The organism is Paraburkholderia sp. SIMBA_054, from assembly GCF_046534875.1.
In the GTDB taxonomy this organism is placed as follows: Bacteria; Pseudomonadota; Gammaproteobacteria; order Burkholderiales; family Burkholderiaceae; genus Paraburkholderia; species Paraburkholderia hospita.
In genome coordinates this window covers 1-57671 of sequence record NZ_JAWRXV010000042.1, presented here as the reverse complement: position 1 = coordinate 57671, position 57671 = coordinate 1, and the positions used below count along the sequence as shown (strand labels likewise).

The following is a 57671-nucleotide window of genomic DNA, read 5'->3' as shown; positions in this document are numbered from 1 at the left end:
CCACCGATGCGGATCGTTCTGCTACCGGACGCGCTCGAGGACGAAGACGCGATGGAGATGCTGAACGTGGGTCTGCTTCAGATCCTGGTCGTCGATGACTGGAAGGCGCGCATGTGGGCGCAGATGCTGCCGAACGTCAAGGTGCACGAGAGCATGGCGGTGCGGGAGGGCGGCGTCATCGGCTGGGCCATTCGCAAGAATAGCCCCCAGTTAAAGGCGGTGATCGGCGACTTCTATGAGAAGTTCATCAGGAAGCAAAGCGTAGCGGAGATCCGCCTCAAGCAGTACGTGCAGGGTGCGAAGCAGATTCACAACAACACGGAGAGTGCCGAACTCAAACGTTTCAGACAGACCGTGGCGTATTTTGAGAAGTATGGCCAGCAATACGATTTCGATCCACTGATGCTCGCCGCCCAAGGGTTTCAGGAATCGCAGCTCAATCAGGATGCGAAGAGTCGGGTGGGCGCGGTCGGCATCATGCAACTGATGCCGGCCACAGGGAAAGAACTCAACGTTGGGGACATCAAGGTTACGCAGTCGAACATTCATGCCGGCGCGAAGTATCTTGATCAACTGATGACCCGCTACTTCCAGGATGCCCATTTTTCCGAGGTGGACCGGCCGCTATTCGCCTTTGCCAGCTATAACGCCGGACCGGGAAACATCGCGAAGATGCGCAAGGAGGCTGCCGCCCGCGGACTCAATTCCGATGTCTGGTTCAACAACGTGGAGATCGTGGTGGCCGAGAAGATCGGCATCGAGACGACCACGTATGTGCGAAACATCTACAAGTACTACGCGTCCTACCACCTTCTCAAGGAAGCGCAGGCGCAGCGCAGCCGCGTGGTTCGGCAGCGAAGCGGCTGACCGGGCAACGCAAAATCGTGTGGCCGACGGTTCCGCCGACACGCGGCAAGGCTACTTCGCATCGGGTGGAACGCGGGGATCGCGCGACGTGATTTGCAGCTCTCGGCCCTTGGCGCGTGTCTTCTTTGCAGTCTACTCGGGCCGCTAAATGCGACGGGCCGAATGTCGCATAAAGGTCCGATTTCTGACGACCCCGTCGGACAGCAATCGGCCAATTGTGTTGAAAAACTGCCCTCTCAGCGCAGCAGGACCGGCTCGCGAAAAATCGCCTCTCAGATCGCTCCACAAACCGCTCGTGAACATCGGTTAGGGGTAAGAGGACCCCTGAAATCCTCACTGAGAGGTCGGCTGCGGAGTTTTTCAAACAGGAGAGGTATATGAGTCCACCAGCGTCACCGCGCGGATTGCCGACGCTGCGCATCTCTACAGGCGCCGAAAATCGAACCCCGAGCTTGACTCTCGGAGGAAGTCCTTGCAAACACAATCGGCCAGTAGCTGTCGTTGGCTGCGTCGGTGATGTCGCCATTCGAGCGACGGTTCGGCTTACGAAGCGACCATTAACTTGGCTTCGTACCGCGTGGCGGTATTGAGTCCGCGAACCACCGATCGAGGACAAGCGACGGCCATTCGATGTTGCAAGTTCAGCATCGGACCGCGTTCGGATGCCTTCGGCCGTTCATCCTCGCGAATACAGATATTCAACCCGCCTGTCATTGAGCCTGCCCGTTTGCACGCGATTCGACACCGGGCCAATATCGAGCAGAGCACGGTCTTCACTCAGCCATGCAAGTGCTTTCCCCGGCAAAGGCGTCGCCGTTGAGAACATAACATTCTTGTTCTCAAGGCGCGCCAGTGCAGTCAAAGGATGCGGTTGGACTCAAACATTAGTGTCCTTCTTCTTCCACTGTCAAATTGTTCTTGACCGACGTAACTCCAGAAACACTCTCAGCAACTTTCCCTGCGAGATCTATCTGCGCCTGATCTGCAACCATTCCGACAAGCGTAATCTTGCCGCTACGCGCGATGGCGTGAAGATCAGTCGTCTCCAAGCCCTTTTGTTTGTACAACGCCGTCTGAACTCGCTTCGCCAACTCCCTATTTGCTGCTCTAATCGACGAACGAGAGGGAGCTGTTGCTGAAGTTGCCGCAGTCGTCTCTTGTGCATTAACAACGGGCACGATCGCAACAATGGCGCTGACGGCGATCGCTGTGGCAACGTAGGTCTTCATGGATTTCATCTCTTCTCCTTCAGGTGGATAGCAAAACTGGGTGGGAGAGACTCGAAAAGATCGCTGATCAATCAAAGTGCGGCGAAAAATGAGCACCCCGACGTTGATGACCAGCGGCCACGACGTTCGGCAATCGAATTGTAGACTCTTCCTCGTCGGACGCGCATGTTCAAGCGCGTTTAGAACCGCTGGAGAGTCCTTTTCGCCGGACCTTCGACTAGTGGGTCAGGGTCAACCCTTTGTGTGAATGAGGGTAAGGGAGCCCGATGACTCGTCGTTCGGCGTGCCTAGGCGAACGGTCGCTGTCAATTGGAAGCCGCCGTTGACTTCGGACTGACTCGAAGGTCTATAGAGGGTCGATCGATCTGCGACAGACGATTAGACCCGCCGGTAGCCAAAGCCGTCTTCGCCTAAGGGTTTTCACGTCTCGCCCTTGCGTGAAGCGCCGCAGCAGAACCCGTTTTGCAATTGGCTATTGCCCTCGTTTGCTGAGTGACCTCCCGTCCCCGGCAGTCTGAGAAGCACATGCGTTTCCGCACCTTTCACTAACCTCAGACGATACAGTGGCCGCCGTCCACAATGGCGGCGTTCCGCCATTGACGAAGGAGCATGCTGCGGCCCGCCAACCAGACTCCTTTGTCGTAGAATTATCGACGGGGAGGCAACATGAATCGCGAACAGGTCGTCGGGCTACTGTGCGGCGCACTGCTTGCCGGTTGCGTGTCCGCCGGTGTCGAAGTGCGGCCCGAACAGGTGGCGAACTTCAGGCACGGCGTGACAACACTGCAAGACGTGGTAACCGCGCTCGGCCCTGCGTCAGTAGAGACCGCCCTGGACGACGGCTCGACGTTGCTCGTCTACACCTACGTGACGTCGCGCCCCCACCCCGAAAGCTATATTCCGTTCATCGGGTCGCTGGTTGGCGGCGCCGACACGCACTCGTCTGCGGCCGTGTTTCTGTTCGATCCGCACGGCATCCTTAAGAGCGCAAACACCACGGCCTCGAACGTCGGAACAGGCATGACCAGTGGTTCCCACACGGAGCAACGCAGTGCGCCTGTGCGAGGCTCCGAACCGCACGTTGTTATCAAGAGCGTCCAGCCGCCCGCCGTCCAAAGCGTCGAGCCGGTTCCGGAAGAAGACGGCGAGCCAGCGCCGCAAATACCCGTTGAACCTCCACCAGAATATAGTGTTCAGCCGGCTCCCGTCGAATAGCGGGACACTTCGCTATCTCGGCAAAGGCTTGCGGATCCAACCGGTCGATGCAACCGGTCGATGCTGCAAACTGACGAAATCGTTCGAGAGGCGTTTCATAGTCGAGGCGCTTCCTCGGACGCTCGTTTAAAAGCTCGGCGGGACTGCGGTCAGCTGAGCCGACTAGAATGAATAGTTAGCCACGACCCTAACGGGACCAGCCATGGACCTTCCCTCGGTCCCGCGAGCACGGAAACGAACAGCCTGGCCAAGCCGGATCGGTGTGTGCATCGCGCTTCTTCTGTCGCCGCTAGTCCTCCTTGCTCAGGACGAAGGGCCGGGTATTGCCTTTTCCGTGGCCGAGTCCGGCGCACCGCTACCGGCGGGATGGAAGAATCTGCCGGTCGTGAGCGGAAAAGCGATGACGCAATACACGCTTGTACGCGACGACCGTACAACCGTCCTGCAGGCGGACGCAACCCATTCCGCTTCGGCCCTGATGCATGAGGGTAATATCGACCTGACCCGCACACCCGTCGTGGCATGGCGCTGGAAAGCAGAAGGGTCAATCGAGGGCGCCGACAACAGCGTGGGATCGAAGGAAGATGCGCCGGCGCGACTGGTGTTCTTCTTTGATGGCGACAAATCCAAACTGTCGCTTATCGATCGGGCCGGCATGAACCTGGCAAAGCACCTGAGTGGGCAGGAACTGCCCTATGCCACGCTAATGTATATCTGGTCGACCACAGCCGCGCCAGGCAGTGTCATTGCCAATCCCCATACCGGTCGCATACAGATGATCGTAGTCTCCGGTCAGCCTGGCGATGCCGGTAAATGGCAAATCCTGCGCCGCAATATCGTGCAAGACTATGAGAAGGTCTTTCACGAGACGCCTGGACGGATTACCGCTTACGGCCTGCTGACCGACACCGACAACACGGGTAGCACGACTCGCGCATGGTACGGAGACGTTCAGTTCCGGGCCGGGCCATGACAACGTACTGTCGCCGGGAGAGACGCCGTGAGAACTCGGTGCCAATTCTGCGGTTACGGAGCAAATCGATCCGCAGGGCTATCGGCCTTGCTGACAGCTAGATAATGGCGACGATGAAGCGGCTACCGGACTTCTGCCCCGAGAAGCAGGCTTGGATGACCGGAGCACTCGTTTGCCTGCCCTTGAATTCCTGACAGCGCGAGCGGCGGCAGTGGGTGGCTACGGACGTTCAACGCTGGTACTTGGCGACAGCTTACGACTCGCCTGGCGCGACCTTCTTGTAGCCCGTCAGCTCCACTCGTGTGCTTCCGGGCAGTCACAGCGTTTCATTTTCACCATGTCACGCGTGTAAAGAGTGTTTCACAGCAGTACGCCAGTCGCACCAACTAGGTCGCTCAGTCGCATAACTGCGGCGGCGGTCCATATACTCTGGCGCCCTACGCCCCTGTGCGGGGCCACCGACCAATTCAGCGTCGCAAATTCAAAAAACACAAAAAACCCGGAATCCGCGCGCCCCCCGGAGAGCGCGCTAAAATTGCGTTCCTTCAAACGCATCTTCACGCCGGGATAACCCGGCAATCCCATTCTTGAGCGCGCAAAAGATACTAATCGTGAGAGTGTCGTCGCTAGGCGACGTCGTCCACAACATGCCGGCCATCTCCGACATCCGCCGCCGCCATCCCGATGCACAGATCGACTGGCTCGTCGAAGAGAGCTTCGTCAAACTGGTCGAACTGGTCGAAGGCGTCCGGCGCGCGATTCCCGTGTCGTTGCGGCGCTGGCGCAAGCGCATCCTCTCCGTCGACAACTGGCGCGAGATCAGCGCGTTCCGTCGCGCGCTCGTCGCCGAAAACTACGATCTCGTGATCGACTGCCAGGGGCTCATCAAGACCGCGTGGGTCGCGAAAATGGCGCGCGGGCCGCTCGTCGGTCTCGGCAACCGCACGGATGGCGCGGGGTACGAATGGCCCGTGCGCTTCTTCTACGACCGGTCCGTGCCCATCCCGCCGCGCACGCATGTGGTCGAGCGCACGCGGCAACTGGTCGCGGCAGCACTCGGCGACCCCACGCCGCAGCCCACCGACGAGATCGACTTCGGCCTCGACACCCAACGCGCGGCGCTCGCGCTGTCAGAAGCGCAACTGAATCTTCCCGTGCCTTACGTGGTTTTCGTTCACGCCACGTCCCGCGCGGACAAGCAATGGCCCGATGCCGCGTGGATCGAGCTGGGCCAGTCGCTCGTGCGGCGCGGCGCGTCAATCGTGCTGCCGTGGGGCAGCGACGCCGAGCGCGCGACGAGCGAGCGTCTCGCCAATGAGTTCGGCGCAGCCGCAATCGTGCCGCCGAAGCTGTCGCTGCCTGCCGTCGTCGGCCTGATCGAGGGGGCGGCGGCGACGGTCGGAGTTGATACAGGTCTGGTTCATATCGCAGCCGCGCTGAAACGCCCGACGGTCGAGTTGTACAATTTCGCCACTTCATGGCGTACGGGCGGCTACTGGTCGCCGAACGTGGTGAATCTCGGCACAGCTGGCCAGCCGCCGACGCTGCAGCAGGTGAAGTCCGCGCTGGCGGAATTCGGCCTGTTGTGACGCGGTGCGGCAATGGCGGCACGGGCATCCTGGGATGCCGGTTGCCAGCGCCGCGCGAGCGACGCCAGCGGCCGGTCGACGCATTCCGAAGCCCATAATCAGGTCTATGCCGGATGCGCGGCGGCCACCTTCAGGGAACGTCAGCCGCCGTCGGCAGCAAGTGCGCCCAGCTTTATCCGCTTTCAAAAGGCGATCATGAACGAATCCCAGATCATCGAAGTACCGAGCGCCGACTGGCACGGCCAGGGTTTGTCGATGCCGCGCGAGACGCTGCTCGCGGGCGTCGAGCGCGGCAAGGTGCTGTATTTCCCGAATCTCGCTTTTGCGATCGAGGGTGGCGAACGCGCGCTGCTCGATCCCGCGCTGGCCGATCCGAACCGCAAGAACATCAGTCTCGAGCCGAATGGCGGCGCGCTGCATGGCGTGCTGGGCGATGCCGTCACGCAATCGGCCGTGCGCGCGCTGATTGCGCGCTATCAATCGAATGCGCGATCGCTCGTCGACGGCCTGTTTCCCGAGTACAAGGGCAAGCTGCGCGTCGCGCCGACCAGCTTGCGGCTGCATCAGGTGGAGACGCGCGAGACGTCGTGGCGCAAGGACGATAGCCGCCTGCACGTCGACGCATTCCCGTCGCGTCCCAACTATGGCGAGCGCATCCTGCGGGTGTTCACGAACATCAATCCGAACGGCGCGCCGCGCGTGTGGCGCGTCGGCGAGCCATTCGAGGATATGGCGAAGCGCTTCCTGCCGCGCATCAAGCCGCAGATGCCCGGCTCGGCGTGGCTGCTGAATCTGCTGCATGTGACCAAGTCGCCGCGCAGCGAGTACGACCATCTGATGCTGAACCTGCACGACGGCATGAAGGCCGATCTCGACTACCAGAAGGCGTCGCCGCAAGTGACGATGCCGTTCCCGCCGGGATGCGTGTGGGTGTGCTTCTCGGATCAGACGTCGCATGCGGTGATGTCCGGCCAGTTCATGATGGAGCAGACGTTCTTCCTGCCCGTCAAGTCGATGGCGCGGCCGGAGTGTGCGCCGCTTGGCATTCTCGAACGCCTGAAGGGCAGGGCGCTAGTTTGAGCGGCGCGCTGCTTTTTATCGCGAACGTAGTGCGAGGCGCCGCAGGCGCGGCCGTCTCCATGCCGTTCCTGATGCCGCGCATGGAGGCCCGATGCTGAGGGCCGTCTATAACACGCTGTGGTGGCTGATTGCGCCGCTCGCGGTGCTGCGTCTTCTGATCCGTTCGCGCAAGGAGCGCGGCTATCGCGAGCATATCGGCGAGCGTTTCGGTTTCGTGCGCGGCCGCGTGCCCGAGGACGATACGCCGCTGATCTGGGTGCACGCCGTGTCGGTCGGCGAGACGCGCGCCGCGCAGCCGCTCATCGAGGCGCTGCTCAAGGCGCGGCCCGACGCGCGCATTTTGCTCACGCACATGACGCCGAGCGGCCGCGCGACGGGCGAGCAGATCTTCGCCGATCGCGTGCTGCGCTGCTACCTTCCGTACGACATGCCGCGCGCGGTGCGGCGTTTCCTGAAGGCGTGGCGACCGTCCGTCGGTCTCGTGATGGAAACGGAAGTATGGCCGACGCTGATCGACGAATGCCGCCGCGCCGACGTGCCGCTCGTGCTGACGAATGCGCGGATGTCGGAGCGTTCGTACCGGCGCGCCGCGAAGTTCGGCAGTGCGACGCGCGGCGTGTTCGGCGGGTTTGCGCGCGTGCTCGCGCAGAGTCCGTCGGATGCGACGCGGCTCTCCGCGCTTGGCGCGCGCAATGTCGCCGTGCTCGGCAATCTGAAGTTCGACATGAGCACGCCCCCGGAACTGGCGGCGCGCGGGCAAGCGTGGCGCGCGGCTATCGGTACGCGTCCGGTGTGGGTTGCGGCGAGCACGCGAGAGGGCGAAGAGGAACTGGTGTTGCAGGCGTTTGCGGCACTTGGCGTTGACGATGTGCTGCTCATTCTCGTGCCGCGTCATCCGCAGCGTTTCAATGAAGTTGCGGCATTGGTCGAGAAGAAGGGTTTGCGGTGCGTTCGACGCTCGGCGTGGGCGTCTGCGGGCGCAGCTGCTGCTGGTGAAGTTGTTGTGCCTGATTTGCCGCGTGACGTGAAGGTGCTGCTCGGCGATTCGATGGGCGAGTTGGGTGCTTACTATGCGGCGTCGGATGTGGCGTTCATTGGCGGCAGTCTGTTGCCGTTGGGCGGGCAGAATCTGATCGAGGCATGTGGTGTGGGTGTGCCCGTGCTGATCGGGCCGCATGTGTTCAACTTCACCCAGGCGACGGCGGATGCGGTTGCTGCTGGGGCTTGTGTGCAGGTGAAGGATCCAGCGGATCTTGGGCGCGTGTTGCGTGAGCTTTTTGAGGACAAGGCGCGGCGTGTGGCGATGAGTGGGGCGGCTTCGGCTTTCGCTGCGCGGCATCGAGGGGCGACTGCCCGGACTGTTAACGTGTTGACGACGTTGTTGCCCGGCTAGCTGGCAGGGGATCTTCTCGCGGTTTGGTTTGAGCTGTTGCTGTCGCCATCGTTGTTATGGCATCCGCGATATGGCTTGCCCTCTCCATGCGTTGCCCCTGTGTGGGTGACGCGTGAACCACGAAGGCAAAACGCGGATGCCAGCGACACGCCTCAAAACAGACCCAGCGTCGCAGACAATAAAGCCTCAAACCTTCAACAACCCCTTCCTCTCAATAAACGCAATAACCTGATCGAGGCCCGCAAGCGCCTTCAGATTACACATTACAAAAGGCCGCTCGCCGCGCATCTTCGCGGCATCCGAAGCCATGACATCGAGATTGGCACCAACCATAGGCGCAAGATCCGTTTTATTGATCACAAGCAAATCAGACTTGGTAATGCCTGGCCCGCCCTTGCGAGGAATCTTCTCCCCACCCGCGACGTCGATCACATAAATCGTCAGATCCGACAGTTCGGGGCTGAACGTCGCAGCCAGGTTATCGCCGCCCGACTCGATAAACACGATATCGGCTTCAGGAAAACGCCCAAGCATCCGGTCCACAGCTTCCAGATTGATCGACGCATCCTCGCGGATCGCCGTATGCGGGCAGCCGCCCGTCTCGACCCCCATGATGCGCTCGGCCGGCAGCGCGCCCGCCACCGTCAGCAGGCGCTGGTCTTCCTTCGTGTAGATATCGTTGGTGATCGCGATGAGATCGTACTTGTCACGCATCGCCTTGCACAGCATTTCGAGCAGCGTCGTCTTGCCAGAGCCAACGGGCCCGCCGACGCCCACGCGCAGCGGCGGCAGTTTCTTCGTGCGTTGCATCGGATGAGGAGCGTTCATGTTCTGACCGTGAAAAGCAAATCGTGAAAAACAAATGGCTATGAGCGAAAGAGCCGCGAATACTGCGACTCGTGCCGTGCCGACAAAATGCCAAGTTGCGGCGCGAAGGTGTTGATGTCATCCGGTGAAGTGGCGAGCGCTTGCTGGACGGCGGCTTCGATCGGCTTGCGCAGCGCAACGATGATCCGCTGCCCGGCAAGCTGCCCGAGCGGCACGGCCTTCAACGCGGCGGCCGCCTGGTTCTCGGCCCAGCTGAACGCATAGGCGGCGAGGGCGGCATCCGTCGCAGCGTCGTGCGCGAACACGGCGAACGCGAAAGCCGTCGGCTGCGCAATCGGCGTCATCGATGCAAGCGTCGCGCGACGTTCCGCATCGCCCCATTCAAGCGATGCACACAACTGCCGCAGCGACCAGCCCATCTGCTCCGTCTCGCGCCGCAATTCCATCGATTCGCGGCTCGCGAGAAACTCACGGTTGCCCTGCGTCAACGCAGCGGCATCATGCGCGCGCCAACGTTCGATCTGATGCGCGAGAAACGGCAGCTCGCCATGTGCCAGCACGTTCGAGAGGCCGCATTTGATCCATGCGCATGCCGTATCGGCATCGGTGACGAGCTTCGCTTCGATCGCGGCTTCGAGTCCCTGCGAATAGCTGAATGTGCCGATCGGCAAAGCCGGCGACGCGAGATGCAACAGCGCAGTCAGCTCAGCGATGCGCATGATGATGACCGTGGCCATGATCGTGACCGCACTCGCTGTGGTCATGATCGTGATCGTGAGCATGGTCGTGATGCTCATGCCCATGATCGTGCGAATGCGCATGCCCATGATGCTCACCATAGAGCTGCTGCGCGAGTGCATAGTCCTCGGCGAAGGTCTCGTCATGCCCATGCCGATGCCCGCCGCCATACGCGCCGGTCTCCGGCTGGAACGGCATCTCGACCTGATCGACCGATGCGCCCAGGCGCTTCAGCATATCGGCGAGCACCGGGTCGTATTCGAGTTTCAGATAGTCCGCGGCGACCTCGACGGGCGTATGCCGGTTGCCGAGGTGATACGCGGCGCGCGTCAACGTCAGCACATCGGGCGCGCGCACGACCAGCACCGACTCAGGTGCCGCGACCACGCGCACGAGGCCGCCGTCGTCGGCGACGAGCACATCGCCGTCGCGCAGCACGGTGCCGCGCGGCAGCAGCAGCGCAACCTCTTCGCCGCCGTCGAGCGTCGCGGCAAGACGGCTCTTGCAGCGCGCGTCGAACGCCAGCGTCAGCGTCGGCGCGCGTTTGATGAGAACGGGCGCGAGCTTGATATGAGCGCCCAACAGCTTGTCGATCGTTCGCATTTGACATCCTCCCCTGCCTGAAGGCAGGGAATTCTACTGCGTCTGAAACGATGGTGCGTGTCTCAGATCGCCTCGGCGGGTTCCTGCTTCACGGAGCGGCCCGACTGCACCGGCTCTCCACAGGCTGCAACGCGATGTCCTCGCGCCAGGATGTTGATCGCGCCGACCAGATCGGCATTTTCCTCGAACCCACATTCGACACAGACGAATTTCGCTTGCGTCTGCCGGTTTTCCGCACGCACGCAACCGCAGGCCGGACACGTCCGGCTCGTGTTCTGCGGTGGCACGGCGATGAGGTAGCCGCCATTCCACGCCAGCTTGTAGTCCAGTTGGCGGCGGAACTCGAACCAGCCCTGATCGAGGATTGACTTGTTCAGGCCGGACTTGGCCCGAACGTTCTTGCCCGGTTGCCCGGTGTCGCCTGCCGCCGACCTTGACATGTTGCGCACCTGCAAATCCTCGATACACACCATCGCGTGATTTTGGCTGATCGCGGTCGTGGCCTTGTGCAGATAATCGCGGCGGGCGTTGCCGATCCGGGAATGAATGCGCTGGACGCGGGCTTTTGCCTTCTTCCAGTTGCTGCTGAACTGTGTCTTGCGGCTCATGGCACGCTGTGCGAGGCGCAGTCGGGCTTCGTGCCGCCTGAAGCTGTTGAGCGGCGCGAGGTAATTGCCGTCGCTCATCGTGGCAAAGCGCGTAATGCCCATATCGATACCGACTGCGCTGGTGACTTGCGGCAACGGCTGATCGACATTGCGCTCGGTCTGGATGCTCACATACCACTTGCCGCCGCTGGCCGACACCGTGACCTGCCTGATCGCGCCGAGCACATCCCGGCTGTTGCGATAGCGTAGCCAGCCAAGCTTGGGCAGGAAGATGCGGCTGTTAGCCTGATCGAGCTTGACCTGTTTCGGATCTGGATAGCGAAAGCTGTCGCCTTGGCCCTTCTTCTTGAAGCGCGGGGAGTCGGCCCGCCTGGCAAAAAAGTTGGTATAGGCGCGTTCCAAATCCTTGAGCGCCTGCTGAAGCGGGTGCGTCGGCGCATCCTTGAGCCAAGGCGTCTGCACGCCATTTCGCCATTCAGTGAGCAACTTGCACAGACCGGCATAACCCAGCTTCTTCTCGCCCTGTTCGTAACGTTCCTTGTGTAACGCCAGCGCCTTGTTGAACACGAAGCGACACGCCCCGGCGAAGCGGCGCATCTTGCGCTGCTGTTCGCCCGTTGGCATGAGTTCGTATTTGAAGGCTTGGAGGCGTTGCATGCGGATAGTGTAGTTTGGTCTATGAACCACGACAACGATATCCGGCGCGGAAGACATAACGGCCTTTGATGCATGTCCATTTCGTCTTCGTTACCAGATATCGCCGGGATGTGTTCACCAGGGAAATTCTCGGCGACCAGCGCCACATCTTTTCCACCACCTGCGCCGACTTCGAGGCGGAACTGGTGGAGCTCGACGGTGAGGAGGATCACGTACATTTGCTCGTGAACTACCCGCCGAAGATGGCCGTCTCGGCGTGGTTGAACAGCCTGAAGGGCGTATCCAGCCGGCTGATCCGCAAGAAGAACTACCTGAGCATCTGCAAGAAACTATGGCGTGGTAGTTCGCTTTCGTCGCCGTGCTACTTTGCCGGCAGCTGTGGCGGTGCGCCAATCGAAATCATCCGCCAATACATCGAACAGCAGCAAACGCCGCACTGACCACCCAAAGGAAGCCTGCGTCGTCCGCGCTATCCTTCCCCGGCCTGAAGTGCCGCGCACCGGGTCAGAACAGGAAATAGCGTTGCGCCATCGGCAGGACTTTTGCCGGCTCGCAGGTCAGCAATTGCCCATCGGCGATCACCTGATACGTCTCGGGATCGACGCTGATCGACGGCTGCCACGCGTTGTGGATCATGTGCGCCTTCGTGACGCTGCGGCAGTTCTTCACTGCAACGATACGCTTGCTCAAGCCATAACGCTCGGCGACGCCCGCATCGAGCGCCATCTGCGATACAAACGTCAACGACGTGCGGCCCAATGCGCCCCCGCGCGTGGCGAACATCTCGCGATAGTGGACGGGCTGCGGCGTCGGAATCGACGCGTTCGGATCGCCCATCTGCGCCATCGCGATCATGCCGCCCTTGAGGATCAGTGCGGGCTTGATGCCGAAGAACGCCGGTTCCCAGAACACGATATCGGCCCATTTGCCCGGCTCGATCGAACCGACTTCATGCGCGATGCCATGCGTGAGCGCCGGGTTGATCGTGTACTTCGCGACATAACGCTTCGCGCGGAAGTTGTCGTTGCGCGCGTTGTCCTCGGGCAGCGCGCCGCGCTGCACCTTCATCTTGTGCGCGGTTTGCCACGTGCGGATGATGACTTCGCCTACGCGGCCCATCGCCTGCGAATCCGATGACAGCATCGACAGCGCGCCGAGATCGTGAAGGATGTCTTCCGCTGCAATCGTTTCGCGGCGAATACGCGATTCGGCGAACGCGATGTCTTCCGCAATCGACGGATCGAGGTGATGACACACCATCAGCATGTCGAGATGTTCGTCGAGCGTGTTGACGGTGTAGGGGCGCGTCGGATTCGTCGACGAAGGCAGCACGTTCGCCTCGCCGCACACCTTGATGATGTCGGGTGCGTGGCCGCCGCCCGCGCCTTCCGTGTGATAGGTGTGGATCGTGCGGCCCTTGAACGCGGCCACGGTCGCTTCGACGAAGCCCGCTTCGTTGAGCGTGTCGGTGTGGATTGCGACCTGCGTGTCGGTGTCGTCGGCCACCGACAGACAGTTGTCGATCGCGGCGGGCGTCGTGCCCCAATCCTCGTGCAGCTTCAGGCCGATGGCGCCCGCTGCGATCTGTTCGAGCGCGGGCTGCGGCTGGCTCACGTTGCCCTTGCCGAGAAAGCCTAGATTCATCGGATAGCCATCGGCGGCTTGCAGCATGCGCTCCATGTGCCACGGCCCCGGCGTGCAGGTCGTGGCGTTCGTGCCCGTCGCGGGGCCCGTGCCGCCACCAAGCATCGTCGTCACGCCGCTCGCGAGCGCTTCTTCGATCTGCTGCGGGCTGATGAAGTGAATGTGCGTATCGATGCCGCCCGCCGTCACGATCATGCCTTCGCCCGCGATCACTTCCGTCGCCGCGCCGATCGCAATCGTCACGCCCGGCTGGATGTCGGGATTGCCCGCCTTGCCGATGCCCGCGATGCGGCCGTTCTTGATGCCGATGTCGGCCTTGACGATGCCCCAGTGATCGAGAATCAGCGCGTTCGTCACGACGGTATCGACCACGTCGGCCGCGACGCGCTGCGACTGGCCCATGCCGTCGCGAATCACCTTGCCGCCGCCGAACTTCACTTCTTCGCCGTAGATCGTGTAGTCGCGTTCGACTTCGATCAGCAGGTCCGTATCCGCGAGGCGTACGCGGTCGCCCGTCGTCGGGCCGAACATTTCCGCGTATGCGCGGCGGCCAATGCGTAATGTCATGTTTGAGAGGTTCCCGAATGTTCGCGTGTAAGCACAGCGATCAGAGCTTGCCCATTACCTTGCCATTGAAGCCATAGACGACGCGGTCGCCCGCCAGCGCGACGAGCTCGACCGTGCGTTCCTGGCCCGGCTCGAACCGCACGGCAGTGCCCGCCGCGATGTTCAGGCGGAAGCCGCGTGCGGTTTCACGATCGAACGCGAGCGCCGTGTTGACTTCGTAGAAGTGGTAATGCGAGCCGACCTGCACGGGCCGGTCGCCCGTGTTCGACACCGTGACCGTGACGGTTGCGCGGCCCACGTTGAGTTCGAGTTCGCCGTCGTCGGTAATCAGTTCACCTGGGATCATGCGCGCCTCGTCACGGAATGGGGTGATGGACGGTCACGAGCTTCGTGCCGTCGGGGAAGGTGGCTTCGACCTGGATATCGGGAATCATCTCGGGCACGCCTTCCATCACGTCGTCGCGCGTGAGCAGCGTGGTGCCGTAGTGCATGACTTCGGCAACCGTCTTGCCGTCGCGCGCGGCTTCCATCAGCGCTGCCGTGATGAATGCGACGGCTTCCGGATAGTTGAGCTTGAGGCCGCGTGCGCGGCGTCGTTCCGCGAGCAGCGCGGCTGTGAAGATCAGGAGTTTGTCTTTTTCGCGTGGAGTGAGCTTCATCGCATTCGCTTATCGCATTCATCCTATGGCGCCCGCGTGAGCGAGGGCCGCGTTGGTCATTCCGGCGCTGCGCACGGTCTTGCTGCCCCGGTCGCCGCCGCCCCGTCGCTGCAGTCCCTATCGTGCGCGGCGCACGGCCGCGTCACGATACCAGTATCAACCGACGCGCTGCTTACAGATCGGCGGGCAAGGGCGCGCTGAACCACTTCTTCGACATCGCGTTGAGCGTGCCGTCCTGCTTCGCCTGCGCGATGGCGGCATCGACCTTCTGTTGCAGGCGCGGCTCGTTCTTGTTCATCCCAACGAAGCACGGCGAGTTCTTGATGACGAACTTCGGCTCCGGGCGACGCGGCGGGTTCTTCGCGAGGATCGTGGCGGCGACGATGTTGCCTGCCGCGATCAACTGCACCTGGCCCGACAGGAACGCGGCGATCGTCGCGTTGTTGTCTTCGAAGCGCTTGATGGTCGCGTTCGGCGCCATCTGCGTGAGCGCGATTTCTTCGAGCGCGCCGCGCGTCGCGCCGACCGTCTTGCCGGTGAGGTCGGCGGGGTTGCTGACCTTGATGTCGGCGGGACCGAACACGCCTTGATAGTACGGCGCGTAGGGCGTCGAAAAATCGATGACCTTTTCGCGTTCCGGCGTCTTGCCGAGCGACGAGATCACGAGATCGACCTTGTTGGTTTGCAGATACGGGATGCGGTTCGCGCTGTTGACGGGCACGAGTTCGAGCTTCACGTTCATCGACTTCGCGAGCAGCGCGGCCGTGTCGATGTCGTAGCCTTGCGGCTTCAGGTCCGGGCCAACCGAGCCGAACGGCGGATAGTCTTCGGGCACGGCGACCTTGAGGACGCGTGCCTTCGTGATGTTGTCGAGCGTGTCGGCGTGGGCGAGGGGCGCGGCGAGCGTCAGGAGCGGCGCGAGCAGCAGGGCGGCGAGCCACGCGCGGCGCGGGCGATGTGCAGTCGTTTGGGTCATGTTGGCGATCAGCTTCGGCGTGTGATTTTTAGCGGGCTTCGCAATGCGCCTTCGATGCGGCGCTCGCGAGGCGTCATAAGCAGCAAGGGCTATGCCATGCAGACCGGGCAAGGCTTTCCCGTTGCTTGCATGCGCTGTTGCACCACGCTGGCGCGCTGCGATGCCCGAAAATGGTGCGGCGACGCGATTCGCTCAGGTTGTCCAGAGGCGCAGCGGCTTCGCGTCGACCTGATGCACGACTGGCCGCAAGTGCAGCCAGCACTGGGTCAACGCATGCTGAAGCGTCTCCATCGATCGCGCGACGGCCCGCACGATCAGCACGCCATCGCACACGCACGAGGCGCCGGCGCGAATCGAATCGTCGAAGGGCAACTGGGCGGTGAGCGCCTCGGCGAGCGCGTCGTCGCATTGCGGGCTGACGGCCCACAGCGTGCCGAATGCGGGGAAGCCTGCGAGACCTTGCGGCGCATCGCGCAGCGGGTCGCTGGCGGCGAGCTTCGCGCGTTCGAACCATAACGGCTGACCATTGGCGCCGACGATGCGCGAAACAGCTCGCAGATGTCCCGCCGACCAGGTTTCGCCAGCGGCCTGCCTGCCGAGTTGCGTCGCGTCCCAGCCGAGCGCGGTGGCGCCTTCGTCGAGCGTCAGTGAGAAGTCGAGCGAAGCGTTGGCGTGATCGAAGACGATGTTGTTTTGCGGCAGCCAGTCGAGCCTGGCGTTCGCGCCGACGCGGATCGCGATGCGCTGTTGCGCGGTGCGGCCATTCGACTTGTACCACTTGGTCGCGCCGGGCGTGGTGAGCACGGCATGCGTATTCGCATCGAGGCGGATGTCGATATCGAGCCGGTCGCCGCCCGCGACGCCGCCGGGCGGATGCACGATGACGGCGTGACAGATGGAGGGCCCTTCCGGGTAGAGCGGGCGTTGCAGGCGCAACGGGCCTTCGTGCAAACGATGGGCGAGGGTGGTTCGCTCGCCGTGTTTGGCGAAGCCGAGTTCGAGCCGCGCGCGCCACAGGGCGTGCGATGGATCGTCGATGGTGGCGAGCGTGGCGTGGTGTTCGTGAAGCGACATGCGGCGAGGATAGCAGCTAACGATGGCTCGCCGTTATACCGCGATCAGCGTGCGCACGCCGTCGTCGTCCATGTTGGCGCCTTCGCCGCCTGCGACGATTTCGCCGCGGCTCATGACCCAGTAGCGGTCGGCGATGGCTTTGGCGAAGTCGTAGTATTGCTCGACGAGCAGCACGGTCAGGCCCATTTCTTCGACGAGTTGCCGGAGGGTTCTTCCTATGTCCTGGATGATGGACGGTTGGATGCCTTCCGTGGGTTCATCGAGGATTAGCAGTTGCGGTTCGCTCATGAGTGCCCGGCCGATTGCCAGTTGTTGCTGCTGGCCGCCTGACAGGTCGCCGCCACGGCGGGCTTTCATGTCCTTCAGGACCGGGAATAGTTCGTAGATCCGGTCTGGGATTTTCTTCGGGGCTTTTTTGCTGGCTGCGCCGACTAGCAGGTTTTCTTCTACCGTTAGTCTTGGGAAGATGTCTCTGCCTTGTGGCACATAGGCCAATCCTTGCGCTACGCGCGCGTGCGGGGCGAGTTTTGTTATTGGCGTTTCGCGCCATTTGATTTCGCCGGTCTTGATGGGGACTACGCCCATTAGGGTTCTTAGTAGCGTGGTCTTGCCTACGCCGTTTCGGCCTAGCAGTACCGTTAGTTTTCCGTCCGGCACCGTCAGCTTCACGTTTCGCAGGATGTGGCTGCCGCCGTAGTACTGGTTCAGGTTTTCTACTTCTAACATGTTGTGTGTCCTTTTTGCTCTTTGGCGAGCGGCAGGTTCTGTTTGCTGGGTTTTGCGGTTTGGTTTTTTGCCTTTGCCTTTGCCTTTGCCTTTTCGCTGGCATCCGCGATTTGTTTGCGTGCTTCAAGCGTCGCCCCTGTGCGGGGCGGCACCTACTTTTCTTTGCCGCCGCAAAGAAAAGTAGGCAAAAGAAAGCGGCTAACACCGCCAACTCTAGTTCCTGCCTGAGGGCCCCCAACCGGTCCCTTACTTCACACGGCAATCTGCTTGTTCCGCGCTCGTTGCCAACGCTCCAAGCCAGAGCATCACCCGCTACACACACCCGCGTCGCAGCATGCCGTACCAGATATTCCACCGCCGCCCAGGCGGCAAACTGTGTGTAGGCCGTAGCACTGCACACGCCTCACTTCGGACCCGATAGCGCGCGTGCCACGTTGTAAGAGCGCTACCCTATACGACGCGACAACCTACACACAGTTTGCCACCTGGGCGGCAGATACCATTCGCTGCCGCTCGCAGTTATGCGGGCGTCTGAAGCGGGTGAGGCATCGGTTCGAAGCGTTGGCAACGCACGCAAACAAAGATGCTGCCGTGTGAAGCGTAAGACCCTTTGGGGGCCCTCAGGCAAACACAAGAATTAGCGGTGTTAGCCGCTTTCTTTTGCCTACTTTTCTTTGCGGCGGCAAAGAAAAGTAGGTGCCGCCCCGCACAGGGGCGACGCCTGACGCACGAAGGCAATACGCGGATGCCAGCGCAAGAGCAAACCGCGGATGCCAGCGAAAGCCGAAGCAAACCCAACAAAGCCGTTGCAAACAAAACAAAAAACCCTATTTAACGCCCCAAATAACTCTCAACCACAGCCGCATCGCGCTTAACATCCTCAAGCGTGCCTTGAGCGAGCACACTCCCTTCAGCCATTACAGTAACCTTGCCGGTCTCACCGGCCAAAGCAGCCACAAACTCCATATCATGCTCAACAACCATCATGGAACAAGTCCCACGCAAGTGATTAAGAAGAGCAGCTAACTCCATAGTCTCATCATCAGTCATGCCAGCCGCAGGCTCATCAAGCAACAACAATGCAGGCTGCTGCATCAACAACATCCCAATCTCGAGCCGCTGTTTCTGCCCATGAGAAAGCTCCCCCGCAGGCCGCAGCGCCTCGCCTTCAAGACGAATCAACGACAACGTCTCTTCGATCCGAGCCTGCGCCGCACGATCCAGCCGCGCGCGTAAAGACGCAAACCAACCCTTATCAGTCTTCATGGCCAGTTCGAGGTTCTCCCACACAGGATGCTGCTCGAACACAGTCGGCTTCTGAAACTTGCGCCCAATCCCGGCACGCGCAATCGAAGGCTCATTCATCCGCGTGAGATCGATCGTCTGCCCAAGAAACACCTTGCCCGAATCGGGCGAAGTCTTCCCGGTAATGACATCCATCATCGTCGTCTTGCCGGCGCCATTCGGCCCAATAATGCATCGCAACTCACCTACATCGATCGACAACGACAACGCATTCAACGCGCGAAACCCATCGAACGAAACAGTCACGTCTTCCAGATAAAGAATCGCACCGTGCGACACATCGATCTCGCCAGGCGTGACCACGCGTCCCATCGACGCCACGCCGGAAAGTGCGCGACCATCGTGTTCTTCAGGAAGAGAAAGATCAGGAACCATCGGGTTTTCATTCATCAGCGGTTCCTCTTGCGTGTCACGAGCTCGAATAGCCCCATGATCCCGTTCGGCAATAGCAGCGGCACCAGCACGAAGATCAACCCCAAAAAGAACAGCCAGTACTCCGCAAAATAAGCCGTGAAAAAGCTCTTCGCGCCATTCACCGCGAACGCGCCGATAATCGGCCCGATCAGCGTGCCGCGTCCGCCAACCGCCACCCAGATCGCCATTTCAATCGAGTTGCCCGGCGACATCTCGCCCGGATTGATGATGCCGACCTGCGGCACATACAGCGCGCCCGCAATCCCGCACAGCACCGCCGACACCGTCCACACGAACAGCTTGTACGCAAGCGGGCTGTAGCCGAGGAACATCAACCGCGTCTCGCCGTCGCGCACGGCCGTCACGACGCGCCCGAGTTTCGACGTCACGATCGCGCGCGCGCCGATGAACGCGAGCACGAGCACCGCGAACGTCAGTAGAAAAAGCGCGGTCCGCGTGCCGGCATGCGTGATCGGATAGCCCGCAATCCGCTTGAAATCGGTGAAGCCGTTGTTGCCGCCAAAGCCCGTCTCGTTGCGATAGAACAGCAGCATCGCGGCAAACGTCATCGCCTGCGTGATGATCGACAGATACACGCCCTTCACGCGCGAGCGGAACGTGAAGAAGCCGAATACCCACGCGATCACGGCAGGCACCAGCACCACAAGCAGCAGCGCATACCCGAGATGCTGCGTGCCTTCCCAGTACCACGGCAATTGATGCCAGTCGAGAAACACCATGAAGTCGGGCAGGTCGCTGCCGTACTTGCCGTCATGGCCGATCGCGCGCATCAGGTACATGCCGATCGCGTAGCCGCCAAGCGCGAAGAACAAGCCGTGCCCGAGGCTCAGGATGCCGCAGTAACCCCAGACGAGATCGAGCGCGAGCGCGGAGATCGCGTAGCACATCAGCTTGCCCGTCAGCGTCATCGCATACGCGGACAAATGGAATGCGCTCGTTTCCGGCAGCACCAGCGCCGTGAACGGCACACCCAGTCCAATCGCGATGATCAGCGCAATCAGGCATTGCCACGCGCGCCGCGACAGCAGGGCAGGGCGCGGCGGCAAGCCGAGCGCGAAGCCTTCGAGGCGCTCGCGTTCGCTCGCCTGAGCGTCGCTGCGTGCATCGACGGACGTGGAAGCGGAAGAAGTCGCGGATGTCATGTCATGCCTCCGCGCTGCGGCCCTTCAGGGCGAACATGCCCTGAGGCCGTTTCTGGATGAACAGAACGATCAGCACCAGCACCGCGATCTTTGCGAGCACGGCGCCCCAGAACGGCTCGACTGCCTTGCTGACCAGCCCGAGTCCGAAGCCGCCGATCACCGTGCCCGCCAGCTGGCCGACGCCGCCCAGCACGACGGCCATGAACGAATCGATGATGTAGCTTTGCCCGAGGTCCGGGCCGACATTGCCGATCTGCGACAGCGCGCAGCCGCCAAGCCCTGCAATGCCCGCGCCGAACGCGAACGCATACGAATCGACATACGCGGTTTTCACGCCGACGCACGCGGCCATCCGGCGGTTCTGCGTGACGGCGCGCACGAACAGGCCGAGTCGCGTCTTCGTCAGCACGGCCCACGCGATCCCGACGACGATCATCGAAAACGCAAGAATCGCGAGCCGGTTGTACGGCAGGATCAGGTTCGGCAGCACCGTGACGCCGCCGCTCATCCACGAAGGGTTCACCACTTGCACGTTTTGCGCGCCGAACAGCATGCGCGTCGCCTGGATCAGGATCAGGCTGACGCCGAAGGTGGTCAGGAGCGTTTCGAGCGGACGTCCGTACAGATGCTTCAGCACGAGCCGTTCGAGCACGATGCCCACCAGCGCCGCCACCGCGAACGAAGCGGGCACGGCGATCAGCGGATACCAGTCGAACGCGCCAGGCATGTAGCGCTGCACGAGGTTCTGCACGACATACGTTGCGTACGCGCCGATCATCAGGAACTCGCCGTGCGCCATGTTGATCACGCCGATAAGGCCATATGTGATTGCAAGGCCGAGCGCGGCGAGCAGCAGCACGCTGCCGAGCGACAGCCCCGCGAACAGCGTGCCCGCGATCTCGCTGCGGCGCTGGATCGAATCGAGCGCGTCGATGCCCGTCTGCGCTGCTTCGCGCACCTGAGGGCTGCTTTCGGCGAACGTGCCGTCGGGCTTCTTCGCGACGAGCGGGCGCAGCAGTTCGTACATGTCCAGATCATGCCGCGCGGCGACGAGCTTCACGGCTTCGAGACGCTTCGCCGCATCGGTGTCGTGCAGTGCCGTCATCGCCCACAGCGTGTCGAGGCGCTTCTTCAGCGTCGGGTCAGTTTCCTTTGCGCGCGCTGCGTCGATCTGTGGCTTCATCGACGGATCGGGACTTTGCAGCAGCGCGGTGATTGCGGCGGCGCGCTTCGCCGGGTCGGTCGAATCGAGTTGCAGGCCCGACAATGCGCCCGCGACTTTCGAGCGCAGCAGGTTGTTCAGCGTGACCGGCTGCGCGTCGCCTGCGGCGACGGCCTTGCCCGTGACGGCGTCGCGCGCGGTGTCGTTGTCCTGAATCAGCACGTTGCCGCTATCGGTGGCGAGCGCGCTGTCTTCGGACAGCGCCTTCAGCAGCGCGAGCGAGGGCGCGTCGTGATTCGCGATCAGCTTGTCGATGGCGGCCGACTTCGCATCGAAGTCGTCGCCGGCGAGCGGCGCGACTTCTTCGGTCGTCAATGCGTGGGCGCTCGCGGGCGCGAGCACGGCGAGCGCCGCGCCCAGTGCGCACGATGCAGCGGCAGTACGCACGCGTGCGCGCATCCCGCGCAGCGTGTCAGCGCAGCGGCCCTTGAGCGAAGCGAGCGTGGAAAATGAGTACGCCATAGTGGTCTTGAGTGAGAAGCCTGCAGGCAGGCGCGCGATGCCCTCGCACGAGAAACGGCAAGGGCATCGCGCGCTTGCGTGGGCGCGCCGGATGTGTCGCGCGAAGCGAAACATCGGCGCGCTGCGCAAGCCGGTGCGTCCAACTGATGCGACACACCGGCACGTTGCTCATGCCACGTTATGCGACGCGCGAGCGGCGGCGCAGGAACTCGGGAATCGAGCTGACGACGTCCGGCTTGCCCTGGTTGCCCGCGATATACGGGCTCCACGGCTGCGCGCGAATCGCGGTCTTGGTCTTCCACACGACGTTGAACTGGCCGTCCGCGCGCACTTCGCCGATCATCACCGGCTTGTGCAGGTGGTGGTTGCCGTCCATCTCGAGCGTGAAGCCCGACGGCGCTGCGAACTTCTGGCCGATCATCGCGACGCGCACCTTGTCGACATCGGTGCTCTTCGCTTTTTCGACGGCCTGCTTCCACATGTGAATGCCGACATAGGTCGCTTCCATCGGGTCGTTGGTCACGCGCTTCGTGCCGCCCGGCAGGTTCTGCGACTTGACCCACTCGGCCCATTGCTCCTTGAACTTCGTGTTGCCCGGACCCTTCACCGACATGAAGTAGTTCCATGCCGCGAGGTTGCCGACCAGCGGCTTCGTGTCGATGCCGCGCAGTTCTTCTTCACCGACCGAGAACGCGACGACGGGTACGTCGGTGGCCTTCAGCCCCTGGTTGCCGAGTTCCTTGTAGAACGGCACGTTCGAGTCACCGTTGACGGTGGAGATCACACACGTCTTGCCACCCTGCGAGAAGGTCTTGATGTTGGCGACGATAGTTTGATAGTCGCTATGGCCGAACGGCGTGTAGACCTCCTGGATATCGGTCTCCTGAACGCCCTTGGATTTGAGGAACGCCCGCAGGATCTTGTTCGTCGTACGCGGATACACATAGTCGGTCCCGAGCAGGAAGAAACGCTTGGCGCCGCCGCCTTCCGCGCTCATCAGGTATTCGGTGGCGGGGATTGCCTGCTGGTTGGGCGCCGCGCCCGTGTAGAACACGTTGCGCGACATCTCTTCGCCTTCGTACTGCACCGGGTAGAAGAGCAGGCCGTTCAGTTCCTCGAACACGGGCAGCACAGACTTGCGCGACACCGACGTCCAGCAGCCGAACACGCAGGCGACCTTGTCCTGCGTCAGCAACTGGCGGGCTTTCTCGGCGAACAACGGCCAGTTCGACGCGGGATCGACGACCACGGGCTCCAGCTTGCGGCCCATCACGCCGCCGCTCGCGTTGATCTCGGCGATCGTCATCAGCGCCGTGTCTTTCAGCGACGTCTCCGAGATCGCCATCGTGCCCGACAGGGAGTGCAGGATGCCGACCTTGATCGGGCCGCTGCCCGACTGGGCATGCGCGAAAGGAACCTTGCTCGCGAGCGCGAGTGCGCCCGACATGGAGCCGAGCTTCAGCAGACTGCGACGTTTCATGTGCTTCCCCTTGCCATAGATGGGTGGTGAGTGGCGGACGAACGGCGTGCGTCCAATCCTTGTTTGCGTTATGTGTGCAGGCTCTTGCCGGCCGGATACTGCAAGGCATATGCCAACTGCGCGGGAGCCGCGTCAATAGACGCTTCGCTTGCTGCAATGCGGTTCGCTGGCGGTGCGGCGTCGTGTGGCGTTATGCGCTTTGGGCGCGAAAGCGGTGCACCACAAGGGAGTGCGCCTCGTTCAGGTGCGCGCCGCGCTGCAACGGAGCGTGAGCCGCAATTCCTCGGAGTCGTGGGCGCGACGCCGGTGCATCGCCGCTGCGCTGTTGTGCACGGACGTGCGCTGGCTATGTTGAAAAGACAGTTGATTGGGCTGGTCGGTGGGGTGGAGTTGAAACGGCGCGACGGCGCGTTGGGCGCGTGCGCTGATGACGTGTTCGTGCGGTGTTTCCAGAAGGGCTTGCTAAACGGGCGATATGCTGGCGTTCTCGCCGCCGCTCATCATGGACGAAGCGCAGATCGGTGATCTGTTCCGCACGGTAGCCGAAGGAAGCTGATTGAGCGTGGCCTGAGTATGAAAAAACGGCGGACAGGTTTATGACCTGTCCGCCGTTTTTGTTATGTCCGCTTCTCGCAGAGCCTGTCGCGGTTTAGAACGCCACGTAAGGCCCCTTCTGCGCGCCAGCCTGCATGCCGCTCAATGCCGTGTAGACGTCGCCCCTATAGAAGAACGGCAAGCCCCACAGGAACATGCTGCTGATCGGAGCGCCGAGATTGTCGTGCGCGGCATAGCCCAGGTCGAACAGCGTCGACGCATTGGCAATCGAGAATGGAATCGTCGATTGCACGTCGCCAGGATTGGAGAAGGCCGTAGCGCTCAGGCTTTGTACGGCGGCAGGGGCGAACCAGTAGTTCTGCACAGGCAACGACGCATCCGGGAAGAACAGGCCATTCGAGCCGCTATCGATAACGCTCGTCATCGCGCGCGTCTTGTAGCTGGTCGTGAAATCCCCGCGATCTCCCACGACGAGGATCGTCGGCCTGGCGGGCAACGCATTGTTATCGCGGGTGCCGATACCGAACACCAGCTCACCCTTGACGCTCGCCTGACCCATCAACGGCAGCGCAGGCAGGCGGATGATCGTGCCGTTGTTGTCGGTGGCGAAAGCGGGGACGGGGTTCGCTGTCTGCCTGTCGAGCGGCACGCTCGCGGCCGTGCAGGACCACGGCGTCGGGCAGTAGTAGTAATTCGCGACCTGCGGGGACTGCGCGGCCTCGGGATAGTCATGCGCCAGATGCCCAATGCCGACGATCCCGTTCGCCCCCAGGTCTTTGACGGTGTTCATGCTTTGGCCACGCGATGTGCGGTCGTTAGGCACCCATGCCGCGTACGTGCTGTCGCCGATCACCTGGACGGAAATGCCGCTCGCCGTCTTTTTGCCGATCGTGACGTCGGCGCCGCGCGTCGAACCCCACGTATAGCCAGAAGCGAACAGCGCGCATTGCGCGATGGCCGCCTTGCTCGTGGTGTCGTTGCTGGCGCCCGTCTGCGACGGCAGCTTGCCGGCGAACGCCGCGCCCAGCGCGGACGCGATGACGCGCACGCCGACCGATCCTGTATCGAGCAGCATGTGATCGACGGTCGCGCATTGAGACGCGCCTTGCTTGCCCGGCACGCAGAACGTCACGCTGACGTAGGGCATATTCACGACCCGATAGTCCGTGTAGCCGCTAAAGATGTTGATGGGCACGATGTTATCTGCGGCAGGGGCGGGCGGTGTGTCGTTGTTGCCGGATGTGCCCGTCTCGCTGGCCGGCGTGACGGCGGCAGGTGTGCTCGCCGCCGATGGCGTACTGGCTGTCTCAGGCGGGCTCGCGGGTTGAGCCGCGCTCGCACCGGAAGGCACGCTGGCACCGGAGGGCGCACTAGCACCGGCAGGGGCCACGGCCGTCCCTCCAGGCTTGACAGGCGCGTTATTGGTCACGGGCTGGCCGGAGCCGTTGTCGTCGCCGCCTCCGCCGCCGCAAGCGGTCAGCGCGACGCTGGCCGCGAGCAGCACGACGAGAAGCGGGCGACTCGAAGCGCAATGCGAAAAGAGCTTCTTCATTGCAGATCCTCCACCTTCATCGTGGCAGGCACGAGCCGCGGCACGTAGGCGCGGCCCGCGAAGGCGCCCTGATGTCCGACCGATTCGATCTGCAGTTCTCCGTCGCGCCCGATCAGCGGACCTGTGCCGCGCGCGTGGTTTTGTCCTGCATTGACAAAGTTGGGGAAGTAGCTGCCGAGCAGCGCCCGCATGTCCGGACGTGTCGGTCCTTGCCACGTGACTGCGAAGACGACGTTCGCAGGCGAAGCATATTCGCGGACCGTGACACCGTCGGCGGTTTTGGATTCGTGAACGGTATAAGACGGCGAAGACGTCGCGCCGGCAGCGGCGGCGCGCAGCGCGGGCTGCGGCGTATGCGCATCCGCCGACGGCGCTGCGCCGAGCGTCGCATGGCAGACGACGGGCGATAGCAATGCCAACGCCGCCGCGATCCTGATCGATTTCATAGTGTCATGCCCTTGCAAGGAAACACGCTATGTTGTTCGATAGATAATCAGGATGCCGTAGTAATAATCCTATTCAGCGTCTTAGATTTCTGAATTTACGAAGGAAACATCTGATGCGGTATGCCGCAGAGCAAAACCGAGCGCACAAACAAAAACGCGCCGGTGAATCACCGGCGCGTCGGATACAGCAACGTGAAGCGAAAGACGCTCAATAAGTCGGCACGGAAGGATCGACCTGACGCGACCAGGCATCGATGCCGCCATACAGATTAAACACGTCCTTGTGGCCGCGCGATTCGAGGAACATCGCGACCTGCGCGCTGCGCGCGCCGTGATGGCAGATGCAGACGATCTGCACGTCATCGTCGAGTTCTTCGCTGCGCGCGGGAATCTCGCGCATCGGAATCGACACGCTGCCGGCGATCTTCGCCGTTTCGATTTCCCACGGCTCGCGCACGTCGAGCAGCACGGGCGCCGGGCGGGATTGATCAGCGAGCCATTCGGCGAGGGCGGAAGCAGTCAGGTTTTGCATCGTCAGTCTCGCGTGGTGCTTAGAACTTGAAGCGCGGCGCGTGCACGGCGTTCTGCAGCGGCTCGACGTAGGTTTCGAACACGTCGGCGATACGGAATTGCTTCTCGTCGACGCGCGTGATGATCTGCGCCTTCATGACGGGCGCGGTGCCGACGAACGCCGCAAGACGGCCGCCTACCTTCAGATGCTCGAGGATTTCCTGCGGCAGCACGGGCAGTCCGCCCGACACGCAGATCACGTCGTACGGGGCGGCTGCGCCCCAGCCGCGCGCGCCGTCGCCCGTCGCGACTTCGGCGTTCAGCACGCCGTTCGCCGCGAGGTTCGCGCGGGCCAGTTCGACCAGTTCCGGCTCGATGTCGACCGTCAGCACATGCTGCGCGCGATGCGCGAGCAGCGCTGCCATGTAGCCCGAACCCGCGCCGATCTCCAGCACGGTTTCATGCTTCTTCAACGCCAGTTCCTGCAGCACGCGCGCCTCGATGCGCGGCGCGAGCATGTGCTGGCCAGCAGGCAGCGGAATTTCGAAATCGACGAACGCCAGCTCGCGATACGCGGCGGGCACGAAGTTCTCACGCTTGACGATCGACAGCAGATTCAGCACGTCCTGGTCGAGCACTTCCCACGGACGGATTTGCTGTTCAATCATGTTGAAACGCGCTTGTTCGATGTTCATGATCAATTCGGCGGTGTGGTTGAGACGCGGGCAGCGGATGTATTGGGGGACCACTGCTCCCATTGGATGTTGCCTGGGCTTGTTACTGCCTGGTGCTATCCAGGTTAACTGCGAAATTGTACCAAACCACGCGCCGATGCCGTCCTGTTGCGGGCAGGTTCACCGCGGGCGGACGGATTTCTTTGCGCGCCACGCCTCGGTGAAAGTCCCTACGAGATGAGACTTGCGCTTCGCGCCCATGTCGACCAAAAATGTAATCGATTACATTCTCGGAGCGAGAACCGGTGGACAAACCGTCGCAACGTGACCCGCAAGCGCAGCCATCCGGCGCGGCCGAGCCCGATATGCGGGGCTCGGCACGCGCCGCATCGGAAGGGCTGTCGATTGCGGGCGTCGCCGAGCAGGCGGGTGTGTCCGTGGCGACGGTGTCGCGCGTGCTGAACGGGCATTCGAACGTGCGCCCCGCGACGCGCGACAAGGTGCTCGCCGCCGTCGCGACGAGCGGCTACCGCGTGAACGAACTCGCGCGCAATCTGCGCACGGCCGAAAGCCGCCTGCTGCTGACGATGGTCCCCGACGTCGGCAACCCGTTCTATGCGGAAGTCATTCGCGGCATCGATTCCGTGGCTCGCCAGCACGGCTATTTCATGCTGTTGTGCGACACGGGCGCCGATGCGGGCCGCGAGCGCAGCTATTTCGACCTGCTGCGCCGCCGACGCGCGGACGGCGCGATCTGCCTCGATCCGGCCACCGTGCAACAGGCGCTTGCCGAGGAATCGAACGCACTGCCGTGGGTGGCGTGTTGCGAGTTCGATTCGTCCGTGGGCGTGCCGTATGTCGGCATCGACAACTACCGCGCGGCGGGCGACGCCGTGCGCCATCTGCTGGCGCGCGGCCACCGGCGCATCGCGCTGATCAATTCCGATGATCACTACCTGTATGCGCAACAGCGCCAGCAAGGCTACCTGGACGCATTGCGCGACGCGGGCATCGCGCCCGACGAACGCTGGCGCCAGAACGTGAACAGCCTCGACTACGAAGCGGGCGCCTCGGCGGCCGCGCTGCTGATGACGTACGCCGACGTGCCGACAGCCATCTTCGCCGTGTCGGACACGTTGGCGATCGGCGTGATCGCGGGCTTGCGCAGCGTCGGCAAGCGCGTGCCCGACGATGTCGCTGTCGTGGGCTTCGACGACATTTCGCTTGCCGCGCAGATCGATCCACCCTTGACGACGATCGCGCAGCCGATGCGCGAACTCGGCGAGACAGCCGCGCGCCTGCTGCTGCAACGGCTGGCGAATCCGCGCGACACCGTGCCGGGCGTGCTGCTGCCGCACCGGCTCGTGGTCAGAAAGAGCGCTTGAGAGGGAAGCCGCGATGAGTCTCGCCGTCCGATTCGACGATATCCGCAAAGACTTCGGTCCCGTGCGTGTGCTGCACGGCGTGAGCTTCGATCTCGCGCCGGGGCGCATCTACGGTTTGCTCGGCGAGAACGGCGCGGGCAAGTCGACGCTGATGAAAATCCTCGCGGGCTACGAGACGGCCACAGAGGGCACGGTGCTGATCGACGGCCACGCGCAGCGCTTTGACGGCTCGCGCGACGCGGAAGCCGCCGGCATCGTGTTGATTCACCAGGAGTTCAATCTCGCCGAGCATCTGACGATTGCGCAGAACATGTATCTCGGCCACGAGAAGCGCAAGGGCCTGTTCGTCGACGACACGGCGATGCGTAGCGAAGCGAAGCGCTATCTGGAGCAGGTCGGCCTGCACAAGCATCCCGACACGAAGGTGCGCGAACTGATCGTCGCGGAAAAGCAGATGGTGGAGATTGCGAAGGCACTGTCGCGGCGCGCGCGGCTGCTCATCATGGACGAACCGACGGCGACGCTCACGCCGTCCGAGACCGAGCGCCTGTTCGCGCTGATGACGAAGCTCAAGGCCGATGGCGTGACCATCGTCTACATCTCGCACAAGCTCGACGAAGTCGAGCACATCACCGACGAAGTGATTGTGATGCGTGACGGCCGCTTCGTCGCGCGCAGCGAGACGGCGCTGCTCGCGCGTCAGCAGATGGCGAACCTGATGGTCGGGCGCGAACTGTCCGACATGTTCCCCGACAAGACGCCGCCTGCGCAGAACGCGCCGATCGCGCTACACGTGCAGCATCTCAGCGTGCCCGAGTGGGTCGAGGATCTGAGCTTCGACGTGCGCGCGGGCGAAGTGTTCGGCTTTGCGGGGCTCGTCGGCGCGGGACGCACGGAAGCGTTCGAGGCGATCATCGGCTTGCGCGAGCGCACCTCGGGCACGATCGAAATCGCCGGACGCAAGGCCGACCTGCACAGCCCGCGCGACGCGATGCGGCGCGGTCTCACGTATCTGAGCGAAGACCGCAAGGGCAAGGGGCTGCACGTGAACCTGAGCCTGCAGGACAACCTGACGCTGATGACGCTCGAACGCTATGCGAAGCCGCTGCTCGATCTGAAGGCGGGACGCGACGCGCTCACGAAAGCCGTACGCGAGTTCGGCATCCGCACGGGCGATCTGGGCAGCCGCGCGCGCATGCTGTCGGGCGGCAACCAGCAGAAGCTCGCGCTCGCCAAGTTCCTGCAGCCGAATCCGGATGTGATCGTGCTCGACGAGCCGACGCGCGGCGTCGATATTGGCGCGAAGCGCGACATCTATTTTTTGATCCACCGGCTTGCGTCCGAAGGGCGCGCCGTGGTCGTCATTTCATCCGAACTGATCGAGCTGATCGGGCTGTGCCATCGCGTGGCCGTGATGCGCGCGGGGCGCCTGCAGGCGACACTCGGCCTCGACCATCTGACCGAAGAGGAGTTGATCGCACATGCGACCGGCACACACTGACACCGCGCCGGTTGGGCGCGCGATGCGGATTGCACATCGATTGCATGGGCTTGGGCCGCTGGCGGGGCTGATCTTGCTGTGCATTGCGGGGACGCTGCTCAATCGCGATTTCGCGACTGTCGACAACATGATGAATGTGCTGACGCGCACGTCGTTCATTGGGATTATTGCTGTCGGCATGACGTTTGTGATTATTTCGGGTGGGATTGATCTTTCTGTTGGGTCGATGGCGGCGTTGATCGCGGGCAGCATGATCTGGTTGATGAATGCGCTTGCCGCTGCGCCGGGCGGGCATGCGTTTGCGCCGCTGACTATTGTGCTGATCGGGATTGCGAGTGCGTTTGTGCTTGGTGGCGCGTTTGGATGCGCGCATGGGTTGTTGATCACGAAAGGGCGGATCGAGCCTTTCATCGTCACGTTGGGGTCGCTGGGTATTTTTCGCGCGGTGTTGACGTGGCTTGCCGATGGCGGTGCCTTGACGCTCGATAACAATCTTTCTGATCTCTATGGGCCTGTTTATTACGCGAGTCTGTTTGGGGTGCCTGTGCCGATCTGGGTGTTTCTCGTCGTCGCGGCGGGCGGTGCGCTGATTCTTAACCGCACGGCGTTTGGGCGGCATGTGCAGGCGATTGGCTCCAATGAACAGGTCGCGCGATATGCCGCGATTCGCGTTGATACCGTGAAGATTGTTACTTATGTGTTGCTTGGGGTTTGTGTCGGGGTGGCGACGGTTTTGTATGTGCCGAGGCTTGGGTCGGCGACGCCCACTACTGGGCTTTTGTGGGAACTGGAGGCGATTGCTGCTGTTGTGGTTGGCGGGACCGCGCTCAAGGGCGGTGAAGGACGGGTCGTGGGTACCGTGATCGGTGCGGTTCTGCTTTCTGTGATTGCCAATATTCTTAACCTCACTAGCATTATTAGCGTGTACTTGAATGCTGCTGTGCAGGGGATTGTGATTATTGTTGTCGCGTTTTTGCAGCGGGGGCGGAGGTGATGGAATTGGTGTTTTTGCCTTTGCGGCGGCAGGGTGGTGTGCTATCGCTTTCGCTGGCATCCGCGTTATGGTGTTTGCCGTTCACGCGTCGCCCCTGTGCGGGGCGGCACCTACTTTTCTTTGCCGCCGCAAAGAAAAGTAGGCAAAAGAAAGCGGCTCACACCGCCAGTTCTAGTGTTTGCCTGAGGGCCCCCAAAGGTTCTTACGCTTCACACGGCAAACACGTGAATCATGTTAGTTGCCAACGCTTTGAATGAACGCCTCACCCACTTCACACACCCGTACACGTGTTAGTGGCAGCGAATGGTATGTGCCGCCCAGGTGGCAAACTGTGTGTAGGTTGTCGCGTCGTATAGCGTGGCGTTCTTACATGGTCGAACGCGTGCGCTATCGGTCCGGAGTGAGGTGTGTGGAGCACAAGCGGTCTACACACAGTTTGCCACCTGGGCGGCGGTGGAGTGACTGGCACGGCATGCAGTAATGCGGGTGCGTGAAGCGGGTGATGAGCACCGCAAGAGCGCTGGCAACGAACGTGAATCGAGAAGTTGCCGCGTGAAGTAAGGGACCCTTTGAGGGCCCTCAGGCAGGAACAAAAATTAGCGGTGTTAGCCGCTTTCTTTTGCCTACTTTTCTTTGCGGCGGCAAAGAAAAGTAGGTGCCGCCCCGCACAGGGGCGACGCTTGAAGGGGTACGTCATAACGCGGATGCCAGCGAAAAGGCAAACGTACAGAGGCAGCGCACGAAGCACGAAGGCATAGCGCGGATGCCAGCGCAAAACCAAACCAAACCAAACCAAACCAGTAGTTGCAACAGCGTTTCAACACCGAAAGAACCAAACCATCCAGTCAGGAGACATAGCCATGAAGCAGATGATTCGAGCGGTTGGCGCCGGGATGCTGGCGCTGAGCATAATGGGCCTGGGCACAGGCGCCGCCCACGCCGACGAAAAGGTCATACTTGGCGTAGCCATCCCCACCGCCGATCACGGCTTCACAGGCGGCATCGTCTGGTGGGCGAACAAGGCAAAAACCGATCTGGAAAAAGCCCACCCCGACCTAAAAGTGATCGTCAAAACCGCAGCCAACGCGCCGGAACAGGCGAACCAGCTACAAGACCTGGTGACGGTCAACAAAATAAACGCGCTAGTAATCTTCCCGTACGAATCAGCATCCCTCACCCAACCCGTAGCACAGGTGAAAAAGAAAGGCGTCTACGTAACAGTGGTCGACCGAGGCCTGACCGACACTAGCGCGCAAGACGCCTACGTCGCCGGCGACAACACCGCCTTCGGCAAGATCCCCGCCGAATATCTGGCGAAAGCACTCGACGGCAAAGGCGACATCGTCGCGCTACGCGGCATTCCCACAACGCTCGACAACGAACGCTGGACAGCCTTCACAGGCGTCCTGAAGGCCTATCCGAACATCAAGATCCTCGACGCAAAATACGCAAACTGGAACCGCGACGACGCATTCAAGGTCATGCAGGACTACCTGACGCGCTTCAAGCACATCGACGCCGTCTGGGCCGCCGACGACGACATGGCCGTCGGCGTAATCAAGGCAATCGATCAGGCCAAGCGCTCCGACATCAAGATCGTGTTCGGCGGCGCGGGCTCGAAAGGCATGGTGAAGAACGTGATGGACGGCGCGCCGCTCATCAAGGCCGATGTGTCGTACTCGCCAAAGTTCATCTACGACGCAATCAAGCTCACGGCGGAAGCTCGCCTCAAAGGCGACAAGCTGCCCGCCACGACGATCATTCCTTCCGTGCTGATCACGAAGGAGAACGCGAAGGAATTCTACTTCCCGGATTCGCCGTTCTGATCGCAAACGTGCTTTAGCCCGGCGCTGCCTTTCGCGTGATCGTCGCAAAGACACTCGCAACGCAGCGCCGGTTCGACGCAGATATCCATCGGGAGCAGCACGATGAAAACGATCAAAGGGCCAGCGATCTTTCTCGCGCAGTTCATGGGCGACAAGGTGCCGTTCGACAACCTCGCGCACCTCGCGCAATGGGCCGCGAGTCTCGGCTTCAAAGGCATTCAGGTGCCCGCCGATCCGCGCCTCGTCGACCTCGAACAGGCGGCGTCGAGCCAGGACTATTGCGACGATCTGCTCGGCGTCGTCACCGATGCGGGCGTCGCCATCACCGAGCTGTCGACGCATCTGCAAGGGCAACTCGTCGCCGTGCATCCGGCGTATGACGTGCTGTTCGACGGCTTCGCCGCGCCGCACGTGCGCGGCAAGCCCGCGGCGCGCACCGAATGGGCCGTGCAGCAGATGAAGTGGGCCGCGAAGGCATCGCAGCGTCTCGGGCTGAACACGCATGTGTCGTTTTCAGGCGCGCTCGCGTGGCCGTATATCTATCCGTGGCCGCAGCGTCCCGCCGGTCTCGTCGAAGCGGCCTTCGACGAACTCGCGCGCCGCTGGACGCCAATTCTCGATGCGTTCGACGAAGCGGGCGTCGATGTCTGTTACGAATTGCATCCGGGCGAAGATCTGCACGACGGTGTGACGTTCGAACGTTTTCTCGCGGCCGTGAAGGACCACCGGCGCGCAAACATACTGTTCGATCCGAGTCACTACGTCTTGCAGCAACTCGACTACCTCGCGTTCATCGATATCTATCACGAGCGCATCAAGGCCTTTCACGTGAAGGACGCCGAGTTTCGTCCGAATGGGCGGCAAGGCGTCTATGGTGGCTATAGCGGCTGGGTCGAGCGCGCGGGGCGCTTCCGCTCGTTGGGCGACGGGCAGATCGACTTCGGCGCGATCTTCTCGAAGATGGCGCAATACGATTTTCCGGGCTGGGCCGTGCTCGAATGGGAGTGCGCGTTGAAGCATCCCGAAGACGGCGCGCGCGAAGGCGCCGAGTTCATCAAGCGGCACATCATTCGCGTGGCCGACCATGCATTCGACGACTTCGCGGGCAGCGGCGCGGACGACGCGCAACTGAAACGCGTGCTCGGCCTTTGACGCTGACTGTCGAACAGGAGCAGATCGATGACACGAAGACTCAGGCTGGGCATGGTCGGCGGCGGGCAGGGCGCGTTTATCGGTGCGGTGCATCGGATCGCGGCGCGCATCGACGATCGCTTCGAACTCGTCGCGGCGGCACTCTCGTCCGACCCGCAGCGCGCGCAGGCAAGCGCCGACGAACTTGGCGTCGCGCGCAGCTACGCGAGCTGGGACGAGATGGCGCGCGCTGAAGCCGCGCGCGACGACGGCATCGACGCCGTGTCGATCGTCACGCCGAACCATCTGCATGCGCCCGTCGCGACGGTGTTTCTCGAAGCCGGCATCCACGTGATCTGCGACAAGCCGCTCGCGATGACGCTCGAAGAAGGCGAAGCGCTCGCGAAGCTCGCGCGCGACAAGAACCGGCTCTTTGCGCTGACGCACACCTATTCGGGTTATCCGATGGTGCGTCATGCGCGTGAGCTGGTCGAAGCGGGTGAGTTGGGCGAGGTGCGCGTCCTGCAGGTCGAGTACGCGCAGGACTGGCTCGCGAAGCCGATCGAACTGACGGGCGAGAACCGCCAGGCGGTGTGGCGCACCGATCCGAAGCAGGCAGGGCGCGCCGGTTGTCTGGGCGATATCGGCACGCACGCGTATCACCTCGCGGCGTTTGTGACGGGCATGCTGCCCATCGAGATCGCCGCCGAACTGCATACGTTCGTCGAAGGGCGTCAGGTCGACGACCATATTCAGGCGATGCTGCGCTACGACAAAGGCGCACGCGGCATGCTGTGGGCGAGCCAGGTGGCGAGCGGCGCGGAAAACGCGCTGCGTCTGCGCGTCTATGGTACGAAGGCGGGCATCGCGTTCGATCAGGAGAACCCGAACGAACTGCTGTTCACGCCGTTGGGTGGCGCGACGCAAAGGCTCACGCGCGGGCGCGTCGACAGCGACGTGGCGCGGCACGCGACGCGCGTGCCGGCAGGTCATCCCGAGGGTTATCTCGAAGCGTTCGCGCAGCTCTACAAGGATGCGGCGTTGCAGATAGAAGCGATCGACGCGGGTTTGCCTCCGCCGTCCGAAAGCCGTTTGCTAACGACCGTCGAGGACGGCGTGGCCGGGCTGCGTTTCATCGATGCGGTTTTCACAAGCAACGACCAGCTTGCCTACACGCGCGTAAGAACGGCTGACGGTTGCGAAGGTGTCTAGCTCTTGCTGCGTTTGATCTGCTCTTCGAACGCAAGATCGAGCTTGCTTGCCTTGCGTGGCTTCGGCGGCCCGAAACCGTCGACGAACTTGACGAAATCATCGAGCGGCAGCGGATCGGACACCTTCTGGTCCGTGCCGCTCGATTTGTCGACGAGATAGAACAGTCCGCCCGACAGGCTGACCGCCGCGAAGCGCGGATTGCCACTGCGGGTCTTCAGCCGTTCGACGGCATGGATGGCTCGGGTCGTGCGCATGATTCGATGGTGCCGTGCAGTGCTTGAGTTTTTAAGATTGCTGCATGATTCTACGACGTATACTCGCGCGCCGGTCTGCGGCAGCGCCGCGATCCGGTAGATGTCCCGCCATTTGCGTAGAACGTCGAAACAATGCCCGCCATGCCTTCAGTCCAGGAAACACTCGATGCGCTTGCCCATGCGCCCGACGATGCAGAAAAGCTGCGAGCTGTCTGCGTCGCGCTGCTGCACGACATGCGTGACGACGAACTGCTGACCTATACCGAACGCGCGCTCGCGATCGAGCCGCGCGATCTCCATTTCGTCAACTGGCGCGCGTACGCGTTGACACTGCTCGGACGGCATTTCGATTCCGTCGCTACGTGGCGCAACTATGCCGCGCTGCCGTGGCAGCCCGCGTACTACAAGATGAGCCTCGGCCAGAGTCTCGTGATGTCGGGCGACGTCGAGCGCGGCATTCCGATGCTGCACGACGCATGGCGCACGGCCGCCGCGGGCGGCGACTGGTTTGCACGCAAGGCCGAGCATCTGTATGGCGAGGCGTTATTGCGCACCGCGCGCCCTGCGGGCTTCGAGCCGTGGCTCGCGCGCAATGACAGCGACAGCGGCAACTACCAGCCGGCCGATATTGCGCCGTGGTCGGGCGAGCAAGACCTGCGCGGCAAGCGTGTGCTGATTACGCATCAGATGGGTTTTGGCGATCAGTTCCTGTTCTTTGCCAACGTATCGCAATGGCAGGCAGCAGGCGCGGAGATGATGATCACGTGCGATGCGCAGTTGTATCCGCTATTGCAGGCGTCGCTGCCGGATTGTCGCGTGGTGAGCGCGGCGCGTCCGTTGCGTCAGCACGAGGCGTTGCCTGAAGAGTTAGCCAGTCAAGTTTGCGAATTCGCGCCCGATCTGCACGCGACGTTGCTGCATTTGCCGCTGCTCGCCGCGCAACAAGTGCCGCTGCCGTCGCCGTTTTTCCCCGCCTATCTGCGTGCGCCCGAAGCGGAGCGCGAGGCCGCCGCCGCATGGGCGCGTGAGTTGCGCGCGGCGCAGCCGGGCAAATCGCTGGTCGGTATTTTCTGGGACTGCAACCAGCGCCACGCGCATGAGGTTGGCGCTGTGATGCGCTGCTCGGCGATCCGCCGCAGCTTGCCGTTGACGGAAGTCGATCACCTGGTGATGCATCCGTCCGTCGCAGCGAAGCGGCATTTCGTGAGCCTGCACCATCCTTCCGTGCAGCAGTTCGCTGGCATGCCGTCGGGCAATATCAGCGTGTACGGGCCGGGGATCAAATCGTTTGCGGAGACGGCTGCGTGCATCGAGCAACTGGATGCCGTCATTGCCGTCGATTCGGGCGTCGCGAATCTGAGCGCGATGCTCGGCAAGCTGACCATCGTGCCGCTCAATGTTGCAAGCGAATGGCGCTGGGGCGTGGAAGGCGATACGTCGCCGTGGATGGCGAATCTGAAGCCGCTGCGTCAGACGCTGATGGGCGACTGGCGCAGCGTGATCGATGAGGCGATTAGTTTTTTGTCGTAGCAGATCGCGCTGCAGCGGCGGGGCGGCACGCGCCCCGTTCGCTGCTACGTCGAGGCAGGATCACAAAGCGTTCACTGGCTCAAATACGTAAACTTCCCATCCTTGATAATCCCCATCACGCTGGCCCGCTGATCGAGCCCGACGTGATCCTTCGCGCTCGTGTTCACGACGCCGTTCGGAACCACCAGCTCATGCGCGTGCTCGAGCTCCGTGCGCAGCGCCGCGCGAAACTCCGGCGTGCCCGGCTGCGCCGTCTTCAACGCGCGCGCGACGGCATCCTGCAAACGCGGATACACACCCGCCGCATCGCCCGCGAACTGCGTCACGGTGTTCGGCCCATACTGCGCCTCATACGCGTTGACGAACGCAAGTGCCGCCTTCTTCGCCGGATGATCGGCAGGCAGCGTGCGCGCTACGACGACCGGCTGCGTCGGGAACAGCGTCCCCTCGACATCCTTGCCGCCCAGCTTGATGAACTCCGGTGTCGCGATGCCGTGCGTCTGATAGATCGCGCCCTTGTAGCCGCGCTCGACGAGCGTGCGCTGCGGCAGCACCGTCGGCGTGCCCGCACCCGCGATCAACACGGCATCCGGCTTGGCGGCGATCAGCTTCAGCACCTGGCCCGTGACGCTCGCGTCGGTGCGGTTGAAGCGCTCAGTCGCGACCACCTGGATGTGGCGCAGCGTCGCGAACTTCGTGAACTCGTTGAGCCAGCTGTCGCCGTAGCTGTCGGCGAAACCGATGAAGCCGACCGTCTTGATGTTGTGATTCGCCATGTAGCGTGTCATCACATCGGCCATCGCGCTGTCCGTCTGCGCCATCTTGAACGCCCAGACCTTCTTGCCTTCCTGCGGCTCGACGACGCTCGCCGAGCCGATCAGCGTAATCATCGGCGTCTGGCTCTCGGCGACGGGATCGAGCGCGGCCATCGCGGCGGGCGTGATGTTGGGGCCGACGATCACATCGACGTGATCCTCGTTGATCAGCTTGCGGATGTTGCGCACGGCATTGCCCGGATCGGAGCCGTCGTCGAGGATGATGTACTGCGCGTTCTGACCGGCAATCGTCTTCGGCCACATCAGCATCGCGTTCTTGCTGGTGATGCCGATCGTGGCGGCAGGCCCCGTGCTCGACAGGTCGATGCCGACCTTGATGTCCGCGTGCGCGGTGGCGGCGACGAACAGCGCGCCGATCGCGGCGGCACGCATCAGGGTGCGTTTGAATTTGTTCTTGTGCGACGACATGCGAAAGATCTCCTACCAGATAGCGTGGCCGCTGTTATAGCGGATCAGTTATAGCGGGTCAAAAACCTCAAAGCTCGTACGTTTCGTGATCGCCCTTGAGCGCCTGCTCGATCAGCTTGCGGTTCATGTTCGGCGACAGCAGCTCGACGAGCGTATACACATAGCTGCGCAGATACGCGCCCTGCTTGAGCGCAACGCGCGTCACATTGCTGCCGAACAGATGCCCGACGGGCATCGCGCGCAGATGCCGGTCGCGTTCGGCGTTGAACGCGATGTCGGCCATGATGCCGACGCCCAGCCCCAGCTCGACGTAGGTCTTGATCACGTCCGCGTCGATCGCTTCGAGGACGATGTCGGGATGCAGGCCGCGCAGGCGGAACGCTTCGTTGATCTTGGTGCGGCCGGCGAACGCGTTATCGTACGTAATCAGCGGATACTGCGTGAGGTCGTCCAGCGACAACTGCTTGCGATCCAGCAGCGGATGGTCGGCGGGCATCACCGCGAGGTGGTGCCAGGTGAAGCAGGGCAGCGACACCAGTTCCTTATAGGTCGAGATCGCCTCGGTTGCGATCGCCACGTCCGCCTGATCGTGCAAAACCAGTTCCGCGACCTGGGTCGGGCTGCCTTGCAGAATTGAAAGGTGCACCTTCGGAAACCGCTTCTTGAACTCGGCGATGGCGGCGGGCAGCGAGTAGCGCGCCTGGGTGTGCGTCGCGGCAATCACGAGATTGCCTTGGTCCTGCGCCGCGTAATCTTTACCGACTCGTTTCAGGCTTTCAACCTCCTGAAGAATCCGCTCGACGGACGCCAGAATGATCCGGCCCGGTTCCGTCAGCGAGCGCACGCGCTTGCCGTGCCGGGTGAAGATTTCGACGCCCAGCTCGTCCTCCAGCTCGATGATCGCCTTCGAGACGCCCGGCTGGCTTGTAAACAGTGCCTTGGCAGCTTCCGTCAGGTTGAAATTCTGGCGGACGGCCTCACGCACGAAGCGGAACTGATGCAGGTTCATATATAACCTCGCCGCATATCAAAAGAATTTTTTAGTCGTTTGAAATATAAGGCGAGTTTATTACGATTTGTCCAGTTTTTCCAATATGGATATCTGTTTTTGTCATTAGCAAATGAGCGATGCGTCTAAACGGCTGGTCGCCGTCTCGCTCAAAGCAGACTGATGATGACAAATCCGAAGCGCGGCGTAACCGGAACGCCGCGTCGTGTGACGAACAAAACCCTGGGGTCCCCGAATGTACCAATACGATCAGTACGACCAGACCATCGTCGACGAACGCGTCGCGCAGTATGCCGACCAGGTTCGCCGCCGTCTGTCGGGCGAATTGAGCGAAGAAGAGTTCCGTCCGCTGCGCCTGCAAAACGGCCTGTACATGCAGCGCCACGCGTACATGCACCGCATCGCGATTCCGTACGGCAACCTGCGCAGCGACCAGTTGCGCATGCTTGCGACGATCGCACGCGAGCACGATCGCGGCTACGGCCATTTCTCGACGCGCTCGAACATCCAGTACAACTGGATCCAGCTCGAAGAAACGCCTGAAATCCTGCGCAAGCTCGCGTCCGTCCAGATGCACGGCATCCAGACGTCGGGCAACTGCATCCGCAACATCACGGCCGATCAGTTCGCGGGCGTCGCGCCCGACGAAATCGTCGATCCGCGTCCGTGGGCGGAAATCATGCGCCAATGGTCGACGTTCCACCCCGAATTCGCGTGGCTGCCCCGCAAGTTCAAGATTGCCGTGTCGGGTACGAAGGAAGACCGCGCAGCGGTGCAGATCCACGACCTGGGCGTCTATCTGAAGAAGAACGACGCGGGTGAAGTGGTTGCCAGCATCCTCGCGGGTGGCGGTCTGGGCCGCACCCCGATCATCGGCGCGATCATCAAGGAAGACTTGCCGTGGCAGCATCTGCTGACGTACTGCGAAGCTGTGCTGCGCGTGTACAACCGCTACGGCCGCCGCGACAACCTGTATAAGGCGCGTATCAAGATTCTCGTGAAGGCGCTGTCGCCCGCGAAGTTCGCGCAGCAGGTCGACGAAGAATGGCAACACCTGAAGGACGGCCCGTCGACGCTGACGGAAGCCGAAGTCGCGCGCGTGTCGCAATACTTCGAGCCGCCTGTTTATGAAAAGCTGCCGGATACGGACGCTTCGTTCGAGAACCATCTGCTCGAAAGCAAGCAGTTCGCGCGCTGGGTCGAGCGCAATGTGCGCCCGCATCGCGTGTCGGGATATTCGTCGGTGACGATCTCGCTCAAGCCGCGCGACATCGCGCCCGGCGACGCGACGGACACGCAGATGAACGCCGTCGCCGACTGGGCCGACGAGTATTCGCTCGGCGAAATCCGCGTATCGCACGAACAGAACCTGATTCTCGCCAACGTGAAGAAGCGCGATCTGTACGCGCTGTGGGAAAAGGCCAAGGCGCAAGGCTTCGCGATGGCGAATATCGGTCTGCTGACCGACATCATCGCGTGCCCGGGCGGCGATTTCTGCTCGCTCGCGAATGCGAAGTCGATCCCCATTGCGCAGGCCATCCAGCAACGCTTCGACGACATGGACTTCGTCTATGACCTCGGCGACCTGTCGCTGAATATCTCGGGCTGCATGAACTCGTGCGGTCACCACCACGTCGGCAACATCGGCGTGCTGGGCGTCGACAAGGACGGCTCCGAGTGGTACCAGGTGTCGCTCGGTGGCGAGCAGGGCACGGGTCATGACGGCGCGAAGCTCGCCCGCGTGATCGGCCCGTCGTTCTCGGCGGAAGAAATGCCGGACGTGGTGTCGAAGGTGATCGATACGTTCGTCGAAAACCGTATTGACGGCGAACGCTTCATCGACACGTACAACCGCATCGGACTCGCGCCGTTCAAGGAACGCGTGTACGCATCGCGTCAGCCGGCTCACGCGTAACGGGAACAAGGATTAGCAGATGGCATCGATTATCAAGGACCGCGCAATCGTCAACGACGACTTCACGGTAGTCCGCGCAGCCGAAGACGGCACGTTGCCCGCAGTCGGCGCGTTGCCGGCTGGCAAAGTGATCGTCCCGTTCGCGTTGTGGCAGGCGTCGCGCGACGAACTGACGGCCTCGCGCAGCGCGCAGGAAATCGGCGTGTGGCTCGCGCCGGACAGCGAACCCGCCGATATCGTCGCGGACTTCGACAAGATCGCGCTGATCGCCGTGGATTTCCCGGTGTTCCGCGATGGCCGCGGCTACAGCACGGCGCGTCTGTTGCGCGAGCGCTATGGCTACAAGGGCGAGATTCGCGCGATCGGCGACGTGCTGCGCGACCAGATTCGCTTCTACGAACGTTGCGGCTTTAACGCGTACGCGCTGCGTGAAGACAAGGACATCCACGACGCGTTGAAGGCGTTCACCGAATTCACTGTCCAGTATCAAGGTGCGTTCGACGATCCTTCGCCACTCTTTCGCCATCGCGAAGCGGCCGCTGCCGCGCAGAAGGCGTCGGTATGACGAGCGCAACGGGCATCACGGCTGAACTGCAAGCGAAGATCGAACGTCTGGACGTGCTGCTCGATTCGATCGCGCAGCGTCACGACAAGGTCAAGCTCGCGAGCAGCCTCGCGGCGGAAGACATGCTGCTGACGCACGCCATTCTGTCGCGCGGCGTGAAGATCGGCATTTTTTCGCTGAACACAGGCCGTCTGCATGCGGAAACGCTCGGCATGATCGACCGCGTGCGCGAGCGCTATGGCTACGAGATCGAGCAGTTTCATCCGCTGGCGGATGCCGTTGATGAATACGTCGCGCAGCATGGCCTGAATGCGTTCTACGAAAGCATCGATCTGCGCAAGCGCTGCTGCGAGATCCGCAAGGTCGAGCCGCTGAACCGTGCGTTGTCCGAAGTCGGCGCGTGGGTGACGGGCCAGCGTCGCGAGCAGTCGGTGACGCGCGCGGAACTGCACGAGGAAGAGCAGGATCACGCTCGCAATATCGGCAAGTACAACCCGCTCGCCGACTGGACGGAAGCCGATGTATGGGCTTACCTGAAGGCGTTCGACGTGCCCGTGAATCCGCTGCATGCGCGCGGCTATCCGAGCATCGGCTGCGAGCCGTGTACGCGCGCCGTGCGCCCCGGTGAAGACAGCCGGGCAGGGCGCTGGTGGTGGGAGTCGCGCGATACGAAGGAATGCGGGCTGCACATCACGACAATCCCCGTCACGGTGATCACAGAAAACGCGTCACCGCTCCACTGAGCCGCACGCGAACGCAGAAACAGATTTTCGATTGAATCTTCTCGTGTCGCACACATCTGGAGAGAACCCGATCATGCGACACGAACCAACGAAGGACCTGAACATGAGCACGACGCTCGATTCCACTGTCAACCCGCTGAACGTCACGGCGAACCGGATGGACCATCTCGACTGGCTCGAGGCAGAGTCGATTCACATCCTGCGCGAACTCGTTGCCGAATGCAGCAAGCCCGCGCTGCTGTTCTCGGGCGGCAAGGATTCCGTCGTCGTGCTGGCGCTCGCGTTGAAGGCGTTCGGCCTCGGCGCGAACCGCAAGACGCAGCTGCCGTTCCCGCTCGTGCATATCGACACGGGTCACAACTACGACGAAGTGATCGACTTCCGCGATCGCCGCGCGAAGGAAATCGGCGCGGAACTCGTGGTGGGCCACGTTGAAGATTCGATCAAGAAGGGCACCGTGCGTCTTCGCCGCGAGACGGATTCGCGCAATGCCGCGCAAGCCGTCACGCTGCTGGAAACGATCGAACAATACGGCTACACGGCGATGATTGGCGGCGCGCGCCGCGATGAAGAAAAGGCGCGTGCGAAAGAGCGCATCTTCTCGTTCCGCGACGAGTTCGGCCAGTGGGATCCGAAGGCTCAGCGCCCGGAACTGTGGAGCCTGTATAACGCGCGTCTGCATCAAGGCGAGCATCTGCGCGTGTTCCCGATCTCGAACTGGACGGAACTCGACGTGTGGCAATACATCGCCCGCGAGAACCTCGAACTGCCGTCCATCTATTACGCGCACAAGCGCGAGATCGTGCGCCGCAATGGCCTGCTCGTGCCCGTGACGCCGATCACGCCGATCCGCGAAGGCGAGTCGAGCGAAGAGGCGGTGGTGCGTTTCCGTACCGTGGGCGACATCAGCTGCACGTGCCCCGTTGAAAGCGATGCGGACGATCTGGAAAAGATCATCGCCGAAACGGCCGTGACGGAAATCACGGAACGCGGCGCGACGCGCATGGACGACCAGACGTCGGAAGCGGCGATGGAAACGCGCAAGAAACAAGGTTATTTCTAAGGCACACGGGGCAAGACGATTATGAGCATTCATCAACCTGAAGACCTCGGCGTGCTTCGTTTCATCACGGCTGGCAGCGTCGACGACGGCAAGAGCACGTTGATCGGCCGCCTGCTGTACGACAGCAAGGCCGTATTGTCGGATCAGCTGTCGGCGCTGTCGCGCGCGAAGAACAAGCGCACGGTCGGCGACGAAATTGATCTGTCGCTGCTGACGGACGGCCTCGAAGCCGAGCGCGAGCAGGGCATCACGATCGACGTCGCGTACCGCTACTTCGCGACGGCGAAACGCAAGTTCATCATCGCCGACACGCCGGGCCACGAGCAGTACACGCGCAACATGGTCACGGGCGCATCGACGGCGCACGCCGCGATCATTCTCGTCGACGCGACGCGCGTCACGTTCGAGGACGGCGTCGCGCAACTGCTGCCGCAGACCAAGCGCCACAGCGCGATCGTCAAGCTGCTCGGCCTGCAGCATGCGATCGTCGCGATCAACAAGATGGACCTCGTCGACTACAGCGAAGCGCGCTTCAACGAGATCCGCGACGCGTATGTCACGCTGGCGCGTCAACTCGGCCTCGCCGATGTGCGCTTCGTGCCCGTGTCGGCACTGAAGGGCGACAACATCGTGACGGCGAGCGAGCGCATGCCGTGGTATGCGGGCGAGCCGCTGCTCGACTTGCTCGAAGCGCTGCCCGTCGAATTGCCGACGCATCAGGGACTGCGTTTCCCGGTGCAATGGGTGGCGCGTCAGGACGGCAGCCAGGCCGACGATTTCCGCGGCTACATGGGCCGCGTCGAATCGGGCGAAGTGAAGCTCGGCGATTCGATCGTCGTGTTGCCGGCGAACCGTCAGGCGACTGTCGCTGAAATCATCGCGCCCGTGCCGGGTGGCACGGCGCAAGTGGATCGCGCATTCGCGGGCCAGACGGTGACGATTCGCCTCGCGGAAGACGTCGATGTGTCGCGCGGCGATACGTTCGTGCTGGCAACGGGTGTCGTGCAACCGGCGAAGAAGCTCGAAGCGGACCTGTGCTGGTTCGACGAAACGCCGCTGTCGACGGCCCGCAAGTATCTGCTGAAGCAGACCACGAGCACGGTGTTCGCGCGCATCGGCGGCATCCAGCAGGTGCTCGACGTGCACACGCTGTCGCATGCGACGGACCGTCATGAACTGGCGATGAACGATATCGGCCGCGTGTCGCTGACGCTGCAAAAGCCGATCGTCGCCGACGAGTACGACACGCATCCGGGCACGGGCGCTTTCGTGCTGATCGACGAAGCGACGCATCATACGGTCGCGGCCGGCATGATCCGTTCTGTGTCCGCCTGACGTCTTGAAGCGGACGGAGCGCAAGCAAATGGGCAAGGTGTATCTGATCGGCGCGGGGCCAGGTGCTGCGGACCTGATCACGGTTCGCGGCGCGCGGCTGCTGGGACTCGCCGATGTCGTGCTGCACGATGCGCTGGTCGAGCCGACGATGCTCGACTACGCGCCGCACGCGCGCAAGATCGCGGTGGGCAAGCGTTGCGGGCAGCGCTCGACGGCGCAGCACTTCATCAACAAGCAGATCGTCGATGCCGCGCGCGAGCATGGCGTCGTCGTGCGGTTGAAGGGCGGCGATCCGATGCTGTTCGGCCGCGCCGATGAAGAGATGCGCGCGCTCGAAGCGGCAGGCATCGAATATGAAGTCGTGCCGGGCATTACGGCGGCCTTGGCGAGCGCGGCATCGCTGCGACGTTCGCTGACGCTGCGTGGCGTGTCGCGCAGTGTGGCGCTCGCGACGCACAGCCGCGCGCCGGATTCCGCCGAGATTCGCGAGCAGGTCAACGCGGATTCGCTGGTTTTCTACATGGGCCGCGACAGCGCACCCGAGATCGCGCAGCAACTGGTCGACGCGGGCCGTCCGGGCTCGACGCCTGTCGCGATTGTCGAAGCATGTTCGACGCCGCGCGAGCGCATGTTGACGCTGACGCTCGATGGACTTGCCGCTGGCGATGCGCAATTGTGGCTCGACGCGTCGCAGCCTTCGCTGCTGATGATTGGCGACGCGTTTGCCGAGCGGGTCGCGCACAGCGAGCCTGAGTCGGCTGTGGAGCAAGGTCAGCCTGAGTTGCGAGTCGCTTAAGGTTCCATTGCTGCTGTTTTCTATTGATCGGCCGCATTCGCGAGAGTGAATGCGGCCGATTGTCTTTTCCGCGCGCCATCGAGCCAGGCACGTGCGTTGCGTTAAGATTTCCTTTCGCTTTGCATTCAAACTGGACTCATGCCTTTTTCTTCTTTGCGTCGTTCTTTACTGATTGCGCTTGCGGCCGGTCCCGTGATCGGCGCGCGTGCGCAGCCGGCTTCGTCTGTCTCGGTCAATCTCGCCGCGCGCGAGCGGTTCGAAAAACTGGAAGCGTCGAGCGGTGGGCGCCTTGGTGTCGCCGCGCTCAATACGGCGGATGGGTCGTATGTCGGCTATCGCGAGTCGGAGCGGTTTCCGATGTGCAGCACGTTCAAGTTGCTTGTCGTTGCGCTGGTTTTGAAGCGCGGCATGGCCGAACGTAGTCTGCTCGACGAGCGTGTTCGATACGGTGACGCCGATCTCGTCGCGAACTCGCCTGTTACGAAGCGGCGCGCGGGCGAGGGCATGACGATCGGTGAACTGAGTGCCGCGGCGCTGCAGCACAGCGATAACACGGCGGCTAATCTGTTGCTGACGGCTGTCGGCGGGCCGGAAGTGTTGAACCAGTTCGCGCTATCGATTGGGGATGAGTGGTTTGATTTGTTGCGCGGGGAGCCCGAGGTTAATGCGTCCGTGCCGGGCGATATGCGGGATACCACGACGCCGCGAGCGATGATGCTCGATGTGCAGAAGCTTCTGCTCGCCGATGATGTGCTCGGGCCGCAGCAGCGGGAGCAATTGAAGGCATGGATGCTTGGGAATGCGACGGGTGCAGCGCGTATTCGGGCTGCCTTGCCGGGTTCTGGATGGCTGGTCGCCGATAAGACCGGGAGCGGGGATTACGGTACGGCTAACGATGTGGCTGTTGTGTATCCGCCTTCGGCGGCGCCCTTTGTTATCGCTGTCTATTTCACTGGCGTGACGCCTAAACAGACGCTGCCGCGTGATGAGGTTGTTGCCGAAGCTGCGGGGATCGTGTTCGACGCTATGAAGTGAAGTTTTTTGTCTGCGACGCTTTGGGTGGTTTGCTTATGTTTTTGCTGGCATCCGCGTTACGGTGGTTGCTGCGCAAGCGGTTCGGTTTTTTTGACTTTTCGCTGGCATCCGCGTTGTGCCTTCGTGCTTCAAGCGTTGCCCCTGTGCGGGGCGGCACCTACTTTTCTTTGCCGCCGCAAAGAAAAGTAGGCAAAAGAAAGCGGCTAACACCGCCAGCCTTTGTGTTTGCCTGAGGGACCCCAACCGGTCCCACGCTTCACACGGCGGCGTCTTTGTTTGCGTGTGTTGCCAACGCTATAAATGAGCGCCTCACCCGCTTCAAATACCCGTGCACGGGCTAGAGGCAGCGAATGGTATGTGCCGCCCAGGTGGCAAACTGTGTGTAGGTTGTCGCGTCGTATAGGGTAGCGCTCTTACAACGTGGCATGCGTGCGCTGTCGGTCCGCAGTGAGGCGTGTGGAGCACAAGGGCCTACACACAGTTTGCCACCTGGGCGGCGTTGGAATATCTGGCACGGCGTGCCGCATTGCGGGTGCGTGAAGCGGGTGAGGCGTCAATTAAGAGCGTTGGCAACGAACATGAGTCACGTGGTTGCCGTGTGAAGCGAGGGACCGGTTGGGGGCCCTCAGGCAGGAAGAAGGGTTGGCGGTGTTAGCCGCTTTCTTTTGCCTACTTTTCTTTGCGGCGGCAAAGAAAAGTAGGTGCCGCCCCGCACAGGGGCGACGCTTGAAGCACGAAGGCATAGCGCGGATGCCAGCGAAAAAACAAAACCACCAACCAGCGTCGCAGACAACCAAAAACCAACCTCAAACCAAAGCCTGCCGCAGGCAATACCCAGCAATCGCCTCAATGACTTCGGCGTCCTCGCCAACAGCAGTAGCACACCGAATCTCAACGGAAGGATTCGCGCTGCGGCACTGATCCAGAATCACCGGCAGATCTCGCCGAACATGCCCACCTTGCCCAAAAAAAACCGGCACAACGGTAATAACAGAAACCCCTGCTGCGACCTGAGCAGCCACAGCACCCGGCAGATCCGGCGTCATCAGTTCGAGAAACGCGAGCGAAACGGGCCCCGCCGACGGGCCGCGCAATTCCCGCAAACGTGCAGATAGCCGCTCAAAAGGCTCAGCCCAGCGGGCGTCCCTCGCCCCATGCGCGAACAGCACAATTCCATGAGCACCCATCGTCCGATCGCCCCGCGAGGAAGAAAAGCCTAATGCCGGTCAACCCATTTTAGGCCGACTAACCCGAGCACGAGATAGATCAACCCCGGCGTCGCCGCCGTCAACGGCGCTGGCCACGTATTCAGATTCCCGATGTGCGAGAACAGCGTATTGAACAGCTGAAAGCTCATCCCCAGCATGATCCCGCCGAACACCTTCACCCCAACCACGCCCGCGCGCGTGTGCAGGTAAGCAAACGGCAGCGACAGCACCAGCATCACGAACACCGCGAACGGATACAGCACCTTGCGCCACAGCGCGATCTCATACCGTTGCGTGTCCTGATGGTTCTCGGTCAAGTGCTGGATATAACGGAACAGATTGAACATCGACATCCGTTCCGGCGCGACCAGCAGCACCGACAAAATCTGCGGCGTCAATTCCGAGCGCAGCGAGTATTCAGGCAACGTCACCTGCTTCGCGCGATACACCGGGTTCAACGCATCAGCGGGTTTGCTGGCGTCCTGCGCGACGTCGATCAGCTGCGTATCCGTGACGTCCGTCAACAGCCAGTGGCCGGGCGGCTGATACTTGCCCGACTTCGCAATGCGCACGTTCGACAGACGGAACTTCGAATCGAATTCGTAGATACGCACGTTCGAGATCGTCGCGTCCGGCTGCAACTGCCCGACGTTCACGAAGCGCGTCACCTGTTCGCCGTCGGCACGCGCCGTCAGCGTGTCCTTCACCCAGACGCCCGACTCGAAGTTGCTCGACACCGATGAGCCAAGCGCCTCCAGACGCACGCGCTCCGACAACTGATCCGTGTACGGCCCGACCACTTCGCCGATGATGTACGTGAGGAACACGAGCGGAATGCCGATTTTCAGCAGCGATCGCAGCGCCTGGTTCGTCGCGAGACCGGACACGCGGAAAATCGTGTACTCGGAATTCGCCGCCATCTGCGCGAACACGTAGATCGCGCTGATCAACGCCGCGACGGGAATGATTTCGTAGAAGCGCGACGGCGTCTGCAGCGCGACGCGCAGCACCGCGTACTGGAACTTGTAGTTGCCGTGGCCGACCGAGTTCAGCTCGTTGATCAGGTCGAAGAAGAAGAACAGACCCGAAAATGCGAACAGAATAAAGATGAACGTGAGGTAAACCTGACGCGCGAAATACTTTTCATAGATACGCATGGGTCACGCTCCCTGCGCCGGACGGTTCGACCGGCTGAACGTCGCCCGCGTGAAGAGCGGCCGGTTGCGCACCCGCAGCCAGAAAATAATCGCGACGACCAGCGCCACGATGACATGCAGCCCCAGGAGGCCCACGCCGAACGACATCTTGCCTTGCTCGATCCACGACTGCACGACGTTCAGCAGGTTCGAATACGTCAGATAGATCAGCACGGCCATCACGAGATTGATCGTGCGGCTCCGGCGCGGATTCTGGTGCGCGAGCGGGATGGCGAGCAGCATCAGGTTGATCGCGATCAACGGCAGGCCCGCGCGCCATGCGAATTCAGCGAGATTCTGGCGGGTCGGATCGCGGAACAGGTCGAGCGTCGGCGTGCCCGTCGTGGTCGGCGTGTTGACCACCGGCTGGCTCTGGATTTTCACGCCATAGCGCTCGAACTCCATGATGCGGAAGTCGGGATGGCCCGGTTCGCCGTCATAGCGGCGGCCGTTCTCCAGCACGACGAAGCGGTCGCCGTTCTTATGCGTTTCCGTGTGGCCGTTCTTCGACACGACCACGTTCACCTTGCCGCCCTCGGTGCTGGTGACGAACACGTTCTCGACGTGGCCCTGATCGGGCGACATCTTCTCGATGAAGAACACGCGATGGCTCGTAGCCGATTCGCGGAACTGGCCGGGCGCGAGCAGCGAGACTTCGTCGCGCTGCTGGAAGCGCGCGCGGATCAGCTTGCTCTGCTGGTTCGACCACGGCCAGCCGACGAACACGAAGAAGGCAATCAGAATGATGATGGGCGTCGCGAACAGGCCGATCGGCTTGATGAAACGCGTGAGGCTCACACCCGAGGCGAGCCACACGACCATTTCGGAATCCTTGTACCAGCGCGTGAGCACGAACAGGATCGACACGAACAGCGTCGCGACCAGCATGATCGCGAGGTAGCCGATGACCGTTAGACCAATCAGCACGAGCACGTCGCGCGGGTCGATTTCACCGGACGCCGCGAAGCCGACGATGCGGATCATCATCGTCGTCAGGACCAGCGTGAGCAGAACCATGAACACGGCGCCAGCCGTATACGCCAGTTCGCGCTGGAGAGAGCGTTCAAAAATCATGGTTGATGAGGAGAGGGCGCGCTCCGACAGGCAGCGGGGTTAAGCCCCGTCACGCCTTCGTGCAGCCGCCGCGGGAAAAATAGCGGATAATTGCGGCTTTCATCCTAAGCCCAGATTTTATCCGAGGACAAGCGCGATGGACTTTAGCATAAAAGCCTGTGATTGGAGCAAAGGCTCGACCAACGGGTTCCTTACCGGAAAATCGGATTGCATCGTGATCGGCGTGTTCGAATCGCAGACGCTGTCGGGCGCGGCGCTGGAAATCGACGCTGCCACCAAGGGTCTGCTCACGCGCATCATCAAGGCGGGCGACATGGACGGCAAGACGGGCAGCACGGTGTTCCTGCATGAAGTGCAGGGCATCGGCGCGTCGCGCGTGCTGCTGGTCGGTCTCGGCAAGCAGGATGCGTTCACGCAGAAGGCCTACGGCGACGCCGTGCGCGCCGCGTGGCGCGCGATCCTCGGCACGAAGATCACGCAGGTCACGTTCACGCTGGCTCAGGCGCCCGTCAAGGAGCGCTCGTCGGACTGGGCCGTGCGCGCCGCGATCGTCGCGCTGCGCGAGCTGACGTACAAGTTCACGCAGATGAAGAGCAAGCCGGACAACAGCACGCGCGCGCTGAAGCGCATCGTGTTCAGCGTCGACGCGGCTGACGAGAAGCTCGCGAAGGTGGCCCTCAAGCAGGGCGTCGCGCTCTCGAACGGCATGGATCTGACGAAGGACCTCGGCAACCTGCCGGGCAACGTCTGCACGCCGACCTATCTGGCAACGACCGCGAAGAAGCTCGCGAAAGACTGGAAGCTGAAGGTCGAAGTGCTCGGCCAGAAGCAGCTCGAAGCGCTGAAGATGGGTTCGTTCCTGTCGGTCACCAGGGGCTCTGTCGAGCCGCCGCAGTTCATCGTCCTCCAGTACCAGGGCGGCGCCGCGAAGGCCGCACCCGTCGTGCTGGTCGGCAAGGGCATCACGTTCGACACGGGCGGCATTTCGCTGAAACCCGGCGACGGCATGGACGAGATGAAGTACGACATGTGCGGCGCGGGCTCCGTGCTTGGCACGCTGCGTGCCGTCGCAGAAATGGGCCTGAAGCTGAACGTGGTCGGCATTATTCCGACCTGCGAAAACATGCCCGCTGGCAACGCGACCAAGCCGGGCGACATCGTCACCAGCATGAAGGGCCTGACGATCGAAGTGCTGAACACGGACGCGGAAGGCCGCCTGATCCTGTGCGACGCGCTCACGTATGCCGAGCGCTTCAAGCCGGCCGCCGTGATCGACATCGCGACGCTGACGGGCGCGTGCATCATCGCGCTCGGCCATCACAACAGCGGCCTGTTCTCGAAGGACGACGCGCTCGCGGGTGAACTGCTCGATGCATCGAAGGAAGCGTCTGATCCCGCATGGCGTCTGCCGCTCGACGACGAGTATCAGGATCAGCTGAAGTCGAATTTCGCGGATCTCGCGAACATCGGCGGACGTCCGGCGGGCAGCGTGACGGCGGCGTGCTTCCTGTCGCGGTTCACGGAAGCGTATCCGTGGGCGCACCTCGACATCGCGGGCACCGCATGGAAGAGCGGCGCGGCAAAGGGCGCAACCGGCCGTCCCGTGCCGCTGCTGTCGCAGTTCCTGATCGACCGCGCTGCACAATGACGCGTTGCAGTCTGAACGCGCTGAACGCACCGAAAGCGCTGAACGCAAGTTCAGCAGCGAAGCAGGATCGCCGATGACCCGCATCGACTTTCATTCGAACGTCGGCGATTCGCTGCAGTATGCGTGCCGTCTCGTGCGCAAGGCGTATCAGGCCGGCCAGCCGCTCGTCGTGCTGGCCGAACCGCCGCGCCTGCGCGCGTTCGACGAGCAGTTGTGGACCTTCTCGCCACTCGACTTCATACCGCACTGCCTCGCCTCGAGCCCGCTCGCGGCGCAGACGCCCGTCGTGCTGACGTCGTCGCTCGACGACGTGCCGCATCATCAGATACTGTTGAATCTGGGCGCGACCGTGCCGTCGCAGTTCGCGCGCTTCGAGCGCCTGCTGGAGATCGTCGGCAACGCGCCCGACGAACTGGCCGCGGGGCGCGAGCGCTATCGCTTCTACCGCGATCGCGGCTATGCTCTGAATAACTACAAGCAGGGCGCCTGACGGGTTCTGTCCGCTCGATGCGCGGTCTTGTCCGATTCGCGCAGAACCGGCTCGTCCGATCTTTAAAGGGAGTGTTTTCGTGTCCCAATCTTCCGACTCTTCCGATCAAGACATCCCCGTTCTGACCGATGTGATGGTGACGGGCCATGAGCCGCATGACCCACATGAGCCGCACGCAAAGGCGAAGCGGCCGAAGCGCAGCGGCTCGCATGCTCATGAAGGTTCACATGCGCGTGGTAAGCATGCAGCGGCGCAAGACGCGCAAGACTTGCATGAAGCGCCGCACGACGTACAAGCGGAGCCGCAAACGCCGTCTGTCCACGCTGACGACGATGTGCCCGTTCTCGATTCCATCTACGAATCGCCGCATGCGCCGATGCGCGAGCCCGCGCAGTTCGTGCCGGGCGAAGCGGAGTTCAGCTCGGGTTCGACGGCCGAGCAGTATGTCGCGCCGCCTTTGCCGAGTTCGCTGACGGCACCGGCAGAGCACGCGCCTGCGCCTGCGGCGAGGTCCGACTACGATGCCGACGTGCTGGCTGAGCGTTTGCGCGGCCGTTTTGCGACGTATCTGAAAGGGGATGGACGCAATCTGATCGAGGCACGCTGCCGCGACGCGTTCCAGGATCACACGACCTGGCTAGTCAATCAGATCACGCGCGAGGTTGCGCTCGCGCTGGAAACGGAAATGCTCAGTTGGGTGCGCGAGGCGATTCGCGAAGAACTCGGCAATTCGACGACCAGCAAGTAGACCGGCAAATAAGCCGTGGGTGCGCGCGTTACTTGAGCGTCAAAATCCAGCTTGCCAGCGACATCGCTTCGTCCTGCGTGACCTGTGTGTTCGCTGGCATCGGCACGGGTCCCCAGACGCCCGCGCTGCCTTCCATGATCTTGCGCGTGAGGTAGACCACGGCGTCGCCGCGCGCCGCGTATTTGGCGGCGACATCATGCAGCGGAGGTCCCATGAACTGCCGCGTCACCGAATGGCAGCTCATGCAGTTCTGCTTTTGCGCCAGCGCAAGGCCTGGAGCCTGCGCGCGCGCCGTGCCGGTGAATGCCAAAGTGCCTGCCAGCAAGAATGCCGCATACGACTTCGATTTCATTATGGTCTCCGCCGGTGACTCAGCCCGGCTCGTGGTGGACGCATTATAAGAGCAAAGGGGCACACGGCGATCCGTGTGCCCCTTTGCCTATCGAAGCGTTGCTTGCGTCAACCTGCGATGCTGCGCCGCGTCAGTCACGCGGGGTGGGACGGCTGACGCGTCAGTCCGTGACAGCGCCCTTGTTCGCCGGCTTCACGAGTGCCGCGAACTTGGCCAGCACGCCGCGCGTGTAACGCGGCGCGGGCTGCTTCCATGCGCCGCGGCGGCGTTGCAGTTCGGCGTCGTCGACGTTGAGCTGCAACAGCAGCTTGTGTGCGTCGATCGTGATCGAGTCGCCTTCCAGCACGAGCGCGATCGTGCCGCCGGCGAACGCTTCCGGCGCGACGTGACCCACGACCATGCCCCACGTGCCGCCCGAAAAGCGGCCATCGGTGATGAGGCCGACCGATTCGCCGAGTCCCTTGCCGATGATCGCCGACGTCGGCGCGAGCATCTCAGGCATGCCTGGGCCGCCTCGCGGGCCGAGATAGCGCAGCACGACGACATCGCCTGCCTTGATCTTGTCGGCGAGGATCGCGTCCATCGCGCTCTGCTCGTCGTCGAACACGCGTGCCGGGCCCGTAATGACCGGATTCTTCAGGCCGGTGATCTTCGCGACGGCGCCGTCTTCCGCGAGGTTGCCCTTGAGGATCGCGAGATGGCCTTCGCTGTAGAGCGCCTTGTCGATCGGATAGATCACTTTCTGGTCGGCGCGCGGCTTGCTGGGCACGTCCTTCAGTTCTTCAGCGATCGTCTTGCCGGTGATGGTCACGCAGTCGCCGTGCAACAGGCCCGCGTCGAGCAGAAGCTTCAGCACTTGCGGGATGCCGCCGGCCTGATGCAAGTCAGTCGCGACGTACTTGCCCGACGGCTTCAGGTCGCAGATCACGGGCACTTTCTTGCGCATCCGCTCGAAGTCGTCGATGGTCCACTCGACCTCCGCCGCGTGGGCAATGGCCAGAAAGTGGAGCACGGCATTGGTCGAGCCGCCCGTCGCCATGATCAGCGCGACGGCGTTTTCGATCGATTTCTTCGTGATGATGTCGCGCGGCTTGAGATCCCTCTTGACGGCTTCGACCAGCACGCGCGCCGATTCCGCTGCCGAATCCACTTTTTCCTGATCCGGGTTCGCCATCGTCGACGAATACATCAGCGACATGCCGAGCGCCTCGAACGACGAGCTCATCGTATTGGCCGTGTACATGCCGCCGCACGAGCCCGTGGTCGGGCAGGCATTCTGTTCGACCCCTTCGAAATCTTCCTGCGACATGCGGCCCGCCGTGAACTCACCGACCGCTTCGAACGACGACACGATGGTCAGGTCGGTGCCTTTCCACTTGCCTGGTTTGATGGTGCCGCCGTACACGTAGATGCCCGGCACGTTCATCCGCGCGAGGCCGATCATGCCGCCCGGCATGTTCTTGTCGCAGCCACCGATCACGACGACGCCGTCCATCCATTGGCCTTGCACGCAGGTCTCGATGCAGTCGGCGATCACTTCGCGCGACACCAGCGAGTACTTCATGCCCTCCGTGCCCATCGACATGCCGTCGGAGATGGTCGGCGTGCCGAAGGTCTGCGGGTTCGCGTCGGAGCGCTTGACGGCTTCGACGGCGGCATCGGTGAGGCGTTGCAGGCCGGCGTTGCACGGCGTGATGGTCGAGTGGCCGTTGGCGACGCCGATCATCGGCTTGTCGAAGTCTTCCTTCTGGTAGCCGAGCGCGTAATACATCGAGCGGTTCGGCGAACGCGCGACGCCTTGCGTGATGTTCTTCGAACGACGGTTGTACGGCATGGGGAGCTCCATCCAGTTGTTTTGGTGTGCGCGCCGATCGGCTCGCTTCCCGCTTGCGGCGCAACGGCCTGGGCGGTTCCAGCGCGGGTTCTTTAGTCTAGTTCGGGCGCGTTGGGCAAGAATGGAGTTTCTGCAAAAGAATGTCCAATATATTATTCAGCGTCTATTAGGTCTTAAAATGTATTAATGAGCTTGCCTGCAATCCCCGATCTGCGCCAGTTGCGCTATTTCGTGACCGTCGCCGAAGAGAAGCACTTCGGGCGCGCGGCGGCGCGGCTGTCGATGACGCAGCCGCCGCTGTCGCAGGCGATCCGCGCGCTCGAAGACACGTTGGGCGTCGAACTGTTCGCGCGTACGAAGCGCTCGGTCGAGCTGACGTCTGTCGGCGCCGATCTGCTGCCCGATGTGCGGCGGCTGCTGGCGGGCGCGGAAGGGCTGCGGCCATTGGCGCAGAGTCTTGCGCGCGGCGAGGCGGGGGTGCTGTCGCTGGCGTTCGTGTCGACGGCGGATTACGGGCTGTTGCCACCGCTGTTGCGCGAGTTCGGCACGCGCCATCCGTGCGTGCGGCTCGAACTGCTCGAAGCGACCAGCGACGTGCAGATCGACGAGCTGGTTGCGGGGCGTGTCGATGCGGGTCTGGTGATCGGACCGCTGCCGCCGCGCTACGCGTCGCAGCTGTCGTGGCTGCCGCTGGCGCGCGAGCCGCTGGTGATCGCGATGTCGACGGAGATGGCGGCGCGTATTGAAGGTGATGCGGAAGGCGATGCGGCGAGCGGGGCGGGCGTGGCCGAATGGCGCGACGAGCCGTTGAGCCTCGCGCAGGCGGGCGACGCGCCGCTGGTCGTTTTCCCAAGGCGTCTCGCGCCAGGCTTTTATGACATCATTATGGATTGCTACGGCGCGGCTGGCCTTACGCCGCACATCGGCCAGGAAGCGATCCAGATGCAGACGATCGTGAGCCTGGTGTCCGCGGGCATGGGCGTCGCGCTGGTGCCGCAATCGTTGCGTAACCTGCGGCGCACGGGCGTCGTGTATCGTCCGTTGCGTGAGGCCGTGCCGGCCGTCGTGACCGGACTCGTGTGGCGCACGGCGGAGGTGAGCCCTGTGCTGGCCGGTTTCATCGACATCGTGCGTGCTCATGCCGATGTGCTTGCCGGCTAGCGGCGAACCCTTTGCGGCGCGGCGCGTCCAATGCGCTTGAGTTTCCAGATTACCGAACCCCTATAACGATACGATGCACATTCACCCGAATTTCGATCCCATCGCCATTCATCTGGGACCGCTGGCCGTCCGCTGGTACGGCCTGATGTACCTGGTCGCCTTTGTCATGGCGATCGTCGTGGGCAGGTTGCGGCTGCGTTTGCCGCATGTCGCGGCACAAGGCTGGACCCCGAAGGATATCGACGACATGCTGTTTTATGGTGTGCTCGGCACGATACTCGGTGGGCGGCTTGGTTATGTGCTGTTCTATAAGGCGAGTTGGTACTTCGCGCATCCTCTGGACATCTTCAAGGTCTGGGAAGGGGGGATGTCGTTTCATGGCGGTTTCCTCGGCGTGACGCTCGCGATGGTTTTGTTCGCGTGGCAGCGTAAGCGCACGTGGCTGCAGGTGACCGATTTTGTCGCGCCGATGGTGCCGACTGGTCTTGCCGCTGGGCGGCTTGGTAATTTCATCAATGGCGAGTTGTGGGGGCGGGTGACGTCGCCCGATGCGCCTTGGGCGATGCTGTTCCCCGGTGCCGCGAATGAAGACGCCGGCTGGTTGGCGGCGCATCCGGCGCAGGCCGCGCAGTGGCATCTCGGTGAGGTGTTTACGCAATATCACATGCTGCCGCGGCATCCATCGCAGTTGTATGAGATCGCGCTTGAAGGTGTTGTGCTGTTTCTTGTGCTGTGGTTTTTTACGCGCAAGCCGCGGCCTGTTGGGGCGGCGTCGGCTGTGTTTTTGATTGGGTATGGGCTTGCGCGGTTTACGGTTGAGTTTGCGCGTGAGCCGGATGATTTTCTTGGGCTGCTCGCGTTTGGGTTGTCCATGGGACAGTGGCTGTCGCTGCCGATGGTGATTGCTGGGGTGTTGATGTTGGTGTGGGCTTATCGGCGGAATGGGAGGGAGGCTGCGCGGGCTGTTAATGCAGGGTAAGGGTTGGTTTTTGTCTGCGACGCTGGTGGGTTTTTTGCGTTCGTGGCGGGTGTTTGCGATGCGGTGGTTTGCTTTGCTTTGCGGTGGCATCCGCGTTATGCCTTCGTGCTTCACGCGTCGCCCCTGTGCGGGGCGGCACCTACTTTTCTTTGCCGCCGTGTATGGACCGGGGACATGGGTAACGGGTGTGCGGGGACATGGGTAACACTCTGGGCGAACTATTCGCCCGGAGCC

The 57671-nt window shown here is 62.4% G+C and carries 52 protein-coding genes and 1 pseudogene (1 of these 53 running past the window's edge); 26 read left to right on the top strand and 27 right to left on the bottom strand.

All coding sequences use genetic code 11. The features are described 5' to 3' along the window. Positions 1-867: the 3' portion of a transglycosylase SLT domain-containing protein gene (locus SB822_RS37410; protein WP_410856957.1), read on the top strand. 654 nt of this gene lie to the left of the window's left edge; the window shows 867 of its 1521 coding nt (coding positions 655-1521); its start codon lies beyond the left edge, outside the window; its stop codon occupies positions 865-867. 884 nt (positions 868-1751) lie between these two features. Here SB822_RS37410 and SB822_RS37405 read toward each other — a convergent pair. Next, entirely contained in the window at positions 1752-2105 is a 354-nt protein-coding gene (locus SB822_RS37405) for a BON domain-containing protein (protein ID WP_079486386.1), read from the bottom strand. A gap of 657 nt (positions 2106-2762) precedes the next feature. Here SB822_RS37405 and SB822_RS37400 point away from each other — a divergent pair. The 5 genes from SB822_RS37400 to waaA all read left to right on the top strand — a co-directional run bounded on the left by SB822_RS37400 (position 2763) and on the right by waaA (position 8346). After that, on the top strand, positions 2763-3311 hold the full coding sequence (locus tag SB822_RS37400; protein WP_410856956.1) for a hypothetical protein: 549 nt from the start codon (positions 2763-2765) through the stop codon (positions 3309-3311). A 202-nt stretch (positions 3312-3513) separates the two neighbouring features. Beyond that, positions 3514-4284 (top strand): DUF3047 domain-containing protein, encoded by a 771-nt coding sequence (locus tag SB822_RS37395; RefSeq protein ID WP_086910430.1) that lies wholly within the window; start codon positions 3514-3516, stop codon positions 4282-4284. 578 nt (positions 4285-4862) lie between these two features. Then, positions 4863-5873: a lipopolysaccharide heptosyltransferase I gene (gene waaC / locus SB822_RS37390; protein WP_410856970.1), complete on the top strand. Its 1011-nt coding sequence runs from the start codon at positions 4863-4865 to the stop codon at positions 5871-5873. A 195-nt stretch (positions 5874-6068) separates the two neighbouring features. Further along, the gene (locus tag SB822_RS37385; RefSeq protein ID WP_410856955.1) at positions 6069-6953 is read left to right on the top strand and encodes a Kdo hydroxylase family protein; all 885 of its coding nucleotides are present in this window, start codon (positions 6069-6071) and stop codon (positions 6951-6953) included. A 91-nt stretch (positions 6954-7044) separates the two neighbouring features. Further along, positions 7045-8346, top strand: a complete 1302-nt coding sequence (gene waaA / locus SB822_RS37380) for a lipid IV(A) 3-deoxy-D-manno-octulosonic acid transferase (protein ID WP_410856954.1) — start codon at positions 7045-7047, stop codon at positions 8344-8346. 186 nt (positions 8347-8532) lie between these two features. Here the strand turns inward: waaA and ureG are convergent, their stop codons facing one another. From ureG to SB822_RS37360, 4 genes are all read right to left on the bottom strand, one after another. Continuing rightward, positions 8533-9174: an urease accessory protein UreG gene (gene ureG / locus SB822_RS37375; protein WP_410856953.1), complete on the bottom strand. Its 642-nt coding sequence runs from the start codon at positions 9172-9174 to the stop codon at positions 8533-8535. Positions 9175-9212: 38 nt separating this feature from the next. Further along, on the bottom strand, positions 9213-9893 hold the full coding sequence (locus SB822_RS37370; RefSeq protein WP_410856969.1) for an urease accessory protein UreF: 681 nt from the start codon (positions 9891-9893) through the stop codon (positions 9213-9215). Continuing rightward, positions 9880-10515, bottom strand: a complete 636-nt coding sequence (gene ureE / locus SB822_RS37365) for an urease accessory protein UreE (protein ID WP_410856952.1) — start codon at positions 10513-10515, stop codon at positions 9880-9882. The genes SB822_RS37370 and ureE overlap by 14 nt, the downstream gene beginning before the upstream one ends. A 62-nt stretch (positions 10516-10577) precedes the next feature. Continuing rightward, complete coding sequence (locus tag SB822_RS37360) at positions 10578-11780, bottom strand: RNA-guided endonuclease InsQ/TnpB family protein (RefSeq protein WP_410856968.1); 1203 nt, start codon at positions 11778-11780, stop codon at positions 10578-10580. 21 nt (positions 11781-11801) lie between these two features. On the opposite strand from SB822_RS37360, the pseudogene tnpA reads away from it, so the two are divergent. Further along, a pseudogene (gene tnpA / locus SB822_RS37355) lies at positions 11802-12220 on the top strand (IS200/IS605 family transposase). 64 nt (positions 12221-12284) lie between these two features. Here the strand turns inward: tnpA and ureC are convergent. From ureC to SB822_RS37285, 14 genes are all read right to left on the bottom strand, one after another. Then, positions 12285-13991, bottom strand: a complete 1707-nt coding sequence (ureC, locus tag SB822_RS37350) for an urease subunit alpha (protein WP_007735638.1) — start codon at positions 13989-13991, stop codon at positions 12285-12287. 40 nt (positions 13992-14031) lie between these two features. Next, positions 14032-14337, bottom strand: a complete 306-nt coding sequence (locus SB822_RS37345; RefSeq protein WP_079499055.1) for an urease subunit beta — start codon at positions 14335-14337, stop codon at positions 14032-14034. A gap of 10 nt (positions 14338-14347) precedes the next feature. Continuing rightward, complete coding sequence (gene ureA, locus SB822_RS37340; RefSeq protein WP_006048588.1) at positions 14348-14650, bottom strand: urease subunit gamma; 303 nt, start codon at positions 14648-14650, stop codon at positions 14348-14350. 172 nt (positions 14651-14822) lie between these two features. Further along, on the bottom strand, positions 14823-15626 hold the full coding sequence (locus SB822_RS37335) for a transporter substrate-binding domain-containing protein (RefSeq protein ID WP_410856951.1): 804 nt from the start codon (positions 15624-15626) through the stop codon (positions 14823-14825). A gap of 192 nt (positions 15627-15818) precedes the next feature. After that, the gene (locus SB822_RS37330; RefSeq protein WP_410856950.1) at positions 15819-16700 is read right to left on the bottom strand and encodes an urease accessory protein UreD; all 882 of its coding nucleotides are present in this window, start codon (positions 16698-16700) and stop codon (positions 15819-15821) included. 33 nt (positions 16701-16733) lie between these two features. Continuing rightward, a complete protein-coding gene (urtE, locus tag SB822_RS37325) occupies positions 16734-17426 on the bottom strand; it encodes an urea ABC transporter ATP-binding subunit UrtE (RefSeq protein WP_042316243.1) in 693 nt (230 codons plus the stop codon). An 831-nt stretch (positions 17427-18257) separates the two neighbouring features. Then, on the bottom strand, positions 18258-19121 hold the full coding sequence (gene urtD / locus SB822_RS37320) for an urea ABC transporter ATP-binding protein UrtD (RefSeq protein WP_079499057.1): 864 nt from the start codon (positions 19119-19121) through the stop codon (positions 18258-18260). Then, the gene (gene urtC, locus SB822_RS37315) at positions 19121-20308 is read right to left on the bottom strand and encodes an urea ABC transporter permease subunit UrtC (RefSeq protein WP_007582408.1); all 1188 of its coding nucleotides are present in this window, start codon (positions 20306-20308) and stop codon (positions 19121-19123) included. Before urtC ends, urtD begins: the two co-directional genes overlap by 1 nt. Position 20309: 1 nt before the next feature. Further along, positions 20310-21992, bottom strand: a complete 1683-nt coding sequence (gene urtB, locus SB822_RS37310) for an urea ABC transporter permease subunit UrtB (RefSeq protein ID WP_410856949.1) — start codon at positions 21990-21992, stop codon at positions 20310-20312. 178 nt (positions 21993-22170) lie between these two features. Further along, positions 22171-23472, bottom strand: coding sequence for an urea ABC transporter substrate-binding protein (gene urtA, locus SB822_RS37305; RefSeq protein ID WP_410856948.1), 1302 nt, complete (start codon positions 23470-23472; stop codon positions 22171-22173). A gap of 649 nt (positions 23473-24121) precedes the next feature. Beyond that, positions 24122-25579 (bottom strand): DUF3443 family protein, encoded by a 1458-nt coding sequence (locus SB822_RS37300; RefSeq protein ID WP_410856947.1) that lies wholly within the window; start codon positions 25577-25579, stop codon positions 24122-24124. Beyond that, positions 25576-26025, bottom strand: coding sequence for a DUF2844 domain-containing protein (locus SB822_RS37295; RefSeq protein ID WP_410856946.1), 450 nt, complete (start codon positions 26023-26025; stop codon positions 25576-25578). The genes SB822_RS37300 and SB822_RS37295 overlap by 4 nt, the downstream gene beginning before the upstream one ends. A gap of 208 nt (positions 26026-26233) precedes the next feature. Next, entirely contained in the window at positions 26234-26557 is a 324-nt protein-coding gene (locus tag SB822_RS37290) for a rhodanese-like domain-containing protein (protein WP_036003302.1), read from the bottom strand. Between the two features lie 19 nt (positions 26558-26576). Next, positions 26577-27230, bottom strand: coding sequence for a protein-L-isoaspartate O-methyltransferase family protein (locus tag SB822_RS37285; protein ID WP_086916901.1), 654 nt, complete (start codon positions 27228-27230; stop codon positions 26577-26579). Between the two features lie 344 nt (positions 27231-27574). Here SB822_RS37285 and SB822_RS37280 point away from each other — a divergent pair, with 344 nt between their 5' ends. The 6 genes from SB822_RS37280 to SB822_RS37255 all read left to right on the top strand — a co-directional run bounded on the left by SB822_RS37280 (position 27575) and on the right by SB822_RS37255 (position 35258). Further along, positions 27575-28594 (top strand): LacI family DNA-binding transcriptional regulator, encoded by a 1020-nt coding sequence (locus SB822_RS37280; RefSeq protein ID WP_410856967.1) that lies wholly within the window; start codon positions 27575-27577, stop codon positions 28592-28594. A gap of 13 nt (positions 28595-28607) precedes the next feature. Then, a complete protein-coding gene (locus SB822_RS37275; RefSeq protein ID WP_410856945.1) occupies positions 28608-30095 on the top strand; it encodes a sugar ABC transporter ATP-binding protein in 1488 nt (495 codons plus the stop codon). Beyond that, positions 30076-31089, top strand: coding sequence for an ABC transporter permease (locus SB822_RS37270; RefSeq protein ID WP_410856944.1), 1014 nt, complete (start codon positions 30076-30078; stop codon positions 31087-31089). Before SB822_RS37275 ends, SB822_RS37270 begins: the two co-directional genes overlap by 20 nt. Before the next feature lie 860 nt (positions 31090-31949). Continuing rightward, a complete protein-coding gene (locus SB822_RS37265) occupies positions 31950-32915 on the top strand; it encodes a substrate-binding domain-containing protein (RefSeq protein WP_410856943.1) in 966 nt (321 codons plus the stop codon). A gap of 102 nt (positions 32916-33017) precedes the next feature. Then, on the top strand, positions 33018-34067 hold the full coding sequence (locus SB822_RS37260) for a sugar phosphate isomerase/epimerase family protein (protein WP_410856942.1): 1050 nt from the start codon (positions 33018-33020) through the stop codon (positions 34065-34067). Positions 34068-34094: 27 nt separating this feature from the next. After that, on the top strand, positions 34095-35258 hold the full coding sequence (locus SB822_RS37255; protein WP_410856941.1) for a Gfo/Idh/MocA family protein: 1164 nt from the start codon (positions 34095-34097) through the stop codon (positions 35256-35258). Here the strand turns inward: SB822_RS37255 and SB822_RS37250 are convergent. Continuing rightward, positions 35255-35512, bottom strand: a complete 258-nt coding sequence (locus SB822_RS37250) for a hypothetical protein (protein WP_007582444.1) — start codon at positions 35510-35512, stop codon at positions 35255-35257. The two genes, SB822_RS37255 and SB822_RS37250, sit on opposite strands and share 4 nt — an antisense overlap. A gap of 141 nt (positions 35513-35653) precedes the next feature. On the opposite strand from SB822_RS37250, the gene SB822_RS37245 reads away from it, so the two are divergent. Beyond that, the gene (locus tag SB822_RS37245) at positions 35654-37042 is read left to right on the top strand and encodes a hypothetical protein (RefSeq protein ID WP_410856940.1); all 1389 of its coding nucleotides are present in this window, start codon (positions 35654-35656) and stop codon (positions 37040-37042) included. Between the two features lie 71 nt (positions 37043-37113). Here SB822_RS37245 and SB822_RS37240 read toward each other — a convergent pair whose 3' ends face one another. Beyond that, a complete protein-coding gene (locus tag SB822_RS37240; protein ID WP_007582446.1) occupies positions 37114-38286 on the bottom strand; it encodes an ABC transporter substrate-binding protein in 1173 nt (390 codons plus the stop codon). Between the two features lie 67 nt (positions 38287-38353). Then, positions 38354-39295 (bottom strand): CysB family HTH-type transcriptional regulator, encoded by a 942-nt coding sequence (locus tag SB822_RS37235; protein ID WP_007582447.1) that lies wholly within the window; start codon positions 39293-39295, stop codon positions 38354-38356. A 235-nt stretch (positions 39296-39530) separates the two neighbouring features. Between SB822_RS37235 and SB822_RS37230 the strand changes: the two genes are divergently transcribed. The 7 genes from SB822_RS37230 (at position 39531) to bla (ending at position 46747) form a co-directional block, all read left to right on the top strand. After that, entirely contained in the window at positions 39531-41210 is a 1680-nt protein-coding gene (locus SB822_RS37230; RefSeq protein ID WP_079499068.1) for a nitrite/sulfite reductase, read from the top strand. Between the two features lie 19 nt (positions 41211-41229). Further along, positions 41230-41775 (top strand): DUF934 domain-containing protein, encoded by a 546-nt coding sequence (locus SB822_RS37225; protein WP_410856939.1) that lies wholly within the window; start codon positions 41230-41232, stop codon positions 41773-41775. Beyond that, positions 41772-42518 (top strand): phosphoadenylyl-sulfate reductase, encoded by a 747-nt coding sequence (locus SB822_RS37220; RefSeq protein ID WP_410856938.1) that lies wholly within the window; start codon positions 41772-41774, stop codon positions 42516-42518. Before SB822_RS37225 ends, SB822_RS37220 begins: the two co-directional genes overlap by 4 nt. A 103-nt stretch (positions 42519-42621) precedes the next feature. Continuing rightward, the gene (cysD, locus tag SB822_RS37215) at positions 42622-43581 is read left to right on the top strand and encodes a sulfate adenylyltransferase subunit CysD (protein ID WP_007582452.1); all 960 of its coding nucleotides are present in this window, start codon (positions 42622-42624) and stop codon (positions 43579-43581) included. An 18-nt stretch (positions 43582-43599) separates the two neighbouring features. Continuing rightward, positions 43600-44916: a sulfate adenylyltransferase subunit 1 gene (locus tag SB822_RS37210; protein WP_176133901.1), complete on the top strand. Its 1317-nt coding sequence runs from the start codon at positions 43600-43602 to the stop codon at positions 44914-44916. A gap of 28 nt (positions 44917-44944) precedes the next feature. Next, entirely contained in the window at positions 44945-45712 is a 768-nt protein-coding gene (gene cobA, locus SB822_RS37205) for a uroporphyrinogen-III C-methyltransferase (protein WP_410856937.1), read from the top strand. 138 nt (positions 45713-45850) lie between these two features. Continuing rightward, positions 45851-46747 carry a class A beta-lactamase gene (gene bla / locus SB822_RS37200; protein ID WP_410856936.1) on the top strand — a complete coding sequence of 299 codons (897 nt, stop codon included), beginning with the start codon at positions 45851-45853 and terminating at the stop codon, positions 46745-46747. Positions 46748-47553: 806 nt separating this feature from the next. Here bla and SB822_RS37195 read toward each other — a convergent pair. The 3 genes from SB822_RS37195 to lptF are packed head-to-tail and all read right to left on the bottom strand — an operon-like array spanning position 47554 to position 50225. Then, a complete protein-coding gene (locus tag SB822_RS37195) occupies positions 47554-47934 on the bottom strand; it encodes a sirohydrochlorin chelatase (protein ID WP_410856935.1) in 381 nt (126 codons plus the stop codon). 29 nt (positions 47935-47963) lie between these two features. Then, positions 47964-49112: an LPS export ABC transporter permease LptG gene (gene lptG, locus SB822_RS37190; protein WP_007582462.1), complete on the bottom strand. Its 1149-nt coding sequence runs from the start codon at positions 49110-49112 to the stop codon at positions 47964-47966. A 3-nt stretch (positions 49113-49115) separates the two neighbouring features. Continuing rightward, on the bottom strand, positions 49116-50225 hold the full coding sequence (gene lptF, locus SB822_RS37185) for an LPS export ABC transporter permease LptF (protein WP_410856934.1): 1110 nt from the start codon (positions 50223-50225) through the stop codon (positions 49116-49118). A gap of 136 nt (positions 50226-50361) precedes the next feature. Between lptF and SB822_RS37180 the strand changes: the two genes are divergently transcribed. The 3 genes from SB822_RS37180 to SB822_RS37170 all read left to right on the top strand — a co-directional run bounded on the left by SB822_RS37180 (position 50362) and on the right by SB822_RS37170 (position 53111). Further along, positions 50362-51873 carry a leucyl aminopeptidase gene (locus SB822_RS37180; protein WP_410856933.1) on the top strand — a complete coding sequence of 504 codons (1512 nt, stop codon included), beginning with the start codon at positions 50362-50364 and terminating at the stop codon, positions 51871-51873. Positions 51874-51946: 73 nt separating this feature from the next. Next, complete coding sequence (locus SB822_RS37175; protein ID WP_042316918.1) at positions 51947-52363, top strand: DNA polymerase III subunit chi; 417 nt, start codon at positions 51947-51949, stop codon at positions 52361-52363. Positions 52364-52442: 79 nt separating this feature from the next. Further along, entirely contained in the window at positions 52443-53111 is a 669-nt protein-coding gene (locus SB822_RS37170) for a DUF2486 family protein (protein WP_410856932.1), read from the top strand. A gap of 28 nt (positions 53112-53139) precedes the next feature. On the opposite strand, the gene SB822_RS37165 is transcribed toward SB822_RS37170, so the two are convergent. Together SB822_RS37165 and ilvD are read right to left on the bottom strand one after the other, a co-directional pair. After that, positions 53140-53463 (bottom strand): c-type cytochrome, encoded by a 324-nt coding sequence (locus SB822_RS37165; protein ID WP_007582497.1) that lies wholly within the window; start codon positions 53461-53463, stop codon positions 53140-53142. A 160-nt stretch (positions 53464-53623) separates the two neighbouring features. Then, complete coding sequence (ilvD, locus tag SB822_RS37160) at positions 53624-55297, bottom strand: dihydroxy-acid dehydratase (protein WP_410856931.1); 1674 nt, start codon at positions 55295-55297, stop codon at positions 53624-53626. Positions 55298-55483: 186 nt separating this feature from the next. On the opposite strand from ilvD, the gene SB822_RS37155 reads away from it, so the two are divergent. Both SB822_RS37155 and lgt read left to right on the top strand, forming a co-directional pair. Next, complete coding sequence (locus SB822_RS37155; RefSeq protein ID WP_410856930.1) at positions 55484-56458, top strand: LysR family transcriptional regulator; 975 nt, start codon at positions 55484-55486, stop codon at positions 56456-56458. A 73-nt stretch (positions 56459-56531) separates the two neighbouring features. Then, on the top strand, positions 56532-57437 hold the full coding sequence (lgt, locus tag SB822_RS37150) for a prolipoprotein diacylglyceryl transferase (RefSeq protein ID WP_410856929.1): 906 nt from the start codon (positions 56532-56534) through the stop codon (positions 57435-57437). Positions 57438-57671 lie beyond the last annotated feature (234 nt).

Excerpts from the sequence above, each read along its gene's own strand:
- SB822_RS37255 (WP_410856941.1), top strand. The coding sequence starts at position 34,095 with ATGACACGAAGACTCAGGCTGGGCATGGTCGGCGGCGGGCAGGGCGCG.
- SB822_RS37220 (WP_410856938.1), top strand. The coding sequence starts at position 41,772 with ATGACGAGCGCAACGGGCATCACGGCTGAACTGCAAGCGAAGATCGAA.
- SB822_RS37400 (WP_410856956.1), top strand. The coding sequence starts at position 2,763 with ATGAATCGCGAACAGGTCGTCGGGCTACTGTGCGGCGCACTGCTTGCC.
- SB822_RS37370 (WP_410856969.1), bottom strand. The coding sequence starts at position 9,893 with ATGCGCATCGCTGAGCTGACTGCGCTGTTGCATCTCGCGTCGCCGGCT.
- waaA (WP_410856954.1), top strand. The coding sequence starts at position 7,045 with ATGCTGAGGGCCGTCTATAACACGCTGTGGTGGCTGATTGCGCCGCTC.
- SB822_RS37335 (WP_410856951.1), bottom strand. The coding sequence starts at position 15,626 with ATGACCCAAACGACTGCACATCGCCCGCGCCGCGCGTGGCTCGCCGCC.
- SB822_RS37265 (WP_410856943.1), top strand. The coding sequence starts at position 31,950 with ATGAAGCAGATGATTCGAGCGGTTGGCGCCGGGATGCTGGCGCTGAGC.
- ureC (WP_007735638.1), bottom strand. The coding sequence starts at position 13,991 with ATGACATTACGCATTGGCCGCCGCGCATACGCGGAAATGTTCGGCCCG.
- SB822_RS37345 (WP_079499055.1), bottom strand. The coding sequence starts at position 14,337 with ATGATCCCAGGTGAACTGATTACCGACGACGGCGAACTCGAACTCAAC.
- SB822_RS37290 (WP_036003302.1), bottom strand. The coding sequence starts at position 26,557 with ATGCAAAACCTGACTGCTTCCGCCCTCGCCGAATGGCTCGCTGATCAA.
- SB822_RS37330 (WP_410856950.1), bottom strand. The coding sequence starts at position 16,700 with ATGTCGCTTCACGAACACCACGCCACGCTCGCCACCATCGACGATCCA.
- SB822_RS37165 (WP_007582497.1), bottom strand. The coding sequence starts at position 53,463 with ATGAAATCGAAGTCGTATGCGGCATTCTTGCTGGCAGGCACTTTGGCA.
- SB822_RS37175 (WP_042316918.1), top strand. The coding sequence starts at position 51,947 with ATGACCCGCATCGACTTTCATTCGAACGTCGGCGATTCGCTGCAGTAT.
- urtA (WP_410856948.1), bottom strand. The coding sequence starts at position 23,472 with ATGAAACGTCGCAGTCTGCTGAAGCTCGGCTCCATGTCGGGCGCACTC.
- bla (WP_410856936.1), top strand. The coding sequence starts at position 45,851 with ATGCCTTTTTCTTCTTTGCGTCGTTCTTTACTGATTGCGCTTGCGGCC.
- lptF (WP_410856934.1), bottom strand. The coding sequence starts at position 50,225 with ATGATTTTTGAACGCTCTCTCCAGCGCGAACTGGCGTATACGGCTGGC.
- ureG (WP_410856953.1), bottom strand. The coding sequence starts at position 9,174 with ATGAACGCTCCTCATCCGATGCAACGCACGAAGAAACTGCCGCCGCTG.
- SB822_RS37230 (WP_079499068.1), top strand. The coding sequence starts at position 39,531 with ATGTACCAATACGATCAGTACGACCAGACCATCGTCGACGAACGCGTC.
- urtD (WP_079499057.1), bottom strand. The coding sequence starts at position 19,121 with ATGAATGAAAACCCGATGGTTCCTGATCTTTCTCTTCCTGAAGAACAC.
- SB822_RS37395 (WP_086910430.1), top strand. The coding sequence starts at position 3,514 with ATGGACCTTCCCTCGGTCCCGCGAGCACGGAAACGAACAGCCTGGCCA.
- SB822_RS37275 (WP_410856945.1), top strand. The coding sequence starts at position 28,608 with ATGAGTCTCGCCGTCCGATTCGACGATATCCGCAAAGACTTCGGTCCC.
- SB822_RS37295 (WP_410856946.1), bottom strand. The coding sequence starts at position 26,025 with ATGAAATCGATCAGGATCGCGGCGGCGTTGGCATTGCTATCGCCCGTC.
- SB822_RS37250 (WP_007582444.1), bottom strand. The coding sequence starts at position 35,512 with ATGCGCACGACCCGAGCCATCCATGCCGTCGAACGGCTGAAGACCCGC.
- SB822_RS37285 (WP_086916901.1), bottom strand. The coding sequence starts at position 27,230 with ATGAACATCGAACAAGCGCGTTTCAACATGATTGAACAGCAAATCCGT.
- SB822_RS37195 (WP_410856935.1), bottom strand. The coding sequence starts at position 47,934 with ATGGGTGCTCATGGAATTGTGCTGTTCGCGCATGGGGCGAGGGACGCC.
- ureA (WP_006048588.1), bottom strand. The coding sequence starts at position 14,650 with ATGAAGCTCACTCCACGCGAAAAAGACAAACTCCTGATCTTCACAGCC.
- urtC (WP_007582408.1), bottom strand. The coding sequence starts at position 20,308 with ATGACATCCGCGACTTCTTCCGCTTCCACGTCCGTCGATGCACGCAGC.
- cobA (WP_410856937.1), top strand. The coding sequence starts at position 44,945 with ATGGGCAAGGTGTATCTGATCGGCGCGGGGCCAGGTGCTGCGGACCTG.
- cysD (WP_007582452.1), top strand. The coding sequence starts at position 42,622 with ATGAGCACGACGCTCGATTCCACTGTCAACCCGCTGAACGTCACGGCG.
- SB822_RS37360 (WP_410856968.1), bottom strand. The coding sequence starts at position 11,780 with ATGCAACGCCTCCAAGCCTTCAAATACGAACTCATGCCAACGGGCGAA.
- SB822_RS37180 (WP_410856933.1), top strand. The coding sequence starts at position 50,362 with ATGGACTTTAGCATAAAAGCCTGTGATTGGAGCAAAGGCTCGACCAAC.
- SB822_RS37300 (WP_410856947.1), bottom strand. The coding sequence starts at position 25,579 with ATGAAGAAGCTCTTTTCGCATTGCGCTTCGAGTCGCCCGCTTCTCGTC.
- SB822_RS37245 (WP_410856940.1), top strand. The coding sequence starts at position 35,654 with ATGCCTTCAGTCCAGGAAACACTCGATGCGCTTGCCCATGCGCCCGAC.
- SB822_RS37240 (WP_007582446.1), bottom strand. The coding sequence starts at position 38,286 with ATGTCGTCGCACAAGAACAAATTCAAACGCACCCTGATGCGTGCCGCC.
- SB822_RS37235 (WP_007582447.1), bottom strand. The coding sequence starts at position 39,295 with ATGAACCTGCATCAGTTCCGCTTCGTGCGTGAGGCCGTCCGCCAGAAT.
- lgt (WP_410856929.1), top strand. The coding sequence starts at position 56,532 with ATGCACATTCACCCGAATTTCGATCCCATCGCCATTCATCTGGGACCG.
- SB822_RS37270 (WP_410856944.1), top strand. The coding sequence starts at position 30,076 with ATGCGACCGGCACACACTGACACCGCGCCGGTTGGGCGCGCGATGCGG.
- urtB (WP_410856949.1), bottom strand. The coding sequence starts at position 21,992 with ATGGCGTACTCATTTTCCACGCTCGCTTCGCTCAAGGGCCGCTGCGCT.
- SB822_RS37385 (WP_410856955.1), top strand. The coding sequence starts at position 6,069 with ATGAACGAATCCCAGATCATCGAAGTACCGAGCGCCGACTGGCACGGC.
- lptG (WP_007582462.1), bottom strand. The coding sequence starts at position 49,112 with ATGCGTATCTATGAAAAGTATTTCGCGCGTCAGGTTTACCTCACGTTC.
- ureE (WP_410856952.1), bottom strand. The coding sequence starts at position 10,515 with ATGCGAACGATCGACAAGCTGTTGGGCGCTCATATCAAGCTCGCGCCC.
- SB822_RS37260 (WP_410856942.1), top strand. The coding sequence starts at position 33,018 with ATGAAAACGATCAAAGGGCCAGCGATCTTTCTCGCGCAGTTCATGGGC.
- SB822_RS37280 (WP_410856967.1), top strand. The coding sequence starts at position 27,575 with ATGCGGGGCTCGGCACGCGCCGCATCGGAAGGGCTGTCGATTGCGGGC.
- ilvD (WP_410856931.1), bottom strand. The coding sequence starts at position 55,297 with ATGCCGTACAACCGTCGTTCGAAGAACATCACGCAAGGCGTCGCGCGT.
- SB822_RS37225 (WP_410856939.1), top strand. The coding sequence starts at position 41,230 with ATGGCATCGATTATCAAGGACCGCGCAATCGTCAACGACGACTTCACG.
- urtE (WP_042316243.1), bottom strand. The coding sequence starts at position 17,426 with ATGTTAGAAGTAGAAAACCTGAACCAGTACTACGGCGGCAGCCACATC.
- SB822_RS37155 (WP_410856930.1), top strand. The coding sequence starts at position 55,484 with ATGAGCTTGCCTGCAATCCCCGATCTGCGCCAGTTGCGCTATTTCGTG.
- SB822_RS37405 (WP_079486386.1), bottom strand. The coding sequence starts at position 2,105 with ATGAAATCCATGAAGACCTACGTTGCCACAGCGATCGCCGTCAGCGCC.